This window comes from Streptomyces sp. NPDC001920 (assembly GCF_053594495.1).
Genome location: NZ_JBSFEP010000008.1, coordinates 133,865 through 191,383 on the forward strand (window position 1 = coordinate 133,865; position 57,519 = coordinate 191,383).

Annotated in this window: 48 protein-coding genes (1 of these 48 running past the window's edge); 27 read left to right on the forward strand and 21 right to left on the reverse strand. The window is 70.1% G+C overall.

The features are described 5' to 3' along the window. The first annotated feature begins 420 nt into the window (after positions 1–420). The 3 genes from ACWCPI_RS15700 to ACWCPI_RS15710 all read left to right on the forward strand — a co-directional run bounded on the left by ACWCPI_RS15700 (position 421) and on the right by ACWCPI_RS15710 (position 5,377). Positions 421–1,137, forward strand: coding sequence for a FadR/GntR family transcriptional regulator (locus tag ACWCPI_RS15700; RefSeq protein ID WP_451038634.1), 717 nt, complete (start codon positions 421–423; stop codon positions 1,135–1,137). Between the two features lie 323 nt (positions 1,138–1,460). Next, positions 1,461–3,443 carry a glycosyltransferase family 2 protein gene (locus ACWCPI_RS15705; protein WP_451038635.1) on the forward strand — a complete coding sequence of 661 codons (1,983 nt, stop codon included), beginning with the start codon at positions 1,461–1,463 and terminating at the stop codon, positions 3,441–3,443. Beyond that, positions 3,440–5,377, forward strand: coding sequence for a galactose oxidase-like domain-containing protein (locus ACWCPI_RS15710; RefSeq protein WP_451038636.1), 1,938 nt, complete (start codon positions 3,440–3,442; stop codon positions 5,375–5,377). The genes ACWCPI_RS15705 and ACWCPI_RS15710 overlap by 4 nt, the downstream gene beginning before the upstream one ends. A gap of 82 nt (positions 5,378–5,459) precedes the next feature. On the opposite strand, the gene ACWCPI_RS15715 is transcribed toward ACWCPI_RS15710, so the two are convergent. The 6 genes from ACWCPI_RS15715 to ACWCPI_RS15740 form a co-directional block, all read right to left on the reverse strand. After that, positions 5,460–6,488, reverse strand: a complete 1,029-nt coding sequence (locus ACWCPI_RS15715) for a glycoside hydrolase family 6 protein (RefSeq protein ID WP_451038637.1) — start codon at positions 6,486–6,488, stop codon at positions 5,460–5,462. 209 nt (positions 6,489–6,697) lie between these two features. Next, entirely contained in the window at positions 6,698–7,363 is a 666-nt protein-coding gene (locus tag ACWCPI_RS15720; RefSeq protein ID WP_451038638.1) for a class F sortase, read from the reverse strand. A 2-nt stretch (positions 7,364–7,365) separates the two neighbouring features. Continuing rightward, positions 7,366–7,893: a hypothetical protein gene (locus ACWCPI_RS15725; RefSeq protein ID WP_451038639.1), complete on the reverse strand. Its 528-nt coding sequence runs from the start codon at positions 7,891–7,893 to the stop codon at positions 7,366–7,368. Positions 7,894–8,040: 147 nt separating this feature from the next. After that, positions 8,041–8,820 (reverse strand): HAD-IIA family hydrolase, encoded by a 780-nt coding sequence (locus tag ACWCPI_RS15730; RefSeq protein WP_451038640.1) that lies wholly within the window; start codon positions 8,818–8,820, stop codon positions 8,041–8,043. A 146-nt stretch (positions 8,821–8,966) separates the two neighbouring features. Beyond that, positions 8,967–9,752, reverse strand: coding sequence for a hypothetical protein (locus tag ACWCPI_RS15735; RefSeq protein WP_451038641.1), 786 nt, complete (start codon positions 9,750–9,752; stop codon positions 8,967–8,969). 171 nt (positions 9,753–9,923) lie between these two features. Next, positions 9,924–11,018, reverse strand: a complete 1,095-nt coding sequence (locus tag ACWCPI_RS15740) for an ROK family transcriptional regulator (protein WP_451038788.1) — start codon at positions 11,016–11,018, stop codon at positions 9,924–9,926. A 97-nt stretch (positions 11,019–11,115) separates the two neighbouring features. Between ACWCPI_RS15740 and ACWCPI_RS15745 the strand changes: the two genes are divergently transcribed. Then, positions 11,116–12,207, forward strand: a complete 1,092-nt coding sequence (locus ACWCPI_RS15745) for a Gfo/Idh/MocA family protein (protein ID WP_451038642.1) — start codon at positions 11,116–11,118, stop codon at positions 12,205–12,207. Continuing rightward, the gene (locus tag ACWCPI_RS15750) at positions 12,204–12,731 is read left to right on the forward strand and encodes a heme-degrading domain-containing protein (protein WP_451038643.1); all 528 of its coding nucleotides are present in this window, start codon (positions 12,204–12,206) and stop codon (positions 12,729–12,731) included. The genes ACWCPI_RS15745 and ACWCPI_RS15750 overlap by 4 nt, the downstream gene beginning before the upstream one ends. A 111-nt stretch (positions 12,732–12,842) precedes the next feature. On the opposite strand, the gene ACWCPI_RS15755 is transcribed toward ACWCPI_RS15750, so the two are convergent. The 3 genes from ACWCPI_RS15755 to ACWCPI_RS15765 all read right to left on the reverse strand — a co-directional run bounded on the left by ACWCPI_RS15755 (position 12,843) and on the right by ACWCPI_RS15765 (position 14,993). Beyond that, on the reverse strand, positions 12,843–13,700 hold the full coding sequence (locus ACWCPI_RS15755) for a fumarylacetoacetate hydrolase family protein (RefSeq protein WP_451038644.1): 858 nt from the start codon (positions 13,698–13,700) through the stop codon (positions 12,843–12,845). A 130-nt stretch (positions 13,701–13,830) separates the two neighbouring features. Then, complete coding sequence (locus tag ACWCPI_RS15760; RefSeq protein ID WP_451038645.1) at positions 13,831–14,544, reverse strand: YidC/Oxa1 family membrane protein insertase; 714 nt, start codon at positions 14,542–14,544, stop codon at positions 13,831–13,833. Positions 14,545–14,681: 137 nt separating this feature from the next. Next, a complete protein-coding gene (locus tag ACWCPI_RS15765; protein WP_388800108.1) occupies positions 14,682–14,993 on the reverse strand; it encodes a DUF6412 domain-containing protein in 312 nt (103 codons plus the stop codon). Positions 14,994–15,328: 335 nt separating this feature from the next. Here ACWCPI_RS15765 and ACWCPI_RS15770 point away from each other — a divergent pair, with 335 nt between their 5' ends. The 3 genes from ACWCPI_RS15770 to ACWCPI_RS15780 all read left to right on the forward strand — a co-directional run bounded on the left by ACWCPI_RS15770 (position 15,329) and on the right by ACWCPI_RS15780 (position 18,195). Beyond that, positions 15,329–16,801, forward strand: a complete 1,473-nt coding sequence (locus ACWCPI_RS15770; protein WP_451038646.1) for a beta-1,6-galactanase — start codon at positions 15,329–15,331, stop codon at positions 16,799–16,801. A gap of 96 nt (positions 16,802–16,897) precedes the next feature. Beyond that, entirely contained in the window at positions 16,898–17,062 is a 165-nt protein-coding gene (locus ACWCPI_RS15775; RefSeq protein WP_451038647.1) for a hypothetical protein, read from the forward strand. 122 nt (positions 17,063–17,184) lie between these two features. After that, complete coding sequence (locus ACWCPI_RS15780; protein WP_451038648.1) at positions 17,185–18,195, forward strand: SEC-C domain-containing protein; 1,011 nt, start codon at positions 17,185–17,187, stop codon at positions 18,193–18,195. A gap of 52 nt (positions 18,196–18,247) precedes the next feature. On the opposite strand, the gene ACWCPI_RS15785 is transcribed toward ACWCPI_RS15780, so the two are convergent. Continuing rightward, positions 18,248–18,946, reverse strand: a complete 699-nt coding sequence (locus ACWCPI_RS15785; protein WP_451038649.1) for a hypothetical protein — start codon at positions 18,944–18,946, stop codon at positions 18,248–18,250. 339 nt (positions 18,947–19,285) lie between these two features. Here ACWCPI_RS15785 and ACWCPI_RS15790 point away from each other — a divergent pair, with 339 nt between their 5' ends. From ACWCPI_RS15790 to ACWCPI_RS15800, 3 genes are read left to right on the forward strand one after another with little or no spacing between them, the layout of a single operon-like run. Continuing rightward, entirely contained in the window at positions 19,286–19,687 is a 402-nt protein-coding gene (locus ACWCPI_RS15790) for a very short patch repair endonuclease (RefSeq protein WP_451038789.1), read from the forward strand. Then, complete coding sequence (locus ACWCPI_RS15795) at positions 19,684–20,679, forward strand: DNA cytosine methyltransferase (RefSeq protein WP_451038650.1); 996 nt, start codon at positions 19,684–19,686, stop codon at positions 20,677–20,679. Before ACWCPI_RS15790 ends, ACWCPI_RS15795 begins: the two co-directional genes overlap by 4 nt. A gap of 11 nt (positions 20,680–20,690) precedes the next feature. Further along, a complete protein-coding gene (locus ACWCPI_RS15800) occupies positions 20,691–22,040 on the forward strand; it encodes a DNA cytosine methyltransferase (protein ID WP_451038651.1) in 1,350 nt (449 codons plus the stop codon). Between the two features lie 55 nt (positions 22,041–22,095). On the opposite strand, the gene ACWCPI_RS15805 is transcribed toward ACWCPI_RS15800, so the two are convergent. From ACWCPI_RS15805 to ACWCPI_RS15815, 3 genes are read right to left on the reverse strand one after another with little or no spacing between them, the layout of a single operon-like run. Next, positions 22,096–22,974 (reverse strand): DUF6339 family protein, encoded by an 879-nt coding sequence (locus ACWCPI_RS15805; RefSeq protein WP_451038652.1) that lies wholly within the window; start codon positions 22,972–22,974, stop codon positions 22,096–22,098. Further along, the gene (locus ACWCPI_RS15810) at positions 22,971–23,966 is read right to left on the reverse strand and encodes a hypothetical protein (RefSeq protein WP_451038790.1); all 996 of its coding nucleotides are present in this window, start codon (positions 23,964–23,966) and stop codon (positions 22,971–22,973) included. The genes ACWCPI_RS15805 and ACWCPI_RS15810 overlap by 4 nt, the downstream gene beginning before the upstream one ends. A gap of 2 nt (positions 23,967–23,968) precedes the next feature. Next, entirely contained in the window at positions 23,969–26,110 is a 2,142-nt protein-coding gene (locus ACWCPI_RS15815; protein ID WP_451038653.1) for a helix-turn-helix transcriptional regulator, read from the reverse strand. 535 nt (positions 26,111–26,645) lie between these two features. Between ACWCPI_RS15815 and ACWCPI_RS15820 the strand changes: the two genes are divergently transcribed. The 8 genes from ACWCPI_RS15820 to ACWCPI_RS15855 all read left to right on the forward strand — a co-directional run bounded on the left by ACWCPI_RS15820 (position 26,646) and on the right by ACWCPI_RS15855 (position 40,766). After that, entirely contained in the window at positions 26,646–26,852 is a 207-nt protein-coding gene (locus ACWCPI_RS15820; protein WP_451038654.1) for a hypothetical protein, read from the forward strand. A gap of 201 nt (positions 26,853–27,053) precedes the next feature. Further along, positions 27,054–31,814 (forward strand): DEAD/DEAH box helicase, encoded by a 4,761-nt coding sequence (locus ACWCPI_RS15825; RefSeq protein ID WP_451038655.1) that lies wholly within the window; start codon positions 27,054–27,056, stop codon positions 31,812–31,814. Next, positions 31,811–33,712: a UvrD-helicase domain-containing protein gene (locus tag ACWCPI_RS15830; RefSeq protein ID WP_451038656.1), complete on the forward strand. Its 1,902-nt coding sequence runs from the start codon at positions 31,811–31,813 to the stop codon at positions 33,710–33,712. Before ACWCPI_RS15825 ends, ACWCPI_RS15830 begins: the two co-directional genes overlap by 4 nt. Next, complete coding sequence (locus ACWCPI_RS15835) at positions 33,709–36,966, forward strand: helicase-related protein (protein WP_451038657.1); 3,258 nt, start codon at positions 33,709–33,711, stop codon at positions 36,964–36,966. Before ACWCPI_RS15830 ends, ACWCPI_RS15835 begins: the two co-directional genes overlap by 4 nt. Then, positions 36,963–38,825 (forward strand): DrmB family protein, encoded by a 1,863-nt coding sequence (drmB, locus tag ACWCPI_RS15840; protein WP_451038658.1) that lies wholly within the window; start codon positions 36,963–36,965, stop codon positions 38,823–38,825. The genes ACWCPI_RS15835 and drmB overlap by 4 nt, the downstream gene beginning before the upstream one ends. Before the next feature lie 345 nt (positions 38,826–39,170). After that, a complete protein-coding gene (locus ACWCPI_RS15845) occupies positions 39,171–39,437 on the forward strand; it encodes a hypothetical protein (protein WP_451038659.1) in 267 nt (88 codons plus the stop codon). A 273-nt stretch (positions 39,438–39,710) separates the two neighbouring features. Further along, the gene (locus tag ACWCPI_RS15850) at positions 39,711–40,445 is read left to right on the forward strand and encodes a YqeB family protein (RefSeq protein ID WP_451038660.1); all 735 of its coding nucleotides are present in this window, start codon (positions 39,711–39,713) and stop codon (positions 40,443–40,445) included. 111 nt (positions 40,446–40,556) lie between these two features. Beyond that, on the forward strand, positions 40,557–40,766 hold the full coding sequence (locus tag ACWCPI_RS15855; RefSeq protein WP_451038661.1) for a hypothetical protein: 210 nt from the start codon (positions 40,557–40,559) through the stop codon (positions 40,764–40,766). 133 nt (positions 40,767–40,899) lie between these two features. On the opposite strand, the gene ACWCPI_RS15860 is transcribed toward ACWCPI_RS15855, so the two are convergent. The 3 genes from ACWCPI_RS15860 to ACWCPI_RS15870 all read right to left on the reverse strand — a co-directional run bounded on the left by ACWCPI_RS15860 (position 40,900) and on the right by ACWCPI_RS15870 (position 46,341). Continuing rightward, positions 40,900–42,447, reverse strand: coding sequence for a hypothetical protein (locus ACWCPI_RS15860; protein WP_451038662.1), 1,548 nt, complete (start codon positions 42,445–42,447; stop codon positions 40,900–40,902). Between the two features lie 376 nt (positions 42,448–42,823). Beyond that, entirely contained in the window at positions 42,824–43,606 is a 783-nt protein-coding gene (locus tag ACWCPI_RS15865; protein WP_451038663.1) for a PE-PPE domain-containing protein, read from the reverse strand. Positions 43,607–43,716: 110 nt separating this feature from the next. Continuing rightward, a complete protein-coding gene (locus tag ACWCPI_RS15870; RefSeq protein WP_451038664.1) occupies positions 43,717–46,341 on the reverse strand; it encodes a helix-turn-helix domain-containing protein in 2,625 nt (874 codons plus the stop codon). A gap of 202 nt (positions 46,342–46,543) precedes the next feature. On the opposite strand from ACWCPI_RS15870, the gene ACWCPI_RS15875 reads away from it, so the two are divergent. From ACWCPI_RS15875 to ACWCPI_RS15895, 5 genes are all read left to right on the forward strand, one after another. After that, positions 46,544–47,623, forward strand: a complete 1,080-nt coding sequence (locus tag ACWCPI_RS15875; protein WP_451038665.1) for a BTAD domain-containing putative transcriptional regulator — start codon at positions 46,544–46,546, stop codon at positions 47,621–47,623. After that, positions 47,620–48,657 carry a DUF6585 family protein gene (locus ACWCPI_RS15880; protein ID WP_451038666.1) on the forward strand — a complete coding sequence of 346 codons (1,038 nt, stop codon included), beginning with the start codon at positions 47,620–47,622 and terminating at the stop codon, positions 48,655–48,657. Before ACWCPI_RS15875 ends, ACWCPI_RS15880 begins: the two co-directional genes overlap by 4 nt. 265 nt (positions 48,658–48,922) lie before the next feature. Further along, on the forward strand, positions 48,923–49,150 hold the full coding sequence (locus ACWCPI_RS15885; protein ID WP_388800169.1) for a hypothetical protein: 228 nt from the start codon (positions 48,923–48,925) through the stop codon (positions 49,148–49,150). 227 nt (positions 49,151–49,377) lie between these two features. Further along, positions 49,378–50,235: an LLM class flavin-dependent oxidoreductase gene (locus ACWCPI_RS15890; protein WP_451038667.1), complete on the forward strand. Its 858-nt coding sequence runs from the start codon at positions 49,378–49,380 to the stop codon at positions 50,233–50,235. 135 nt (positions 50,236–50,370) lie between these two features. Beyond that, positions 50,371–50,880, forward strand: coding sequence for a hypothetical protein (locus tag ACWCPI_RS15895; RefSeq protein WP_451038668.1), 510 nt, complete (start codon positions 50,371–50,373; stop codon positions 50,878–50,880). 40 nt (positions 50,881–50,920) lie between these two features. On the opposite strand, the gene ACWCPI_RS15900 is transcribed toward ACWCPI_RS15895, so the two are convergent. Then, positions 50,921–51,379, reverse strand: a complete 459-nt coding sequence (locus tag ACWCPI_RS15900; RefSeq protein ID WP_451038669.1) for a DUF2267 domain-containing protein — start codon at positions 51,377–51,379, stop codon at positions 50,921–50,923. 94 nt (positions 51,380–51,473) lie between these two features. Beyond that, a complete protein-coding gene (locus tag ACWCPI_RS15905; RefSeq protein ID WP_451038670.1) occupies positions 51,474–51,896 on the reverse strand; it encodes an Hsp20/alpha crystallin family protein in 423 nt (140 codons plus the stop codon). 153 nt (positions 51,897–52,049) lie between these two features. Between ACWCPI_RS15905 and ACWCPI_RS15910 the strand changes: the two genes are divergently transcribed. Continuing rightward, positions 52,050–52,352 carry a hypothetical protein gene (locus ACWCPI_RS15910; protein WP_451038671.1) on the forward strand — a complete coding sequence of 101 codons (303 nt, stop codon included), beginning with the start codon at positions 52,050–52,052 and terminating at the stop codon, positions 52,350–52,352. After that, positions 52,306–52,614, forward strand: coding sequence for a hypothetical protein (locus ACWCPI_RS15915; protein WP_451038672.1), 309 nt, complete (start codon positions 52,306–52,308; stop codon positions 52,612–52,614). Before ACWCPI_RS15910 ends, ACWCPI_RS15915 begins: the two co-directional genes overlap by 47 nt. Positions 52,615–52,657: 43 nt before the next feature. On the opposite strand, the gene ACWCPI_RS15920 is transcribed toward ACWCPI_RS15915, so the two are convergent. Beyond that, entirely contained in the window at positions 52,658–54,214 is a 1,557-nt protein-coding gene (locus ACWCPI_RS15920; RefSeq protein WP_451038673.1) for an MFS transporter, read from the reverse strand. Positions 54,215–54,429: 215 nt separating this feature from the next. After that, positions 54,430–55,797, reverse strand: a complete 1,368-nt coding sequence (locus ACWCPI_RS15925; RefSeq protein ID WP_451038674.1) for a DUF445 domain-containing protein — start codon at positions 55,795–55,797, stop codon at positions 54,430–54,432. Between the two features lie 232 nt (positions 55,798–56,029). Between ACWCPI_RS15925 and ACWCPI_RS15930 the strand changes: the two genes are divergently transcribed. Further along, positions 56,030–57,367 carry an SGNH/GDSL hydrolase family protein gene (locus ACWCPI_RS15930; RefSeq protein WP_451038675.1) on the forward strand — a complete coding sequence of 446 codons (1,338 nt, stop codon included), beginning with the start codon at positions 56,030–56,032 and terminating at the stop codon, positions 57,365–57,367. Between the two features lie 24 nt (positions 57,368–57,391). Here ACWCPI_RS15930 and ACWCPI_RS15935 read toward each other — a convergent pair whose 3' ends face one another. Further along, positions 57,392–57,519, reverse strand: partial view of a DUF1707 SHOCT-like domain-containing protein gene (locus tag ACWCPI_RS15935; RefSeq protein ID WP_451038676.1) — the 3' portion only. The gene runs 691 nt beyond the window's last position; 128 of the gene's 819 nt are visible here — the last part of the coding sequence; its start codon lies beyond the right edge, outside the window; it ends in the stop codon at positions 57,392–57,394.

Genomic DNA, 57,519 nt, shown 5'->3' on the forward strand with positions numbered 1-57,519 from the left:
GCCCCTCGCTAGTGCGGGGGGCCTTCGCTTTTGGGCTGGCCCCCCTCGGGTCCTGCAGGGGCGGCTGGGGGTCCGGGGGTCATCCCCCGGGAAATACAGCATCAGCGGGTCCGGGGTTCGAGTCCCTGGCGGCGCACAGACAGTGAAGGCCCCTCGCTAGTGCGGGGGGCCTTCGCTTTTGGGCTGGCCCCCCTCGGGTCCTGCAGGGGCGGCTGGGGGTCCGGGGGTCATCCCCCGGGAAATGCAGCATCAGCGGGTCCGGGGTTCGAGTCCCTGGCGGCGCACGATGACGACGGCGAGTCATGATCGCGGACAACGCGACCCTGGCTCGCCTTCGTCGTTCCTGTGGCCCGGAAGGGCCTGGAAGGCCCTCGTGCAAGCGAGGGGCCCGCCGTGTGTTTGGCCGGATAGTCTCTGGCCATGGCAGCGCGTGACCTTCAGGAGCGGATCAAGAGGCTCATCATCGACCGCCGGCTGCCCTCCGGGGCCCCGCTGCCGACGGAGCCGGAGCTGATGGCGCATCTGGGTGCCAGCCGGAACTCCGTGCGCGAGGCGCTCAAGGGGCTCCAGGCGATGGGCATCGTGGAGATCCGGCACGGGTTCGGGACGTATGTCGGGTCGATGTCCCTGGCGCCGATGATCGAGGGCCTCGCCTTCCGCACGGTCGCCGGGCACCACCGGGGCGAGGACACCCTGCTCCAGCTGCTGCAGTTGCGCGAGGCGGTGGAGGCGGGGCTGGTGTCGCGGCTCGCGGGGCGTGTTCCGGAAGCGGATCTCGTTGAACTGGACGCGCTGGTCGACCGTATGGAAGAGCAGGCGGCGCGGGGCGGCGACGGGATCGCCGAGACCGACCGGGCGTTTCACGCCACCCTCTACCGGGGGCTGGACAACGCGCTGCTGGGCGAGGTCATGGAGGCGTTCTGGGACACCTTCCACCGCGTCCACACCGATCTCGGCGGCGCGCCGCAGGATCCGCTGGTCACCTGCCGGCAGCACCGGGAGATCGTGGACGCGGTGCGGTCGGGCGAGGCGCTGCGGGCGGAGGAGGCCATACGGGAGCACTTCGGCAACATCCGCGCCCGCGTGTCCCCAACGGGTACACAGCACCCCCACAGGTGCCACAATGAGCGCGTATGACCGGTAAACACCTCGTTTCGCATCTTGCGATCATGTGGCACGACGTAGAACCTGGTGATTGGTTTTTCAAGATGCTGCGCATACGCGGCAGTTGGGGGGCAAGGAGCCGGTTGCCGGTTTTCGAAGGGGAGTAGGGGCCCCGTTCATGACCGCATGCCGAGGGGGGCATGATGCAACCGGAAGGTCGCGTTTCCATGTCTAAGGAGTGGAAGATGTGGTGACTGCGGCCCACCACTGATACGCCTGTGAAGGTCGAGGGGGATCGACACAGTCGTTAAGGAACCGACAGACACGCGGGGGACCTGCGTGTGGGGGGATGACTCATGACGTCGACGCCGACGGGCGCCCGGCATAACTCCGACCCGTCTCAGACCACCCAGCTCAGGGTGCCTTCGCAGACCCGGACCGGAGCTTTTCGCCGGATAAAGAAGACGCTGCCGAAGTACGACTACGAGCACTACAGCCGGCTGGCCGGCCCCCTCACCCAGCCCGACCCGAACAAGCCGTACCGGGTCCAGTACCGCTCGCTGATCTCGCAGGAGCCGCACCGCATCAGGGTCGCGCTGATGCTCGCCGCGGCCCCCGTGCTCTCCCTGGTCCTGCTGTTCTGGCTGCTCCAGCCCGAGCACTGGACGGAGCGGGACTACCCGGCCTTCGACTGGCTGCCCGCACTCGACGTCGTGATGCTCGTCTCGATCGGTCTGATCGAGTTCTTCCGCTGCATGAACGTGGTGTCGAACGCGCACGCCACGCTGGTCGCCCGCGACCCGATCCCGGTGGTGCCGGAGACCGGCACGAGAGTGGCCTTCCTCACCTCCTTCGTGCCCGGCAAGGAGCCGCTGGAGATGGTGACGAAGACCCTGGAGGCGGCCGTCAAGCTGCGCCACCGGGGCCTCATGCACGTCTGGCTGCTCGACGAGGGCGACGACCCGGAGGTCAAGGAGGTCTGCCGGCGACTCGGTGTGCACCACTTCTCCCGCAAGGGCATAGCCAAGTGGAACCAGGCCAAGGGCCCGCACCGCGCCAAGACCAAGCACGGCAACTACAACGCCTGGCTCGACGCGCACGGCGACGACTACGACTTCTTCGCCTCCGTCGACACCGACCACGTGCCGCTGCCCAACTACCTGGAGCGGATGCTCGGCTTCTTCCGCGACCCGAACGTCGGCTTCGTCATCGGCCCGCAGGTCTACGGCAACTACGACAACTTCGTCACCAAGGCCGCCGAGTCGCAGCAGTTCCTCTTCCACGCCCTCATCCAGCGCGCCGGCAACCGCTACGGCGGGCCGATGTTCGTGGGTACGTCGAACGCCGTACGCATCAAGGCGCTCAAGCAGATCGGCGGCCTGTACGACTCGATCACCGAGGACATGGCGACCGGCTTCGAGATCCACCGCCACAAGAACCCGGCGACGGGCAAGAAGTGGCAGTCGGTCTACACGCCGGACGTGCTGGCCGTCGGTGAGGGGCCCAGCGCCTGGACGGACTTCTTCACCCAGCAGATGCGCTGGTCGCGAGGGACGTACGAGACGATCCTCAAGCAGTACTGGAAGGGCTGGTACTCGCTGCCGCCGAGCAAGCTCTTCAACTACACGATGATGATCATCTTCTACCCGATGTCCGCCCTCAACTGGATCCTGGCGGCGCTGAGCTGTGCGCTGTTCCTGGGCCTGGGCGCCTCGGGTGTGAACATCGACCCCACGATCTGGCTGATGCTCTACGGCAACGCCTCCGCGCTCCAGATCGGCCTGTACGTCTGGAACCGCCGTCACAACGTCTCGCCGCACGAGCCGGAGGGCTCCGGCGGTGTGGCCGGCATGGTGATGTCCGCGCTGTCGGCGCCGCTGTACGCGAAGGCGCTGATCGACTCCGCGCTGCGCCGCAAGAGCAAGTTCGTGGTGACCCCCAAGGGCGATTCGGCCAGCCCCGACCGGTGGTTCGGGACGTTCCGGTACCACTGGTACTTCATCGCGATCTTCGGCGCCTCGATCGTCGCCGGCTTCGTGTACGGGCACGCCCACCCCGCGATGATCATCTGGGCGACGTTCGCCATGCTGATCACCGCGACGCCGATCTTCGCCTGGCGCTACATGCTTCGCCAGGACAAGAAGCGGCCCTCCGCACCGGTGCCGGCGCAGCCCGCGCCGTACCAGCCGGAGCCGCAACCGCTGCCCGCGCAGCACGCGGGGCACGCTCCGCACGCGGCACATGCGCCGCAGCACAAACCGAGTTGGGCCGCCTCCGGCAGCGGCACCGACCAGACCATGCAAATCGCCCTTGGTGGACTTGGGGGACGTAAGGAATGAACGACCGTGCAGGCCGCCGCCGCGCCCGTCGACTTGCGATAGGTACGGCGGTGGTACTCGCGCTGGCCGGGATGAACGGGCCGTGGCTGTACCGGGTCGGTACCGAGAAGTATCACGAGTACCAGATCAACAGACCCGAGTACAAAGCCGAGAACGGCAAGTGGGAGATCGTCGATTTCCCCGAGGAGTACCGCCAGAACACCATCCACGCGGCCCTGCTGCACACCGGCAAGGTGCTGCTGATCGCGGGGTCGGGCAACAACCAGGACAACTTCGACGCGAAGAAGTACGACACGCGGATCTGGGACCCGGTCAAGGGCACGATCAAGAAGGTGCCGACCCCGAACGACCTGTTCTGCACCGGCCACACCCAGCTGGCCAACGGCAACCTGCTGATCGCGGGCGGCACGAAGCGGTACGAGAAGCTCAAGGGTGACGTCACCAAGGCCGGCGGCCTGATGATCGTCCACAACGAGAACCCGGACCAGCCGATCACGCTGCCCGCCGGCACCAAGTTCACCGGCAAGGAGAACGGGAAGACGTTCGTCTCCAAGGACCCGGTGCTGGTGCCGCGCGCGAAGAAGGTCTTCGACAAGGCGACCGGCAGGTTCCTGCGCAACGACCCGGGTCTCGGCCGGATCTACGTCGAGGCGCAGAGGAAGGGCGCCAAGTACGAGACCGGCACCCAGGACAACTACCGCATCCAGGGCCTGACCGGCGCCGACGCCCGCAACACGTACGGCATCGCACAGAAGCTCGCCCTCGACAAGAAGGACTTCCAGGGCATCCGGGACACCTACGAGTTCGACCCGGTCGCCGAGAAGTACATCAAGGTCGACCCGATGCACGAGGCCCGCTGGTACCCGACGCTCACCACCCTGAGCGACGGGAAGATCCTCAGCGTCTCCGGCCTCGACGACATCGGCCAGCTGGTGCCGGGCAAGAACGAGCTGTACGACCCGAAGACGAAGAAGTGGACGTACACGCCGAAGGTGCGGCAGTTCCCGACGTACCCCGCGCTGTTCCCGATGCAGAACGGCAAGATCTTCTACTCGGGTTCGAACGCGGGCTACGGCCCTGACGACGTGGGCCGCGACCCGGGCATCTGGGACGTGGAGACCAACAAGTTCACCAAGCTGCCCGGGCTGAGCGACGCCAAGCTGATGGAGACCTCGGGCACGGTGCTGCTGCCGCCGGCGCAGGACGAGAAGTACATGGTGATCGGCGGCGGTGGCGTCGGCGAGTCCAAGGAGTCCAGCGAGAAGACCCGGCTCATCGACCTGAAGGACGACGCTCCGAAGTTCGTGGACGGGCCGTCGCTGGAGAAGGGCACGCGCTACCCGCAGGCGTCGGTGCTGCCGGACGACAGCGTGCTGGTGTCGGGCGGCTCCGAGGACTACCGGGGCCGTGGCGACTCCAACATCCTGCAGGCGCACCTCTATCACCCGGACGGCAACACCCTCGACCGGGTCGCCGACCCGCTGGTGGGCCGCAACTACCACTCGGGGTCGATCCTGCTGCCCGACGGCCGCGTGATGTTCTTCGGCTCGGACTCGCTCTACGCCGACAAGGCCAACACCAAGCCGGGCAAGTTCGAGCAGCGGATCGAGATCTACACGCCGCCGTACCTCTACCGGGACGCGCAGCCGTCGCTCGCGGGTGGCCCGCAGACCATCAAGCGCGGTGGCACGGGCAGCTTCACCTCGCGGCACGCCTCGTCCATCGAGAACGTACGGCTGATCCGGCCGAGCGCCTCGACGCATGTCACGGACGTCGACCAGCGGTCGGTGAAGCTGGACTTCAAGAAGGCCGGCGACAAGATCACGGTGACCGTGCCGACGAACCGCAACCTGGTCCCGTCGGGCTGGTACATGCTGTTCGTGACCGACGACCAGGGCACACCGAGCAAAGCGCAGTGGGTCAGGGTCCCGTAACGGGCCCGTACGCACCTGGGGGCGCCCTCCGTGACCGGAGGGCGCCCCCAAGGCGTCCGAGGCCCGTACCCGGCCCTTCGGCCTACTTGCTGGCCTTGGCCAGGCGCAGGGCGTACGCGGCCCACCACTCGCCCGCCTTCGGGCCGCCCTTGCACTCGCCGTCCGACTCGCCCGGCCGCTTGACCCACACATAGGCGTCGACCAGCGGGTCCGCCGTCTTGGTGGTCGGCGTCTCGCCCAGCGCGCGGCCGGGCGGGTTGCACCAGCGCTCGTTCGGGTCGCCCCCGGTGTAGGGGCCGTTGCCGTTGCGGCTGGTGTCGATCACGAAGGGCTTGTCGCCCACCTTGGCGGAGAGCTCCTTGCCGTACGCGATCGAGTCCTTGGTCGTGTAGAAGTTGGAGACGTTGACCGCGAAGCCGTCGGCCTGGTCGATGCCCGCCCACTTCAGAGGCTCGAAGATCTGGTCCGGGTGGCCCCAGCCGGCGTTGCCGGCGTCCACGTAGACCTTGGTGTTCTTCAGGGACTTCAGCTTGCCGATGGCGCCCTTGAGGAGGTCGTAGCGCTCCTCGTGGAACTCGTCCGGGGTGCAGCCGTCGACCAGGTGCAGTACCGCGTCCGGCTCCAGGATCACCGTCGTGGAGCGGTCCCCGATGCCCTTGGCCACGCCGTCGATCCACTCCCGGTAGGCGTTGCCGTCGGCGGCGCCGCCCTGCGAGTACTGGCCGCAGTCGCGGTGCGGGATGTTGTAGAGGACCAGCAGGGCGGTACGGCCGGCCTTGTCGGCGGCCTCCGTGTAGCCGCGTGCCTCCTGCTCCGGGTTCTCCGGGCCGATCCACTCGCCGGTCGGCTGCTCCGCGATCTTGCGGATCTGCTCGGCGTCCTCCTTCTTGCCGGCCTTCTGGTAGGCCACCACCTGCTGGGCCGCGTTTCCGTCCGGGTTGACCCAGAACGGGTCGACGGACTTGGGCTGTTGGCCTATGCCGGCGCCGGCGCCGTCCTCCGGTTCGTCGCCGCCGTCGGACGAGCAACCCGTGACCAGCAGTGCCGCCCCCAGCACCACGGCGCACGTCCGTGTACGAGCGCCCCTCCAGGCCCCCCTCTTGTGGTACATCCAACTCCCCCCTGGTGCACTGTTCCAAGGCTCAATCCTGACATACCTGTCGTGGGGCACACGAGGTCGCCGGGCCTTGTCGGGGAGCTGTTACAGCCGCCCGGACAGCTCCGCTGACCAGGGGGGTCGTGTTCCCGCGAGGGCCGTGGGGGGAAGAGGGTGTGCGGTCAGGCACCGGTCGCCGACCGCGCGGCCGGCCCGGTGCGGCTCTACAGGCCGGTCCCGGTGAGGTACGCCGAGACGATCACGTTCGCCGTGCAGCCGCGGGGCGTGCGGTCGACGGGGCCGCCGCAGGTGATCAGGCGCAGCTCGGCCCGGCCCGACCGGTGGGCTCCGTAGGCCTGCCGGGCGTCGAAGCGGTCGTGGTCGACGACGTGCACGTCCTCCACGGTGAACTCGGCGACCGTGCCGTCGTCGCGGAGCACCCGCACCGGCGCACCCGGCTTCAGCGCGCTGAGCCGGCGGAAGACGGCGGGCCCGGTCCCGGTGTCGGCATGCCCCACCATCAGCGCGGCCCCGGCGGTCCCCGGCCGCACCCCGTCCGCGTACCACCCGACGACGCCCGGCCGGTCGAGGGGTGGCGGATGGATCGCGCCCGTCGGGTCGAGTCCCCGGGCCACCACCGGCGCCTGCACGCCGAGCCCCGGGATGTCGAGGCGCTGCGGCAGCGCGTTCTCCAACGGCCGCACCGCGGTGGGAAGCTGTACGTGCTGCGGTCGTCCGACCGCGGCGACGTCGCCCGACACCGGGGCGGAGACGTTCAACCGCACGGCGGTGACCTCCCGCCCCCACAGCCACAGCCCCAGCAGCAGCACGCCCCAGGCCGCGCCCATCAGCAGGCGTCCGCGGTGCCCGCGGTGTTCGTGGTCGGACATGGTCAGCGGGGCCGTCGGCTCCGGCGGGCGCTGCGCAGCGCCACTGCGGTTGCGGCGACGCCGGCCAGCACCAGCCCGGTCACCGTGTGCGCCGTGCCGGGGCCGGCCGCGCGGGCGTCCACGACGGCGAGGTGCGCGGCGCCGCCGCCCGCCGGGACCGGGGCCACGGGCGAGGCGGGGGCCGGCTTCGTCCCCGGCCGGGTGACGGTGAGGGCGCCCGTGCGCGAGGCGTCCCCGCAGGCGACCTTCACGTCGTACGTACCCTCCCTGAGCGTGGAGCGGATACGGCTCTCGCCGGCGAGGGCGGTGCCGTCGGTACCGGCGGTCAGACGTGCGTCGGCCACGAACGCCGGGGAGGCGGCCGTGGCCGAGTGCTGCGGGCAGCCGCTCACCAGCAGCGCGACGTCGCTGCCGGCGCGCGGGGACGACGGGCTGACCGAGACGCCCCCGTCCGTCGCATGTGCCGCCGGGCTGACGGCGACCGCCCCGAGGGCGGCGATCGCGCAGAAAGTGACGCGCAGTGATCCCATCGTGAACCTCCAGATATCCGGAGACTCCCCCGCGGACTCCGGCCCCGCATCCTCAGCGGGGCCGGAGTGCTCCGAACGGGTCGTGTCGCGGGGGTACCGGGTTTGGATCCCGTAGGGGCGCCGGATCGGTTCGGCGAGGTCCGGGCGTCAGATCCGGTCGACGAGGTCCGCGATCGAGTCCACGACCCGCGACGGCCGGTACGGGAAGTTCTCCACCTGCTCGGGCCGGGTCAGGCCGGTCAGCACCAGGAACGTCTGCATCCCAGCCTCCATGCCGGCCAGGACGTCGGTGTCCATGCGGTCGCCGATCATGGCGCTGGACTCGGAGTGGGCCCCGATGGCGTTCAGACCGGTGCGCATCATGAGCGGGTTCGGCTTGCCCGCGAAGTACGGCTGCTTGCCGGTGGCCTTGGTGATCAGCGCGGCCACCGCGCCGGTCGCCGGGAGCGGGCCCTCGGCGGAGGGGCCGGTCTCGTCGGGGTTGGTGCAGATGAAACGGGCGCCCGCGTTGATGAGCCGGACCGCCTTGGTCATGGCCTCGAAGGAGTAGGTGCGGGTCTCGCCCAGCACGACGTAGTCCGGCTCGTGGTCGGTCAGGATGTAGCCGATGTCGTGCAGCGCGGTGGTCAGGCCGGCCTCTCCTATGACGTAGGCCGAGCCGACGGGGCGCTGGTCGTCCAGGAACTTGGCGGTGGCCAGCGCCGACGTCCAGATGTTCTCGATCGGCACCTCAAGGCCCATGCGGTTCAGCCGGGCGTGCAGGTCGCGCGGGGTGTACATCGAGTTGTTGGTGAGCACGAGGAACGGCTTGCCGGACTCGCGCAGCCTCTTGATGAAGGCGTCGGCGCCGGGGATCGGAATGCCCTCGTGGATCAGCACACCGTCCATGTCGGTGAGCCATGACTCGATGGGCTTGCGGTCTGCCATGTGCGCGCTCTCCTGCCGCCGTACGTGCTGCGTGGGCCCCAGCCTAAGCACAGGCCCGATCTTCAGGGAACGGTCGGATTCCGGTGGTTTCCTTCCCTTCGTCGAAAGGCTCGGTCGAATTCGCGTCGCGGACGGGTACGGCCGGCTCAGCGGCGCCGCCGCGCCACGAGCAGCACGGCACCCGCCAGGAGGAGAGCCGTGGTGGCGGCGAACGTGGCGCCGGGCGGTGAGGTGAGGCCGGTGCGGGCGAGTTGGTCGGCGAGGGTGAGATCGTCGCGGGCCGGGTCCGGCGTCGTCGAGGGGGTGGGGCTCGCCGGGTGCGCCGAGGCGTCCTTGCCGGGGCCGGTGCTCGCGGCGGCCGATCCCGTCGGCTCGGCCTCGATGGTGAAGCGGTAGTCGTTGGACTGTCCGACCCAGTCGCCGTCGCCGTCGTGACGCTGGACGACGGCCGCGTTGGCGGTGACCTCGTTCGGTACGGCGTCGGAGGCGAGGGCGAGCCGGACCTTCACGGTGACGGTTTCGCGGGGGCCCACGGTGAAGCCGGGGAACCCGTCGAAGGCGCCGACGAGCTCGTCCTGGTCGGTGGTCTCGAAGCGGACCGGGTGGGGGCGGGAGTCGTCCCGGCTGCCGTAGAACTCCAGGCGGGGCTGGGACGGCTTGAGGACGCGTCCGGCGTCGACGAGGACGACCACGGGGTGGATGCCGGTGCAGGTCCTGCCCGTCTTGTTGGTGAGGTCGAGGTACCAGGTGCCGAATCCGCCGCCGGCCGGGTAGGAGTCGGGGCCGCCGCGCAGGCGGGTGGTGAGGGGGAAGGCCCGGCCGTCGGCGGCACAGCCGGGCAGGTCGGCCGAGGGGTGCGCGTGCGCCTGGGGCACCGCGGCGAGGAGGGCGGCTGCTGCGAGGCAGAGGGCGGCGGGTGAGTGCAGTCGCATGAACACATGACCATGCCGGGTGGGGGCGGCTTCCGGTCGGAGCCATTCCGTACGCCGGGGGAAGTCCCCTCGATCAGCGCATGCGCGGTGGGGCGTGGAGGGGCGGCGGGCACGCAAGAGCCGGGTGGCCGCGGAGAGCGGCGCACACGTGCCCGCCCCGCACCGCTCCCCTCACCCCTCCGCCCGCCCGAACAGCGGAGCCAGCAGCAGCTGGGCCGCCCCTTCGGCGACGCCGCGCTCCCCGCCGGAGGCGAGCCGTACCGGCACCGCGTCGCCGCCCGCGCGCCGGGCGCGTTCGTCGAGGACCGCGGCGACCCCGCGTACGAAGGTGCCCGGCGCGGCGGCGACCGTACGGCCGCCCAGCAGGACGAGGTCGACGTCGAGGAGCGCGACCAGGTTGCCGGCTGCGGTGCCGAGCACCCGGGCCGCCTGAGCCAGGTCGCCCCGGGCCACGGCCGCCAGGCAGAGGGCCTCGACACAGCCCCGGTTGCCGCAGCCGCAGGCCGGGCCGTCCAGCTGGACGACCTGGTGCCCGAACTCCCCGGCCCCGGTGCGGGCGCCCCGGTGCACCGCTCCCCCGATCACCAGCCCCCCGCCGAGCCCCGCCCCGAAGTGCAGGTAGGCGAAGGAGACGGCGGGCGCGGCCGCGCCGCCGACCGCGAGCCCGAGGGCGGCGGCGTTGGTGTCCTTGTCGACGACGACCGGCAGCGCCAGCCGTCGCGCGAGCACGTCCCGCAGCGGGAATCCGTTCCACTCCGGGAACCCGGTGACCCGGTGCAGGACCCCGCGCCGATGGTCGAGGGGCCCGGGCAGTGCCACCCCCACGCCGAGCACGGCACCGGGACGACCGCCCCGGGCGGCCAGCTCCTCCACCTCCCGTACGGCCCGCTCGACGACCGTCTCCGCGCCGGCCCCCAGGTCCAGCGGCGTCCTGCGCCGCGCCACCACGGCTCCCGTCAGATCGCAGAGCACGGCCGTCAGCTCGTCCCGGTCCAGATGCACCCCGACCGCGTGCCCGGCCTCCGGCACCAGCCGCAGCACCGTGCGCGGTTTGCCCCCGGTGGAGGCCCGTCGCCCCGCCTCCGCTGCGAGCCCCTCCTCCCGCAGCCGGGCGGTGATCTTGCTGACCGCCTGCGGGGTGAGACCGGTGCGCTCGGCGAGTTCCAGCCGGCTGATGCCCTCGGCGCCTGCCGTGCGGAGCAGGTCCAGCACGAGCGCGGTGTTGTGGCTGCGCAGCGCGCCGAGGTTCACACCGCCGCCCCCCATGCCGTCGGCCTCGCTCTTCGTCCTGTTCACGCCACCCTTCACGGGGCCATTCTCTCCCGCGCTTGCACTTTGGCAACAGCGTTGCGAAAGTGGTCGTATGACTGGCACTCCCGGCACGACCGCTACTCCCCTGCGCGTGGGCCTGATCGGCTACGGCCTCGCCGGCTCCGTGTTCCACGCCCCGCTGATCGCCACCACCGAGGGCCTCGCCCTGGACACGGTGGTCACGTCCAACCCAGAGCGCCAGGAGCAGGTCCGCGCCGAGCACCCGGGTGCACGCCTCGCCACCGCACCCGAGGAGCTGCTCGCCCGCGCGGACGAGCTCGACCTGGTCGTCATCGCGTCCCCCAACAAGACGCACGTCCCCCTCGCGACCGCCGCCCTCGAGGCCGGGCTCCCCGTCGTCGTCGACAAGCCCGTCGCCGGCACGGCGGCCGAGGCGCGCGAGCTGGCGGCACTGGCCGAGGAGCGCGGTCTGCTGCTGTCCGTCTTCCAGAACCGCCGCTGGGACAACGACTTCCTGACGCTGCGTCGGCTCCTGGCGGGGGGCGAGCTGGGTGACGTATGGCGCTTCGAGTCCCGCTTCGAGCGCTGGCGGCCGCAGCCCAAGGGCGGCTGGCGGGAGTCCGGTGACCCGGCAGAGATCGGAGGTCTGCTGTACGACCTCGGCAGCCATGTGGTCGACCAGGCCCTGGTCCTGTTCGGCCCGGTCACCCGGGTGTACGCCGAAGCGGTCGTCCGCCGGACCGGCGCCGAGACGGACGACGACACCTTCATCGCGCTCACGCACGCGGGCGGCGTCCGCTCCCACCTGTACGTCTCCGCGACGACCGCCCAACTCGGCCCCCGCTTCCGGGTGCTGGGCTCGAAGGCGGGCTATGTGAAGTACGGGCTGGACCCGCAGGAGGCGGCCCTGCGGGAGGGGCGGCGCCCGGACCGGGCGAGCGCCTGGGGCACCGAACCGGAGTCGATGTGGGGCCGGGTCGGCTCCGGGGAGTCCCCGCTGACGGGCGGCGGCCGCGTCGAACCCACGCTGCCCGGCGACTACCCCGCCTACTATGCGGCCGTGGCGAAGGCTCTGCTGGACGGCGGCCCCAACCCGGTGACGGCCCTGGAGGCGGCATCCGCCCTGGACGTCCTGGAGGCGGCCCGCCGTTCGGCCCGTGACGGAGTGGCGGTGGCCCTGTGACGACGAACAAGACGCACAAGACGCACAACCCGGAGATCTCCCCGAAGTTCCACCCGGAGATCACCCCGCCCCTGGCGGAGCTGGAGGCCCAGGAACGCCGTCTGGTCTTCCGCCGGTTCACCTACGACGACGCCTGGGCCCTCGGCTGCCTGCTGGTCGAGATGGCCCGTGAACGCCAGGCCCCGGTCGCCATCGACATCCACCGGGCCGGCCAGCAGCTCTTCCACGCGGCCCTGCCCGGCTCCACCCCCGACAACGACGCCTGGATCGCGCGCAAACGCCGGGTGGTGGAGCGCTACGGCGCCTCGTCCTACGTCGTCGGCGCCCGTTTCCGCGCCAAGGGCACGACCTTCGAGGACTCCTCCCGCCTCGACCCCGACACCTACGCCGCCCACGGCGGCTCGTTCCCGATCAACGTCGAGGGCGTCGGGATCGTCGGAGCGGTGACGGTGAGCGGGTTGCCGCAGCTGGCGGACCACAGGTTCGTGACGGAGGCGCTGGAGGAGTTCCTGAGCAAGCGGTAGCGGCACGGGCACGCCCTTGCCCGGCAGGGGCGCGGGGAACTGCGCGACCGGCCACGCACCGCCCGCCGCCGGCCGGCCACCCGCAGTTCCCCGGCTCTCCCGGCGGAGCCCTCAGGCGTCCTCGAACTCCTGCCGCTGCCTGCCGAGTCCCTCGATCTCCAGCTCGACGACATCCCCGGCCCGCAGGAACGGCTTCGGCTCGGGCTGGCCCAGAGCCACCCCGGCCGGGGTCCCGGTGTTGATCACGTCACCGGGGTACAGGGTCATGAACTGGCTGACGTACCGCACGACCTCCCCCACCGGGAAGATCTGCTCGGCCGTGCTGCCGTCCTGCTTCAGCTCGCCGTTGACCCACAGCCTCAGCGACAGGTTCTGCGGATCCGGCACCTCGTCCGCCGTCACGAGCCAGGGCCCGAGCGGATTGAACGTCTCGCAGTTCTTCCCCTTGTCCCAGGTCCCGCCCCGTTCGATCTGGAACTCCCGCTCGGACACGTCGTGCGCGACGGCGTACCCGGCGACATGCGCGAGCGCCTCCTCGGCCGAGTCGACGTACCGGGCCGTGCGTCCGATGACGACCGCGAGTTCGACCTCCCAGTCGGTCTTCGCCGACTTGCGGGGGATGAGCACGGTGTCGTTCGGGCCGACGACCGTGTCCGCGGCCTTGAAGAAGACCACCGGCTCGGCGGGCGGCTCGGCCCCGGTCTCGCGCGCGTGGTCGTGGTAGTTCAGCCCGATGCACACGATCTTGCCGATCCGCGCGAGCGGCGGCCCGACCCGCAGCCCGGTGGCATCCAGCACGGGCAGTTCCCCGGCGCCGGCGGCGTCACGTACCCGCCCCAGCGCCGCATCGTCGGCAAGCAGCGCTCCGTCGATGTCCGGCACGACACCGCAGAGGTCCCGCAGCACCCCTTCGGCGTCGAGCAGCGCGGGCGCCTCCGCTCCCGCCGTACCGACTCGCAGCAGCTTCATGGTCACAATCTCCCTCGATCGCGGGGCGCCCGCCGACGGGTGCAGCCATCGGAGGACTGGTTGATCCTCCAAGGTCGACGGCCACTCCGCAATACCCGGTTCACGTACTGGACCGTAGGCGGGCCGCGCCTCACCGGTAGAGGGCAGCCCGCTCCACCGCGCTCCACGTCGTGCTGGTCACCACGTACAGCGCGGCCGCCAGCGGCACCACCGCCACGGTGAAGAGGGTGAAGAAGGACATGAACGGCATGACCTTGGTCATGGCCGCCATCCCCGGCACCGCCTGACCGTCGACCACCGGCACCGCCGGGTTCGCGGCCATCATCCGCTTGGTACGGCCGTAGTTGAACGCGGCGACACAGGCGACCAGCACGAACAACCCGACGTACACGATCCCCGCTTCCCCGAACACCCCTCCCGCGTCCAGCGCATCGGCCCAGTGGTCGCCGAGCGGTGCGGCGAAGAGCTGGTGCGTGAGCAGTTCGTTGGCGCGGCCGCCGATCGTCGTGTTCGAGAACAGGTGGTAGAGCAGGAAGAACGCGGGCAGCTGGAACAGGCTGGGCAGACAGCCCGACAGCGGCGACACCTTCTCCTCGGCGTGCAGCTCCAGCACGGCCTTCTGCAGCCTCTCGGGGTTCTTCGCGTGCTTCTTGCGCAGCTCGGCGATCTTCGGCTGCAACTCGGCCCGCGCCTTCTGTCCGCGCGCCGCGGCCCGGGACAGCGGATGCACGAGCAGCCGTACGAGAGCGGTGAACAGGACGATCGCGGCGGCGGCAGCGGAGGCGCCGAACACGGGGTGGAGCAGGTCGGCCAGTCGCTGAACGAGGTCGGCGAAAACGGACATGGATGAGCCCTCCGGGGGTCTCGTCGTGCCGGGTGCAGGGGAAATGCAGGGACATGCCGGGAATCGGCATGGCGGCATGACGACCCGCGCGAGGTCACGCGTCTCGACCGGTGGTACTCGAAGGTGCGGTGCGTGCCCTACGCGGCGGTCGCCGGAAGGGCCTGCCCGGGTGCCCTGGGCCGTGGCCGGCCGGAGGCGTCGGGGTCGCGCTGCGCCAGGAAGGCCGTACGGCGGGCCCGGTCCCGGATGGCGGTGCGCACCCGGGTGGGCGCCACCGCCGGGGCGGCGCGCGAGGCGAGCAGGGAGCACACGGCGAACGCGGAACCGGCGGCGGCGGTCGCGGCGAGCGCGACGGTCGCGGAGAGGCTGCCGGTGTCGAGCAGCACGATCTGGAGGAAGAGCAGCAGCAGCGTGGCGGCGGGGCGCGCATGGGCGAGGCTACGGATCACCGGCGGCCCCTCCCCTCGTACGACTGGCGTCTCTTCGCCTCTTCGTCTCTTCGCCTCTTCGTCTCTTACGACGCTCGTTCTCACCTTGGTTATACAGGATCCGCTTCCGCCGGCCCGGCCTCGGCCTCGGCCTCAGCCGCTTGATCGTGTAGCCGTGGGCCGGTTCGATGGGTGGGCGTCCGGTCCCTCGAACACTTCCTCCAGAGGTTTGAGAAAGGGATGCCAGAACGCTCGACAACCGCGTGGGCCACACCCGATGCTTCCTGTCGGCATCAGCGGGACAGGCCACGACGCCGGTTCGACGACGACCGGCCGTTGAGCGAAGCGGAGACCTCATGATCCGACGCAGAACCCTGCTGGCGGCTACAGGCGGTGCCCTCGTCGGCAGCGCCCTGGCCACGGGCACCGCACACGCGGACGCGACGATCGCCGTCCATCCCGGCACCTCGTACGGCACCTGGGAGGGCTGGGGCACGTCCCTCGCCTGGTGGGCCAACGTCTTCGGCAACCGGAACGACTTCGCCGACCTCTTCTTCACCACCAACTCGGTCACGTACAACGGCACGACGCTGCCCGGCCTCGGCCTCGACATCGCCCGCTACAACCTCGGCGCGTGCAGCTGGAACAGCGTGGACGGCGCGTCCATGGTCGAGTCGCCGAACATCCCGGCCTTCAAGCAGATCGAGGGCTTCTGGCAGAACTGGAACAACGAGGACCCCGCCTCCTCCGCCTGGAACTGGTCCGCGGACGCGAACCAGCGGGCGATGCTGGTGAAGGCCGTCCAACGGGGCGCGACGACGGAGTTGTTCGCCAACTCCCCCATGTGGTGGATGTGCAACAACCACAACCCCTCGGGCGCGGCGGGCGGCGGCAACAACCTCCAGACGTGGAACTACCGCCAGCACGCCTCCCACCTGGCCGCGACGGCGCTGTACGCGCGCAACAACTGGGGCGTGAACTTCGCGACGGTCGACCCCTTCAACGAGCCCGCCTCGACCTGGTGGACCGCGACCGGCACCCAGGAGGGCTGCCACATGGATCCGGCGGTCCAGGCGGCCGTACTGCCCTACATGCGCAGCGAGTTGGACAAGCGGGGCCTGACCGGCATCCGTATCGCCGCCTCCGACGAGACGAACTACGACACCGCCCGCTCGACCTGGGCGGCCTTCAACTCCTCGACGAAGGCGCTGGTCAGCCAGGTCAACGTGCACGGCTACCAGGGCTCGGGCGGCCGCCGGGACCTCCTCCACACGGACGTGGTCACGACGTCCGGCAAGAAGCTGTGGAACTCGGAGACGGGCGACGGCGACGGCACCGGCCTCACCATGGCGTCCAACCTCTGCTACGACTTCCGCTGGCTGCACCCGACCGCCTGGTGCTACTGGCAGGTCATGGACCCGACGGCGGGCTGGGCGATGATCGCGTACGACCCGAACACCCTCCAGCCGACGTCGGTCCAGACCAAGTACTACGTGATGGCCCAGTTCAGCCGGCACATCCGCCGCGGGATGAGGATCCTCGACACGGGCGTGAGCCACGCGGCGGCGGCCTACGACGCGGCGGCGCGCCGCCTGGTGATCGTCGCGGTGAACACCTCGACCTCGGCCCAGACGTTCACCTTCGACCTGTCACGATTCGGCACGGTTTCCGGCGGTTCGGGCAGCGTGGTTCCCCGGTGGAACACGGTGACGACGGGCGGGGACCGGTACCGGGCGTACTCCAACACCTTCCTGAGCGGGAAGTCGGTGGCGGTGCCGTTCGCGGCGAAGTCGGTGCAGACGTTGCAGATCGACGGGGTGGTGGCCTGAGGCGCGGGAGGGAGCGCGGGACGGGCGCCGGCCCGGCCGGCTGGCACCCGCTCTCGCCAACCTCGTGCCCGCACGTACGACCACGCGGGTCCGGTGATGTTCGCGCCGGCTCTGACAGGGGTCGCGCTGCTGGCGCTGCTGCTGTCGGTGGACGTCCTCGGCCCGCGCCGCCGCGGCGAGGCCCGCCCCCGTGGATGGCTGGCCATGGCGCCGCTGGCCCTGGTGCCGTTCTTCGTCCTGCTGTGCCTGGCGAAGGCCTGAGGCCACCGGTCACCGGTCACCGGGCACCGGGCACCAGTCACCGGTCACCACCAGGCAATATCTGCCCCCTCTTCTCCCTTCTGTTCTCCGCTCCGTCATCCATGAGCAGTACGGTGTCCCCCATGCGCCCCGACACGCCTGCCGAGAACGTCGACCACACCACCGAAGCGGCACGCCTGGAGCGAACCGCCGGCCTCTACCCCGAGGACGCCGAGGCCCTGCTCCTCCAGGCCGCGGCCCACCTGGAGCTGTCCGGCGACCGCCCGGCCGCGACCGCGCTCTACGACCGCCTGCTGTCGTCGTCGACCCCTCTGGAGAACCCGCATCTGGTCCGCGCTCTGAAGGCAGCGAACCTGTGGGAATACGGCCACGAGGCGGAGGCACGGGCCATCATCGACGGCGTGCGGGCGGCGTCCCCGCGGGACCCGGCCCCGTGGGTGATCGTGGCGGAGGCGCTGGAGGCGCATGACGAGCTGGAGGCGGCGCACGAGACGTTCACTGAGGGCGCCCGCCTCCTCCTGACGGACGTCCCGGAGCCCCCGTACGCGACGCGTCCGCTGCTGTTCGGCCGCCACCGCGTGCGGCGCATGCTGGGCGTGGCCCACGACGAGTGGGACGCCTTCGCGGACACCCTGCACTCGATGCCGGTCTCCCTGGACGAACTCCACGACCCCAAGCGCGTCTGGTCACTGGGCTCGGAGAACCCGGCGGAGCTGGAGGCGGAGATCTCCCGCCTGCGAGCGGAACTCGGCGCCTACCGGGAGGCGCTGTCCCGCCCCTTCCCGGTGGCGGTCCTGCACTGGACGGCGGACGAGCTCACGGAGCTGGTCGCCGCATATCCGTCGCTGGCCGCGGAGTACCCCACGCATGCGGAGCACCTGGCGACGATAGAGGCGTCACTGCGGGAGCTGTCCTCCTCGGGCACCCCGAACCTCGGCATCGTGACGGGCACGCTCCCTTCGTACGAGGCCTTCGCGGCATCGGAGGGCGCCTCGCCTGAGGACGCGACCCTGCTGCCGCAGTACGCGACGACGCTGGCGGCGCGGGGGCGGGCTGTGGGGTGGCCGCCTCAGCGGGGGGCTGCTTGCTGGTGCGGGTCGGGGCGGGTGTACGGGGAGTGCCACGGCGGGTGAGGCGAGACCTGATGACGCCGGCCGTCCTCGTCTTCCATGAGGACGCCGGCGATCAGGCCGTGTAGACCTCCGCCAAGGGGTAGCCGCCCGCATCGAAGGTCTGCCGGCACACGGAGATCCCGAACGCGATCTCCAGACCCTTGAGGAACCGCTCCTGCCAGCCGGGGATCCAGCCGTCGTTCTCGAAGACCGGCTGCCCGTCCACGTAACGGACATCGGAGCGACAACGCGCCTCGTGCATGGCCCAGTTGAGAAAGGACATCTCCGGGGCGGCGTAGTCGAAGCAGTGCCCGCCGCGCAGTTGCGTCTCCGTGTCGAACGACCCCTGTATCTCGCCGCTCCACACCTTGCGCCCCTCTTCGAAGTAGACCATGCAGTTCATCCCCTTCGCGGCGATGCGATAGAGGAGGATGACCCGACCGGTCCCCCGCGGTAGCGCGAATCCTTCACGGAAGTGGAGCAGAAAGTCGAAGCGACCGGCGAGAAAGGACCAGTCGCCCTCCTTGCCGTACACGGTCATGTCAGGTTCGTCGGGGACTCGCGTATCAGGGTGGATCCGGTCGTAGACGGCCTTGGCCTCCGCCCCGACCGGCTCGGGCATCTCCCAGGGAACGGCCCCGAAGACCACCGCCAGATCCTGCGGCGCGACCCCTTCCGCGAACACGAGCCCTGCCTGCTCCCCCAGCACGGGGTCCCCACCGGGGCTACCCCACCGGCTGCCGAGCCACGCGATCCCATCGTTGACTGCCATGACGAGGGACCGTAACAGCGGGGGCTGACAGTGGAGTTCGACCCGAACCCTGGCGTGCTGGTTTCGTCCCGCCACACCGGCGGCTCAGTGCCGGCCGTGGGGCGATCGCCGCAGCGGAGTCGGCCGGGTGAACGTGGCCCCGAGCTCCGCCCCTCCTTGTGCGGAAGGTGGTGCCGTCGTACTCGACCTCATGATGGAATCGGTACCGCAGCCGTAGTCCGAGGGCACGATCGCTCGGGCCGGGCGGACTCGGTGGTCATCGAACAACGCGAGCCATGATCGTGAGGCACAGCCGCCTTGAGCACGATGAAGCCATCATCACCCGCCGTCTCGGCACGCATGAGCAGACAGCTCAGCAAGAACACCGCCATCGAGCTGGCGGTCAGACGGTTGCTGCACTCAGCCGGGCTGCGTTATCGCGTCGAGTACCCGGTGCCGGGCATGGCCCGGCGCCGGATCGACGTGGCCTTCACGTCGGTCAAGGTGGCCGTCCTGATCGATGGCTGCTTCTGGCACGGCTGCCCCGAGCACGCTACGCAGCCGAAGGCGAACGCAGAGTGGTGGCGCCAGAAGCTCGACCGCAACATGGCACGCGATGCGGAGACCACCGCGCACCTCACGGCCGCGGGATGGGAAGTGCTGCGGTTCTGGGAGCACGAGAGCGCGGAAGCCGTGGCGCTGCGGGTCTCTGCGACGGTTGAGCGTCGCAGGGCCGAGCTGGCGAGGGGGAGAAATCGTTGAGCGACCTGACCTTCGTCGATGTGTGCTCGGGAGCCGGTGGGCTCGCGCTGGGGCTGGAGCGGGCCGGCTTCCGTCCCAGGCTGCTGCTCGACGAGGACGACGACGCCTGCCGGACTCTGCGGGCCAATCGACCGGATTGGAACGTGCTGCACACCGACCTGTTGGACTTCGACCCTGCGGAACACCCGGGGAGCTACGACGTGGATCTCCTCGCGGCCGGTCTGCCACGTGTGAGGTCGAGCGCGACCGTCGGACGGACGAATTCGCGTGTGGAGGAGCGGTTGTTGGAGGCCGCTGTCTACCTTGTCCATGCGATCAGGCCTCGCGCAGTGCTGATCGAGAACGTTCCTGGGCTCGCCCACGCGGACGAATACCAGCAGTTCCGTGACTTCGCCCGCGCCGAGTTGGCCCATCTGGGATATGAGTTCAGCTGGTTCGTCATGAACGCCGTCGACTTCGGCGTTCCGCAGAGCCGCAAGCAGGGCGTCCTGGTAGCCGTCGAACGGCATCGGGCCCAGGCGTTCCGACCGCCGACGCCGACCGTGCAGGAGCCGACGACGGTCGGTGCCGCTCTGGGGCGGACAATGGCCGCGCGCGGCTGGCAGGGGGCTGTCCGCTGGGCCGCCCAAGCGGATCGACCGGCTCCGACGCTGGTCGGGGGATCCAAGAACCGAGGCGGCGCAGATTTGGGACCGACCGGCGCCAAGCGGACGTGGGCCACCATGGGTGTCAACGCTCACACGGTGGGCGACCAGGTGCCTGGTCCGGACTTCGTGTGGGATCCCGAACTCGGCAGGGACAACATGGTGAAGATCACGATTGAGCAGGCGGCGCTGTTGCAGGGCTTTCCCGCCTCATGGGAGATCGCCGGGCTCAAGACCGCCCGGTACCGCCAGGTCGGGCACGCGACACCGCCTCCGGTGGGAGAGGCGTTGGGGCGGGCGGTCGCCGAAGCGCTGCGCGGCGGCCCGGCAGTCTCCGCTGCCGGCTAGACTTCCGCCACATGACCAGCGCGGCGCCACATCAGTCCATCCTCGACAAACCCTTTGTCCTGGACCTCTTCGCGGGGCCCGGAGGGCTGGATGTCGCCGGACATGCGCTGGACATCCCGAGTCTCGGCATCGAGTGGGACAAGAGCGCGTGTCTGACGCGATACGCAGCCGGTCTGGACACCCTCCACGCCGATGTGAGCGCGGTGCGCAGGGATGCCTTCGAGTCGCTTCCGCCGGAGATCAACGTGCTCGCCGGTGGTCCTCCGTGCCAGACGTACTCGGTGGCTGGAAAGGGCGCGGGGCGCAAGGCCCTGGAGGAGGTCAAGCGGTACATCGAGCGACTGATGAAGGGCGACTCGGACGAGGCTGTCGACGAGGACCTGTTGACCCTGAGCGATGATCCGCGTACCGCGCTCGTCCTCGAGCCTCTCCGATACGCCATTCAAGCGACCAGGAGTCCGAACCGGGAAAAACGCCCGTACGACGTCATCGTCCTGGAACAGGTGCCTGCGGTAGAGGCGCTCTGGGACCACTACGCCAAGGTGCTGCAGGAAACCGGCCTTCCCGACGGCACGAGGTACAAGGTGGTCGTCGACGTCCTCGACACGGAGACCTACGGAGTACCGCAGACACGATCACGCGCAGTGCTGATCGCTCGCCGTGAAGGGCTCGGTGAACCCTCTCTTCCCGAGGCGACCCACCGTGCCTATGAAGCGAAGGAGTGGAATCGAAGGGCCGGACAGGTCGTGAGCCAGGTCCACCAGCCGACCCTCGACGACGAGGACACCGCGCCCGAGACCGACGAGCACCCGGAAACCGATGGCGGGCGTCTCAAGCCTTGGAAGTCGATGGGTGAGGTTCTCGCCCAACCGGTGGGCAGTCACCCTGGTCGCCGCACCCCGTTCCTGGTCCGCTCGAACTACGGCAGTTCGGGGGTCCCGGGGCGGCGTGGGGTACGGACCGACCAGCAACCCGCCGCCACCGTCACCGGTCGCATCTCCCGCTTCGTGGTCTTCGAGCACCTGAACGAGAGCGTGGTCCGCGAGGGCGCGCGATTCAGCATGAACGAGGCAGGCATGCTGCAGAGCTTCCCGCCGGACTATCCCTGGTCCGGTACGGCACAGGCCCAGCAGGTGGGCAACGCCGTGCCGCCCGTATTCGGTGCCCACCTGCTGAGCGCCGCACTCGGTCTTCCCGTGCCGGACCCGGATGTATTGAGGAAGCCGTGGCAGCCGGCCACGGAGGAGCAGCGGGCCAAGCTGCGGAGCCACGGCTGCGGAGCCGCGGACGCCTGCACCGCCAGGTGCCCGCGTCCTGCGGATCAGGCGCCGGCCCGCTCGTCCGCCGTCCCCCGCAGGTAGGCGGCGGCGCAATAGTTCGCACTTACGGCAGTGGGCCGGTGCCCGGTGCTTGGAATCAATCCGTGTTCTTCCTGCCCCTGACCGGCGCGGTCTCGAACAGTTCCGCGAAGTAGTCGGTGAGCACGGTCACGGACTCCTCCGGGACGGGGTCCTCGTCCGGCCCCTCCGGAAGCAGATGCCGTGCGACTGGTGGCGCCGTTTCCGCCTCTGCGATCCAGTGCCGCAGGGGAACGGGATCTCGCGGCTTGTCTGCTGCGAGGGCGTCGTAGGTCAGGGTCGCTCCCGCCGTATTGATCGCCACGCTGAGACCGTTGATCTCTCGACCGGTGGTGACCTGCCCGTTCTTCAGGAGGCGGACAAGTGCCTGGGCGGTAGGGCGGTGGTCGATCAGCTCCATCCGCAGAACGGTGTGGATGAGGTCCTGGTTACCACAGGCGACCTCGACGGGCTCGTAGTCCGGCCCGTTTCGGAAGAGTTCAGCGGCCCACCACAGACGGGAGAAGCACTGGCGGTCCGCCGGGCCTCGGAAACGGTCCGCGGCGACACGTCTCACCGGCCTGCTCGCCGTCGCCTCCGGCAGGTGACGCCAGACCACGTAGTCGGGAGCCACCGCCATGGCGATGTGATTCCACAGACGCTTGTCCGCCGCCTCCCGCCGCGTCATGCGCAGCGTGGCATGGAGCCGTGGTGCGAGCCACGCGTCGGCTCGGGTGCGGTCCTCGCGGAATGCGTACATGGCGTCGTCCAGCAGACTTCGGATCGGCTCGACCGACCACCTGGCGTCGTCCTCGGGAAGTGGCTCGACGACCTTGGTGAGCTCGATGCCGCCGTGCACCTGCTCGCCTTTGAGCAGTTCCTCTGTGAGGAACGGATCGACGGCCGAGGTAGTGAGAAGCGCCAAGCGTTCCGGTACGTGGTTCGGCTGGTTGATCACGACTCACTCTCTCGGTTCATCTGTTCCAGACTGCGGATGACATAGGCAAGCGCCTTTGCGGCATCGGCACGACGAGCCGCCGCGTAGTGGATGCGCGTCTGCAGCTCCACCCAGCCCGATTCGCCGGTGCGCCGACGATGGACATGTCGTAGGGCCTCCTCGACGTGAACGCCTGGAATCACGTCCGGGAGCATCTCCCGCAGCACATCGCCCTGCCAGTCGGTCGGGAAGACCGGACCGCCGTCGGGCTCCACCTCCAGGTCACCGATGGCACCGTGGAACACCGCGGTCCAGACATCGGTGGCCATCTGAGCGACCAGCAGGTCACGCACCTTGCTGTCCACCCCTGAGCCACTGCTGTCCAACAACCCGAGGGCGCCCTCGATGTCGGTGTTCACGAACACGGTGGGGACCCGGGCCGAAGTGTCCACGATCCAGGGGACGTCGGCGTAGGCATGCAGCCACGCCCTGGAGCTCTTGCTGAACGATGCCTTCTGGACGTCCAGTTGTAGTCCACGCACCGGCTCGTCCGAGACTGTGTCGATGATCCAGCTTCGGTCCGTCTCTGCGATCGACCGTCCCTGCACTCCGTCCACCGTGCCGACGGCATGCACGGCGAGGGAGGCCCGGCTCAAGTGGTTGTCACGGAGCACCTCCAGTGAACCCGACCAGTCGCGGCCGCCCTCCGCGTCCTGCATGAGGTCGGTGGAAGTACGGACATTGGTCTCGCCGTCCGTCAGCACGGCGAGTACGCGCAGATCGGACCAGGCCGCGTCCGGCGCGTTGGCCCCGGGCGGGAGTGTCGCGGAGAGGCCGATCGTGGCGCTCACCCAGTCGGGGTGGCCCGCGATACCGAGTGCCACGGCCTGCTGTTGGGTCGAGTACGCGGTGGTCTCCAACTGGTCACGGGTACCGTCGGAGAGCTTGAGGGAGACCGAGGTCACGCGGAGCGTGACCGGCCGGTTGAGCCTCTTGTACGGGTAGATCTTCACCGTCATTCCCCCTTGCCGGCACGGAGTTCGACAACGAGGCGGGTGAGCGTGGTCCTGACCGGGTGGCTGGTGACGTCGGTGGAGCCTCGGAACTTCGCTCGACGTGTGCCTGGTGTGAATCGCAGGCTGCCGTCCTGCACCTCGCAGCCATCGACGGCCACGAGTTCCGCCCAGTCCAGTTTCGGGCGGCCCCCGGAGCGCACGTCCAGTTGGGCGACCGGCACCATCGGGACGATCTCATCGCCACGCGGGATACTCACTTCCGCGGTGATCTGCCACTCTCCGCCGTCGCCGATCCTCGCTTCGAGTCCGTCCAGTACGGGAACAACCGGCCCGGAGGGCGCCTTGGCCTTGGGCCTCGTCTTCACCGTCAATGCCTTGCGCAGGGCCTCACCACCTTCTCGACCGCCACGTTTCGGGCGCGTGACGAGTTCCCTGATCGCATTGTTGACCTCGGTGGTCAGTGTGTTGATGCGTCGGTACGCGGAGGGCGACCAACGCAAAGTCAACTCCTCCGTCTGGCCCCAGCGATCGTGCTCAGGCGGCTCCGCCGCCCTCAAAAACGCCTCGGCCTCCTCCGCGAAGGGGGCCGATTCCCCGGCAGCCTCACCCACCAGGAGAACGGCTTGGAAGGGGTTGGTCCCGAGCGGCAGGTTCGGAACCCCGGCTCTCTTGACGGTCATGCGGTTGCCGCGCAGCGAGTGCACCTGGTTCTTCGGCGTGTCCTTGTCATTGTCGGCTTCCGTGACCAACAGGACCGCCTGGTGCATTCCGAGTGTCCCCCGCGCGCCTCCGGACAGCGGCAGCTTCAGCGGAACGCTTCGCGCCGCCACCTGCCCGGCCTCGGTGAGGCGATCCACGGTGGTGCCCTCGTAGTGCGCCCGCAGGGCACGTGTTCGGGAGGGCTGTTCGGCAGAGGGGTCCACCTGCTCCTCCGCCACGACCACGTCACCGTTGCGCAGGGAACGGACGGAGACCTCCAGTAGGGGAAGCCTGCTGCCACCGCCGGTCATCGCCGCCCAGAAGTCACGTCCCAGTGCCTCGACCAGACGGCGGTGCATCTTACGGATGTCGCGCGTGTCCTCGCCGCCCTCCTCGTCGACGGTGTCGTCGTCATCGGACGCCTTGTCCTCGAGGCTGGCCACGTCATGCGCGCCGACGATGAGGAAGGACGTACCGGGTTCATCGCTCTCCCGGGTCAGGTGCAGGCGCGCCACGGTCTCCTCGTCGGCCCACCACGAACGGGCGACACTTGCGCCGGGCGAGTCCGGGTCGGGGCGCCCGAACCAGGCAGGACCCGCGTACGGTTTTCCGTCCACCTCTCGCCACGGCAGTTCGAGACGGCCGATGACTCGTCGCTCGGTACGCCCCTCGTGAGGCTCGGACAGCGTGGAGTTGATGAGCACGAGGCCCAGAGCGCTGGTGGCCCACAGCGTAGCCTTGCCCAGGCCGTACGAACCGCCCGCGGCGGGACCCGACTTGAGGCTCTCCAGCTGGCGCCTCACCACAGCGGCGAACTTACCGTCCGCGTAGTCGTCACCGATGAGCCCCGAAGCGTTGTAGTCGTCGACCCGCAGCAGGACCAAGCGGCCCTTCTCGTACATGTCGCGGACTCCGGCGTCCACGACACGGCCGACCTTCTGGCTCCCGGCGGCCTCCGAGACGGCCGAGTAGTGCGGGAAGAGATCGTTCCAGAGAATCGCCTCGCGGAAGGCGTCCAAGGCCTCGCCGGTGAGCTCATGCAGGGTGTATCGGACTCGGACCGGACGGCCGTTCTCCGTCAGCCGCTCGTCGAGGCTGTTCTGACAGGTCTCTCGCGCGAGGACCTGCACATCCGCATCGAAGGCGAATGCCGCGGCATTGCCGAGGTCACGACCACCGTCGGGGTACCCGGGACGGTGATACCAGGTGACCGGCAGGCCGGCCTGGGTGTCTGTGGTGCGGGTGTGCACCGTACCGAGGTCCGTGCCCAGCGCTTTGGCGATCTCCACCATGACCGTCGGGCGGGGAGTCGACCTTCCGGTGATCCATGCGGAGACGGCGGCTCGAGTGACGTCGACCTCCTTGGCCAGTTCGGCCTGCGTCTTCCCCGCGAGCTTGAGCTGACGAGCCAACCAGGGCCCGAACTCCTCACCTGTCTCCACGTGCCACCTGCTCTTCCCCTAGAAGTCGCTTGCGACTCGCAGGCGACTGACGGGAGGTTAATTTGACACGCTGAATACTGTCAACCAAAAGTTGATCCGACTCGGACACATGAACGACTGACGCCGATGAGTCGAGATGCCCGACTTTGCGCCCATTTACGCCAATTACACAAGAGGAGCGCCCAACTCCGCAGCCATGAGAGGGAGTTGGGGTTGACGCCATCATCGGCGTTTGATTAATATGAGTATCGGCGAAAAGTCTCGCCCCGCTTGCGAACCCGATTGAAGTTCGGGAGGTCGGGCGGCAGGCCACACGTGTGTCCAAAATAGATATCGGGGGTGAAGTCCACAGGCGTAGTTCAATCTCGCACAAGCAGCTTCTCGTCATAAAACAAGGCACTGGCCACCCAAATCCGCAGCCTGCTAGGCTAATTTCAGGGAAACTTTTTACCCGAGATTTACACCCATTTTCCACGAGGGGTCAATTGTGCCTTCATGCACCCCTGTGCGATACGACGCGACAGGGGGACCTGATATGGACGAGTACTACGGCTACGACCTGGATTCTTCCCGTGGGTTGAGTGCGCTCAACTTCGACATCGCACAGAGGGCCATTGAACCCAAGGCGGCAGCGGACCTCTTGAGGGGCCACCCGTGCGAAGATGAATTCTTGGAAAGATTTCCTGAGCTGAGGGACTGCATCCAGGAACCTCCTGACGACGACACCTCCCCTTCGGCCTGACCTCCACAAGGCCGCCCGAAGAGGTCGGAGACCCTTCGGCGCACGCTCTTGACGCTTCACGAGCGGAAGCATGCAAAGGCATCGAGGCCGTACGCCTCCGGCAGCACTCGAAAGACCCATGGGCCGACTGCATGCAGTCGGCAGCCGGCCCGTCACACACACTTTCACCAGAATCTTTGACACCTCAGGAGTGCTGGACCAGTGTCGTCGTTCCCTCCAGTAATTCAGACCGTCATCGAGCAGTCTTCACGCGTCCTGCAAACGTATGCCGTGGACCCTGGTCTCGTGGCCGAACACGCTAACGGAGAGCGCCGCATCACTCAGGGCGGATATGGTGATCGACAGCTCTTCGAACTCGTCCAGAACGCGGCCGACGAAATCGCCGACGGGCCCGGCGGGAAAGTGCACGTCGTCCTCACGGGAACCCATCTGTACTGCGCGAACGAAGGAAGTCCCGTCACCCCTGAGGGCGCGGAAACCATTCTTCGGATGAGCATGTCGAAGAAGCGCGGAGGACAGATCGGAAGGTTCGGGGTCGGCGTGAAATCCGTCCTCGTCGTGACTGACACACCTGAATTCTTCAGCACCACCGGAAGTTTCGGATTCGACCGCGCCTGGTCCTACGAGCAGATCAAGTCCGTGCCGGGTGTGACGGCGCGCTACGGCTCGGAGTTCGACGCTCCCGTCCTGCGCATGGCCCGTCCGCTCGACATGCAGGTCGAACGGGCTTCTGATGGCGTCCTCGACGAGCTGCTGACCTGGGCGACCACGGTCGTTCGCCTGCCCCTGCTCCTCAAGGCCGATGATCGGCTGGGTCGGGACATGCACGGCGGTCGTGCCAAGGACCACGGCGAGCCCCGTGACGAGTTCCCGGTCGGCTTCCAGCTCTTCTCGCCGCATGTCGCGAAGGTCGTGCTGGAGGACCGCCGGCCCCGCCCTGCGGCCCGCCGCGTACTGACCGCCCGGCAGGACGGAGATCTGCACACCGTAGTCGAGGAGCGGACCGGGAAGGCCGTTGCCACCGAACGGTGGCGGGTGTTCACCACGAGCCACGAACCCGGCCCCGCGGCCCGCGCGGACGCCGGTGAGCTGCACGACCGGCTCTCGCTCGAACTCGCCTGGGGTGTACCCGCATTGGAGAAGGACGCGGAGAGCGGTCTGTACATCAGCCCGCGGTCGCGCGGTCGCGGCAAGTTCTGGTCCTTTTTCCCGACCAAATATGAGATGTCGCTGAGCGGCATCCTCAACGGGGCCTGGAAGACCAACGAGGACAGGCAGAATCTGCTCGACTCCTCGCCCTTCAACCAGGAGATGATCAGGGTGTCGGCCAAGCTGGTCGTCGGCTCCCTCCCCGCCCTCACGCCCGCCGAGGACCCGGCCGCCTACCTCCCGCTGCTGCCCGGCCGTGTGAAGGAGGCCATCAGCTGGGCCGACGAGTTCCTGACTCGGGAGATCTGGGACCGCGCCGCGGACAGTCCGTCGTTGCCCGACCAGGACGGCGTCCTGCGGGTCCCGACCGAGCTGCGGGTCCACCCTCGGCTCGACAGGGACCTGAAGAAGCTGTCCACCTGGCTCCGGATGTGGCACGAGTGCCCCGGGCGTCCCTCGAACTGGCTGCACCCGAGCGTCGAGGCGGACTCCCTGCGCTCCGGGAAGGTCGAGCACATCCTCGCCGCGGCCGGGCACGGACGGACCGACGTCCGCGAATGGCTGGAGGCCCTGGTCGAGAGCGGTACCGCCGAAGCGTCGGCCGTGGCCATCCGCATCCTCGCGGACATGATCAAGGTCCGCTCCCCTTACGCCGATGAGGCGCGCAAGGCCCGCATCGTACTGACCGAGGAGCACGGTCTCGTCGCCCCCGTACACGGCAAGGTGTTCCGCCGCGTCGATCAGGGCGGACTGCGCGAGTCCCTGGTGTACGTGGTCGACCAACTGGCCCAGGACCCGTCGCTGATGTACGCGCTCAGCGTCCTGGGCATTCGGGAGGCCGATGTCGAGGGCCGGTTCTTCAGCGTTCTCGACCAGGGCTTCGGCCACTACAGCCAGTCGGACTGGGAGCGGTTCTGGGAGTTGTTCCGCCAGGCCGGGGCCCATCGAGTGGCTCACAAAGTCCTGGAACGGGTGCCCACGCCGGGCTCGACCCTTCGCGTGCGGACTGCCGACGGCCGGTTCCGACCGATGGAGAACTGCATGCTGCCGGGTGTCGTGGTGGACGCGAAGCGCGATCCGAGCATCGCCGTCGACATGGCATTCCACTCCGACGACACTCACTTCTTCTCACAGGTCGGCCTGCGCGAGCGACCGTCCGGTGGCGTGCAGCCCATGGCGGACGAGGCCTGGTTCGAGGAATACCGCGCAGCCGTGCACGCCGCGTACCTGCGCAGCTTGGAAAGCCGCGCCCCCCGCCCGGCACTCAACCGGATGAAGGTCGAGGGCGCCGCGATCGGTGGCCCTCTCCACCTCTTCCGTGCTCTCTCCGAAGAGTCGCGCGCGGCCTTCCTGAAGGTGCTGCCCGACGACGCCGTGGTGGACAACTGGACGCTCCAGATCGGCGCGCAGACGAGCACCCGGCAGGCGGCGGCCTCGCCGATCCGGTGGATGCTGAGGAAGTACGGCACGGTCGCCACCTCGCAGGGGATCAAGCCGCTGACGGAGGCCGTCGGCCCCCAGCTCGCTGCCTACCGTGACGTCCTGCCGGTCGCCGACATCTCCCCTGAGAAGGCCCGCAAGCTTCGGCTCCCGACCACAGTCGACGAGGTTCCCGCAGACCGCTGGGACGCTCTCCTCGAAGAGGTGTCCCGTAGCGAGGACGACTCCTTCGTCGGCGCGACCTACGTGATGCTGACTCGCTTCGGTGCTGACTTCCCCGAGGACTCCCTGACCCGGTGTCGGATCGGCGACACCTGGGACACCCGCCCCGACGACGAAATCACCCTCGCCGTCAACGCCGCCGAGTACCGGGCGCTCCGTGCCGAGCACCTGCCGGCGCTGCTCGTGCCGAGCGCCGAGGACGCCGAGCTGATGGTCGAGAAGTGGGGCATGCTCCGCTACACCGATGTGATCAGCCGGGAGACCCGCGAGGTGGCCGAGGGTGATCCAGTGCCGCTCGTCGAGCTGTACCCGGCCCTCCGACAGCGCCTGAACAGCGGAAACCGCAACAGCCTGGTTCAGCGCTGCACCGAGCTGGAGGAGATCACTCGCACGCCCAATGGCACACATGCCACACCGCTCAAGGCGGTCAGTCAGAACGGCATCGTCAAGGTCCGCGTCCCGCTGGACCCCGAGCCGATGCTGATCCTGATCGACCACGAACTCGGGCTCGGGCTCGGAGCGGCCGGGTGCCGGGCCGTACTGGAACACCAGGACCGCATGGCGCGGGACAGCGAGATGAAGGCCGCGCAAAAGGCCGTACGCGACGCCGCGGACGTGGTCGCCAAGATCGAGCTGCTGATCGGGGCGGAGGCATTGCGTGCCGGGCTCCCTGAGGGATTGATGGAGGCCGAGCTGCAGGCGAACGACGGCGTGGAGCCGTCCGGACGCCGGATCGCGCAGATGGCGTTCAACGCGCACGGCGACGGGGTACTCCAGCAGCACGCCCGGGACATCCAGGCGCGCTTCCCCAACGCTCCGGTCGGCTACACGGGTTCGTCGGCCGCCATCGCCTTCGTCTCGGACCTGAAGCTGCCTGTCGCGTTCGCCGGCTCCAGGACTCCGTCCCCGCCTGCCTTCGAGACGGTCGAGGGCCCTCGGGACTTCCCGGGCCTCCACGACTACCAGGAGGATCTGGTCCGGAACATCTCCACCATGCTGGACCGGCTGGCTCCGCAGCGCGGCATGCTGTCCCTGCCCACCGGCGCCGGCAAGACCCGTGTCACCGCCGAGGCCGTGATCCGCTGGGTCAAGCGGTTCGGTGACCTCAAGGGTCCTCTGCTGTGGATCGCGCAGACCGAGGAATTGTGCGAACAGGCGGTTCAGAGCTGGAAGTTCGTCTGGAACAAGGTCGGCGCGGAGCGACCGCTCACCATCAGCCGGCTGTGGAGCACCAACGAGGTCGGAAACGTCGTCGACCACCCCCACCTGGTGGTCGCGACCGATGCCAAGCTGGAGCGGTGCCTGGCCACCGACCAGTACGCCTGGCTGCGACAGGCCGTGCTGGTGATCGTGGACGAGGCGCACACCGCCATTTCCAAGCGGTACACCGAGATCCTGGGACAGCTGGGACTCACCCAGTACGAGACCGGGCGCCATCTGCTCGGTCTGACCGCGACCCCCTTCCGCAACACCAACGAGGAGGAGACCCGCCGGCTGGTCAACCGCTTCGGCAACCGACGTCTCGACGAGGGGGTCTTCCCGTCCGGGGATCCCTACCGGGACCTGCAGGAGTGGGGGATGCTCGCTCAGGTCGAGCACCGGACCCTGAAGGGCGGCAAGATCGAGCTGACCCGGGACGAGAAGACCCATGCCGACCGCATGGCGATGCTCTCTCGCTCCGCCGAGCAGCGACTCGCCGACGACCACGAGCGAAGCCGTCGCATCGTCGACGAGGTGGCCGCTCTGCCGGAGGACTGGCCGACGCTGCTCTTCGCCACCTCCGTGGACCACGCGAAGTACTTGGCGGCCATGCTCAACGACCGCGGTATTCGCTCCGCCGCCGTCGACTCGACCACCAGCGCCCAGGACCGTCGCACCCGCATCGAGAATTTCCGAAACGGCCGCATTCGGGTGCTCACCAACTACGGTGTTCTCACCCAGGGCTTCGACGCGCCGGCCACCCGCGCCGTCGTCGTGGCCAGGCCGGTCTACAGCACGAACGTGTACCAGCAGATGATCGGTCGCGGCCTGCGCGGACCCCGGAACGGCGGCAAGGACAGCTGCCTGATCCTCAACGTGAGCGACAACATCGAGAACTTCGACACCCAGCTCGCATTCACCCAGTTCGAGCACCTCTGGAGCCGTTCGTGATCGACGCCTACCTCGACAGCCCTCCGCTCACCGAGGAGCAGCGGGCCGTGGTCGAGCAGCGCTGGGACGCCCGCGTCCTGGTGACCGCCGGCGCGGGGGCCGGTAAGACCCACACACTGGTGCGCCGGCTCGACGCGCTGTGCGGGAACGAGGACGCCGAGGAGGTGCTGGAGGCCTCCGAGATTCTGGTGCTCACCTTCTCCAGGGTGGCGGCTCGGGAGCTGGCGGAGCGAATCGCCCGGCACGGTGAGCGCGCCCGTCGGGTGCGGGCACAGACCTTCGACGCCTGGGCCCATGGGCTGCTGCGGCAGTCGTATCCGGACAAGGACTGGAGTGCGGTCTCCTTCCTGGAACGGATCGAGGCCGCTGCCGGTGCGGTCGAGATGGGGGCGCTGGAGGCCGGTGACGCCGTGCCCCCCGCGCATGTGGTCATAGACGAGGTGCAGGACCTGCTGGGCGACCGCCGAGAGCTCGTGGAGACGCTGCTCGATCGCTATCAGGAGAGCTGCGGCTTCACCGTGGTCGGTGACGCCGCACAGTCCGTCTACGGCTTCCAGATCGCTGACCTGGCCGAACGCGCCGATGAAACAGGCCGGTTCTTCGACTGGCTCCGTGCTTCCTACCCGGACGACCTCGTCGAACTCCGCCTCACCAAGAACTTCCGGGCGGTCACCCCGGAGGCCCGGATCGCACTGCCTCACGGGCCGCGCCTCCAGAACGTCTCGGATGCCGACGAGGCCGCGGCCCTCTACGAAGAGATGCGCGAGCTGCTCCTCGATCCGGCGAACGGCATGGGCTCCTTCACCGACCCGTTCGTCCTCGACGGACTGCGCGACTTCCCTGACACCTGCGCGATTCTCACCCGTGACAACCCGCAGGCCCTCCTCGTCTCGGAGCTGCTTCACGAGCACGGCGTGAACCACCGGTTGCGACGCCCCTTGGAGGACCGTCCGGTCCCGTACTGGGTGGCCGAGCTGTTGCGCCGCACGGAGTCCGCGACGCTCTCCGAAGACCGGTTCCGTTCGCTGCTGGCGGCGATACCCCTGCCGTTCGAGCCGAACCCGGACACCGTGTGGTCCGTGCTGCGTCGCGCCGCGCGAGGACCGGGGCGAGACGTCCTCGACCTGGACCGGCTGCGCCGTCTGGTTGCCGACGGCCGTTTCCCGGACGAGCTGGCCGATCCGGAGACGGCACGCATCGTGGTCTCCACGGTGCACCGGGCCAAAGGGCTGGAGTTCGACCGGGTGATCGTCCTCGCCCCGCCGACCGTCGCGGAGTTGCGGCAGCAGTTCAAGGAGGAACTGGACCTCCCGGCCGAGGCCCGCGCCCTGTATGTGGCCCTGACGCGTGCCCGTCAGGACCTGTATCACGCGGATCGACCCGATCTGCCGGTCTTCAAGCGAGCCGGTGGCAGGAAGAACGGCCGCAGGTTCCTGGGCGGCTGGAGACAGTACGACCGCTATGGGATCGTCGGCGAGTCCGGTGACGTATGCGCGGACAGCCCTCCCGGCCACGAGACCGACGCCGTGGCGACCCAGGCCTACCTTCTGGAACACGTCGCTTCCGGCCACGAGGTCGTGTTGCGCAGGCGGCACGACCTGCCGCTCGGCGAGTGGCAGAGCCCGCCGTACGCCCTCCTGCACCACGGACGGGAGATCGGTGAAGTCTCGGAGCGGTTCCGGCAGGAGCTGTTTCAGGTGCAGAAAGTGAACCGCGGGTGGGACCCCTGGTGGCCCGACGAGATCCACGGGCTTCGCGTCGACATCCTGGAGTCCGTCGCAGGCAGCACTGCCGCCGGCGCGAACGCCGGCCTCGGTGACCGAGGTGTGTGGATAGCGCCCCGCATCACCGGAATCGGAAGGTACCGACGGGCGGACGACGAGGAGCAGCGCGCATGAGCGGCACGAAGAACCGGCACGCCGAGCACTACCGGGTTCGGGACGAGGAGCTGCTGTTCGGCCTCCGCCGCGAGCTTTTCGGCCCTGCGTGGGAAGCCGCTCCCGAGGACCGACAGGAGGTCCTTGCCCAGGACGCCCCGATCGACCGCTACCTGACCGGTGTCCTCTACCCGAGGTCGGCGGACGACCAAGCCGAGCAGAGGATGCTCGAGGACGAGGCGGAGCACGAGGGTCTGGACATGACCCCGCTGCGTACACGCGACAACACGGAGGAGTCCGGGACCGCGCAGGAGGTCGGCGCCGCCGGGTCCCGCCGGCCGTCCTCCATGGGGCTCACCTTCGCGATCGACCCGGGCATAGGCGATTCCGTCGTGATCAGTGCCCGGGCCGCCGCCTACCGGCCCACGGACGCGGACGGCAACCCGGTCCCCGCGCGTCGGGCCGAGGCCCGCACCACCTCCGACCAGCAGGAGCACTGGCGTCGTGAGGAACTCACGCTGCCGGACACCACTGTGGACGTGACCACGCCCGCACCCGACCTGCGGTTCGAGTTGGCCGACGGAGTGGCGCTGCGCGTCAACGTCCGACGGCCCGACGCGCGGCTGGGCACGGTGACCGTCACGGTGACCCTGGTCAACACGCACAAGGTCGGCGAGCGGGAGCTGCAGGACGCGTTCTCCCTGTTCCAGTGCGGGCTCGTCGTCCGCGCGTCCGACGGATCCAGCGCCTTCGTCGAGCGTCCCGCCCCTGACCTCGCGCACGACCCGGACGTAGCCACCAGCCGTCTGTTGCACCGCCACGCCCCGACCTTCGCCGTCGGTCACGGCTGCGCCGCCGAGTGGGATTGGACGCCTCCGCCGATCGGTATGACGGACTCCCGACGGGCCGGTGTGTCCGAGGTGCGAAGCGCGTTCGTGCCGACCGTGGAGGTGCTGCTCACCGACTCCAACCCGGATATCGACAGCTCCGCTCTGTCCATGCTCGGTCTGGCGGAGCGCCCGGACACGGAGGTCGTCGCCGCGCTGGAAGCGCTCGCCATGGGCTACGAGCGGTGGATCGACCGCAAGCAGGCCGAGGCCGACGCCCTGATCGGCGGTGCGTACGAGAAGGCCGCCCGCGACCAGGTCGACGCCTGCCGCGAAGCGCTGGGCCGGATCCGCGAGGGAATCGCCCTCCTTCGTACCAAACCCGATCTGATGCGGGCCTTCCGATTGGCCAACCGAGCCATGGCCGACCAGCGGGCCCGCAGCGCCTGGGTGAAGAGGGGCCGCCACGGGGCTCCCGAACCGGACAAGGGCCGCTGGCGGCCGTTCCAGATCGCCTTCGTCCTGCTCTGCCTGGCCGGCATCGACGATCCCGAGCACCGCGACCGAGAGGTCTCGGACCTCCTGTGGTTCCCCACCGGCGGTGGCAAGACCGAGGCGTATCTCGGGCTGATCGCGCTCACCTCCTTCCTGCGCCGGATCCGGCTCCGTGAGGACGGCGGAGGCGTCACCGTGCTGATGCGGTACACGCTCCGCCTGCTGACGCTCCAGCAGTTCGAGCGCGCCACGATCCTGCTCTGCGCGATGGAGCAAATTCGTCTCGGCAACCTGTCGGAGCTGGGCGGCGAACCGTTCTCCCTCGGCATGTGGGTCGGTGAATCCGCCACACCCAACAAGCTGAAGGACGCGAACCAGCAACTGGCAGAACTGCACAAGGACCTCGACAAGCGCCTGGCGACCAAGAACCCGGTTCAGCTGCATGCCTGCCCCTGGTGCGGCACCCGCCTGGACGCCCGCGCGTACGAGGTCGACGAGGACGCCAAACGCATGTACGTCCGCTGCCCGGGCGCAGGCTGCGACTTCGCGAACGGTCTGCCCGTCCATCTGATCGACGAGGCGGTGTACGACGCCCGGCCGACGCTGGTCATCGCCACCGTCGACAAATTTGCGTCCATGCCGTGGCGTCCGGCCACCGCCGCCCTCTTCAACCGGGACGACCCCACCGACCGCACACCACCACCCGAGCTGATCGTCCAGGACGAGCTCCATCTCATCTCCGGTCCGTTGGGCACACTCACCGGTCTCTACGAGACCGCCGTCGACGAGCTCGCCGGTCGCCCCAAGGTGATCGCCTCGACTGCGACCATCCGGCGCGCCGCCGACCAGGGCCGCAGCCTCTTCGACCGCGAGGTCCGCCAGTTCCCGCCCGCGGGCCTGGACTCCCGGGACTCCTGGTTCGCCGTGGAGACCCCTCGCGAGGAGAAGGCGAGCCGACGTTACGTGGGCCTCTTCGCCCCGGGCACCAGCCAGTCCACGCTGCTCATCCGCACCTACGCGACTCTGCTGCATCGGGCGAAGCAGGCGAAGACCTCGGACGATGTTCGGGACGCCTACTGGAGCCTCGTCGGCTACTTCAACAGCCTCCGGCTGCTCTCCGCGGCCGAACTCCAGGTCCACGACGACGTCGTGGCGTATCTGGAACTGCTCGCCGCACGCGAGGAAACCACCGTGCGTTCCATCGCCAACTACTCGGAGCTGACCAGTCGCATCGACGCCAGCGAGATCCCGGCCCGCCTCAAGGGCATCGAGCGGGCATTGCCCGACCCGGATGTCGTGGACGTCCTCCTGGCCACCAACATGATCGCCGTCGGCGTCGACGTGGACCGGCTCGGCCTGATGGCCGTGATGGGCCAGCCCCAGACCACTGCCGAGTACATCCAGGCCACCAGCCGCGTCGGCCGCGCCCACCCAGGCCTGGTCTCCGTGATGCTCAACGCGACCCGCTCGCGCGATCGCTCCCACTACGAGAACTTCCTGCACTTCCACTCGGCGCTCTACCGCGAGGTCGAGTCGACGTCCGTCACTCCCTTCTCCGCCCGCGCCCGCGAGCGAGGACTGCACGCGGTGATCGTCGCGTTGACCCGGATCATGTTCCCGGAGGCTCGGCCCAACGAGGCCGCAGGCATGGTGGAGTCGTACGCGCACCGCATCCGCGACGAGATCAAGCCCGTCCTCCTCGACCGTGTCCGCGCTGTCACCCCCGAGGAAGCCGACGCCGTCTCCCGGGCCTTCGACGAGTTCCTCGACTGGTGGTGCGACGAAGCCGACATCCACAACGGTCTGCTCTTCGAACCGAAGAAGGGAAGGCGCATCCCCTCGCTTCTTCAGCCGTACGACGACGAGGCCGAGAACGCCGAGGCCTGGCCCACCCTGTGGAGCCTGCGCGACGTCGATGCCGAGTCCGTCCTGTTCATGGAGGCCACCCGATGACCCCGCCCCCCGCGCGCCGTCGCCGTTCGGGCGTGAACGGATCTGCGCCCGCCCACAACCTCCTGCGTCGCGGTGCGGTCCGTCGCGCCCAGGCGATCACGACGTACGGCGTAGGTTCGCTGATCGCGGTGGACCATGAGTCCTTCGTCGTCTCCGGCCTGAACAAGGCCGATGAGCACTGGAGCATGGACGAGGCGCCGCGCATCTACGAACGTCGCCTCGCTCGCATCCTGAATGTCGAGCACTTCCGGCTGCCGCCCGCGTCCGACGAGCACAGCAGGGACGGCATCCGCGTCCGCCGCTTCCCCCTCATGCATTCCTGCCCCGAGTGCAACGAGTTGCGCCGCCACCGCGAGTTCAACCCTCCACCCGGCAAGAGCATCTGCGGCACCTGCGAGGCTGATCTGGTCCCCTCCCGCTTCGTGATCGCCTGCGAGGTCGGCCACCTCGACGAGTTCCCGTACTGGCATTGGGTCCACCGCGCCGCAGGGCGCGGCACGACAACCGTCGGCCAGTGCGGCGGCACGCTCAGGCTGCGCACGTCCGGCCGTAGTTCCTCGCTGCGCTCGATCCTCGTGTCGTGCAGCTGCGGAGTGCCCGAAGTGTCGATGGAGGGTTCCTTCCGCAAGAGCGCGCTGAAGGACCTCGGTCTGCGTTGCCGAGGCACCCGACCGTGGCTCGGTACCTCCGTCCCGGCGGAGTCCTGCAGCCGCACTCCACGCACCCTCCAGCGTGGTTCCTCCGCCGTCTGGCAGCCGGTGCTGAAGTCTGCGCTGTCCATCCCGCCGTGGAGTGACGGACGGGCGGACTTGCTTGCTCCGTACTGGGATCGGCTTCGCGAACTGGACGGTCGAGCAGAGGTGGAGGATCGCCTCAAATTCGTCTTCGGTGACGACATCCCGGTGCCCATCGACGAGGTGATGGCACTCCTCGCCGCGGAACGCGAGGAGGACCCCACAGGCGACGAGGTTCGCTCTTTCGACCACCGCTACCGTGCCTTGCGCAACAAGGAGTACGAGCGCCTCCGCGCCGGCAACGACGAGCGTGAGCGCTCCCACACTGAGCAGTTCATCTGCGAGACTCCGCTCACCTCCCCAGCCGCTCTCGACGGCACCGGCGTCACAGGGCCCATGCTGGTCAAGAAGCTCCGCGAGGTCCGCGCGCTCAAGGCGTTCACCCGACTCGCCGACCCCAACTCGGCCACCGAGGCTTACGAAAGCTCGCTTTCCGAGACTCGTCTGAACTGGTTGCCCGCCATGGAGGTACGCGGCGAAGGCGTCTTCCTGCGTCTGGCGGACGATCCGCTCGCCGCTTGGGAAAAGCTCCCCGCAGTGATCGACCGCGGGGAGCGTGTCCGTAGCGCACACCAGCGTCTGATGGAGCAGTGGGCTTCGGACCCCTCCCAGGTTCAGCCCTCCCCCGCTACCCCGCGCATGGTGCTGCTGCACACCTTGGCCCATGTGCTGATCAACGAGTGGAGCCTGGACGCCGGTTATCCGGCCGCGGCTCTTCGTGAACGCCTCTACGCCGACGAGGAGATGGCTGGTCTGCTCGTCTACACCGCCACGAGCGACTCCGCGGGAAGTCTCGGCGGCCTGGTCGCTCAGGGCGAGCCCGAGAAGCTGGCGAACGCCCTTCGGGCGGCGATCCGTCGGGCCTGCTGGTGCTCCGCCGATCCCCTGTGCATCGAGACCGAAGCCTCCGGCACCGGCGGCACGAACCTGGCCGCCTGTCACGCCTGTGTGATGCTTCCGGAGACGAGCTGCGAGCACAACAACATCCTGCTCGACCGCGCATTGCTCGTCGGCACACCGGAGGACCCCGACTTGGGTTTCTTCTCGAAGGTGGTGGATGCCTGACGGACCCCGGTTCAGGGGTCACGGCAACGACAGTTCGAGGAGAGCGAGACGCGTAGGCGGTCGGGCAGCCGGCGTTCTTCGGCGACGAGAACTCCGGTGCCGTGTTTCGCACCGTCACATCACGACGGTGCGTCAGGGCACGCGCTTGGCCGTGCCATCCGTCAGGAGGCCCACCCACCCACGTCCGCGGCCCGCCCCGACCAGGTGCACCCCTCCCCAGCCGATTGGGTGTCAGTTCCCCGGATGGCGGCCTCGATGAGCGGTGGGGGAGATATCGGATTAGCCTCCGAAATGAGCGCTTAGTGGATCTTTTATCGTGCGCTCTGTCGACCCAAGGAGGAAAAAATGCGCAAGCTTCAGAAGGCCGCTGTCGCGGCCGCCATCCTCGGGAGCTTCAGCTACATAGCCACCGGCACCGCCACCGCACAGAGCGCGACCGTCGTGAAGGCCGCCGGAGGATGCAAGTCACACGACATGAACATTGACGTCTTGGGCAATGTCGGCATCCTGAACGGCCTGCTGGGCAATGCGCTCAACGGTGAGGGCAACGCGGGTGGGCAGAACACCCACCTGGGCTCCTCCTGCGAACACGGCCACCACGGCCACCACTGAGCAGCTGGAGACCCTTCACCTGGCTCACTGACATGGGGCCTCGGCGCCCGGGCATCTGCCCGGCGCCGAGGCCCTGTCTCTGTGTGCCCCACCCCGCCCGGGGCCTGGGGTCTCTGTGTGGCCCATCCCGCCCGAGGCCTGGGTGTTCGCCGGGGCGCCGGCCGGGTGGGCGACCAAAGTCGCGGTGCCGTAGACGATCGGCCGACGACCAGGGGTGCGGCCTGGCTTCAGAATGGCGCTGGCCGCGTACGGCCATGGCATCGGGATGGGGACATGAGGGATACGGGGGACGTTGTGGAGAAGGGCAGTGGGGACCTCGGTGGGCGTGCGCTCGACCGGGGTGCCACCGACGTCGCGGAGTCGGCCTGGGTGCTTGTGCTCTTCTGGGTGGGGTGCGGGGTCGTGGTCGGCTGGCTGGCGCCGCTGCTCGCGGACTGGCTGGTGACGCTGCGCTGGGCGCCGTTGAAGGGGCCGGCGGAGTTGCTGAGTTCCGTCCCCGAGCCGTGGCGGACCGTCGGGGCCGTGGGCGTGGGAGCGGTCCTGGGGCTGTTCGTCGCCTTCCTGGCCGTGCACGAGTCGTTGCGGGTCAGGCTCTCCGGCGATCGTGTCGTGCTCACCATCAGGGACGCCTCGCAGGAGTTCACCCGTGATGAGGTCGCCCTCGCGGTGCGGGACGGCAAGCAGTTCGTGCTGCTCGGTCCGGACGGGATGGAGCTCGCGCGGGAGGACTGTCATCTGCCCTGGCGGCGGCTGGCCGACGCCTTCGCCGAGCACGGGTACCGCTGGGCGGACGAGGACCCGTACCGGGAGGAGTTCCGGCGCTGGGTTCCCGGTGTTCCCGGTCTGCCCGAGGGGGCGGACGCGTTGCTGAGGGCTCGTGCGGAAGCGCGGAAGAAGGAGAGCGGTGGCGAGGACGCCCGGGAGTTGCGTGGGGAGCTGCTGAGGCTCGGCGTCGTCGTGCGGGACGAGAAGAAGCGGCAGTACTGGCGGATGCCTCGGCTTCCCTGACCGGACCGGCGTCACGACAGCAGCACGCCGACCGCTCGGTTCCCCGTACGCCGAACGCCTGACGGTTCGTGACGGCTGAGAGGATGACCCGGACCGGGAGGGATGGAGGGGATGAGTGTGATCGTGCTCGTTCTGGTCGGGGTTCTCGCGCTCGTCGTCGCGGGATGCGGCTGCGTCGTGTGGGCGTCACGCGGGGGGCCGCGGTGGGTGCGGGGTGTGGCCGCCGTGACGCTGGCCCTCGGTGAGGTGGTGGGGAGTTCCCGGCGTAAGGGGCGGGGGCTCGGCGGCGGTTCGGCGTCGAACTCCGGCTCCGATGAGTGAAGTCACTGGCCCGTGCGGGACGGGTGGGGGTGGGGGTCCCGCGGGCCGTGCCCAGGTGGTGGCTTCTGGTTCGGCTCGGGCCGCGGGACGTCCACTCGTACGGCTGGACGGGGCGTAGACGTCAACCGGTCGTCTACGTCGCCGGTGTTGTCGTCGCCGTTCCCTCACCCTTCGTCAGCAGCCACTCGCGGTGCAGGGCACCGAGCGGGATCTTCCTCTGGAAGACGGGCGTGCCGAAGATGGTGAGTTGGAGGTGCAGGGAGCCGGTCAGGTCCACGCCGCCGTACAGGGCGTAGGTGCCGGTCGCCGTGGCGGTGCCCGTCGAGGAGAACTCGGCGGAGGCGTCGGCGTGGGCACGGACGTACGGGGCCAGGTCGGCGGTGACGCCGACCGTGCCGTAGAGGCCCACGGTGGCCTCGGCGCCCAGCGCGGCCTTGACGTCGCCTGCCGCCGTGACGCGGGCCTTCAGGGGTTCGCCCTTCATGTCGGACTCGCTGACGGGGGTCCAGCCCTCGGCCCAGGAGAAGGTGCCGCCGACGCGGAAGTCGCCCTTGAGGTCCTGTTCCACGTCCACGGTGACCCGGCCGTCGGCGGTCACCTGGATGTAGCACGTCATGTCCAGGTTGACGACGACGGGGATCGGACCGACCTGGATCACCGGGTCGGCATGCAGTTTCGCGAAGGGGATGCGCAGGGGCTGCCCGCCGCTCGATGCCGCCGCCCGGCCCTTCAGGGACCACTGGGACGCCCAGTCGCCGGACAGGCCGAGGAAGGCGCCGCCGGGCGCGGCGCCCGTACCGGAGTCGCGGGAGCCGCCGGAGCCGCCGGAGCCGTCGTACGAGAAGGCCACCTCGGGGGCCAGTTGGACGAACCCCTTGACGGAGGCGGAAGCCGACGCAGCCGGGGCGCCCTCCGCTCCCTCGGCCGTGGCGATCGCCGCGCCCACGTCGATGCGGAGGCTGCCGAGCGGGAGTGCGGCGCCCTCGGGGCCGAAGCGGAGGTCGCCGGTCTTCGCCCAGGAGACCTTGACGCCCTGGAGGAGCGGGTCGACCTCGATGGCCGACGGGTCGACCGGGACGGTGCCGTCGGCCTTACGGTCGCCGAGGACGGAGTTGAGTTTCGCCGGTTCCGTCTCGACCGTCGTGGCTCCGTCCCGCGAGGTGCCCACGACCTGGGTGACCTCGGCCAGTACGCCGTCGGGGGCGCCGGGGGCCGGCGCGCTGGCGATGATGTCGCCCACGGAGACCGGGGACCGGGTGGCGGGGGAGGCGGGGGTGGCTGGGGTGGCGGGGGTGGCCGGAGGGCTCGTCGGGGAACTGGTGCCGGGAGCGGGTGAACGGGGTGTGGAACCGGCCGTCGGCTCGGTGGAAGGCTTCACCGCGGACCGGGCCTCGATCACGGCCCGTCCGCTGCTCCTGTCGTACGAGGCGACCTTGAGGGAGGACTTCCTCGCCGTGCCTGCCTCGCCCGCGTCGGCCACGGCGGTGGGGGTGGCCGTACCGGAGGGGGCGGCCACGACGGCGAGTTGCTCCTGGACCGCGGCGGCCCCGGGGCTTTCGGCCGCCGTCGTGGGCGAGGGTGCGGTGGCCCTCGGAGAGTCGGTGGAGCAGCCGGTGGTGAGCAGGGCCGCGAGGGTGATGGTCGTCAGTAAGGCGTGGCCCTTGAGCCTGGATCTGTGCACGCGTGTTCCTCGGGAGCGATGTATGGGGGTGCGCTACGGGAGGTGAACTACGGGAGGGCGTGGCTGTACGGGCGCTGTGCGCACGATGGATGCGGGTGCGCGTCCACCGGTGCGTGGCCGTGGACCCGTGGACCCGTGGACCCGTGGACGCAGGGACACACGGACGCACGGACGCACGGACGCACGGACGCACGGAGCGACAGGGCCGCAGGCGGTTACCCCCCAGTAGTCATGCATGAGCATGCCAGCACCGCCGACACAGCAGCCGCTTTCTTCCCCCCGCTGCCGCCGTGACGTGAGTCACAGCCGGCCGGGCATGGTCGAGCCCAGGCCAGACGCGGCTGACCTGGGCTGTCGTCTCATGTCCGGGCAGGCGTCAGGACTCGTACCAGAAGGTCCCGTTGAGGCCGTCCTGGGCGATGGTCCGGGTCATGATGTTGCCGTCCAGCGCGTAGCGCCGGTGCTTGTCGGTGAGGAAGAAGTCGAACGCCGCCACCGGGGCCGAGGCGTCGCACGCCAGGTCACCGCGGATGCAGAAGCGGGCGACCGGGACGCCCGGGAACTCCCTGGGGCCGGGCCCGGTGGAGGTCAGGCCCAGCGCGCCCAGGCCCTTGGGGACCCTGGCCCACATGCCGGTGTCGGGCTGCTTCGGGTCGGCGTACAGCTTGCCGTCGACCAGTTCCCGTGGGATGGCGGTGCCGCCGTTCGCGATCGTCTCCAGTACCGCGTCGGCAGCCTGGGCGCCTTGGGAGTAGCCGACGATCGTCAGGCGTGCCGTCGGGTCCTTGCGGTGGGTTTCCTCGGCGGCGGCCAGGAGATTCGTGTAGCCCTGGGCGACGCTGCTGTCGTAGCTCGGGGCCATGAGGTCCGGGACGTTCTGGCCGTTGAGCCAGGGACCGGCGCTGGCGGGGTAGCAGACGGGGACGGCCTGGGCGCCTTCCTCCAGGTGCTGGTTGGCGTAGTAGAACGTCCCGGTGCAGGTGGGGGCGGACTGGGCGCTGCCGGTGCCGCCGAGTTCGATGTAGTAGTGGTGCGGGGCGGTGTCGTCGGCCTGGGCGACCGTGGGCGCGACGGCTGCGGCGGCCGTCATCGCCGCCGTGAGAGCGACGGTTGTGGCGACTGTCCTGGCGCGGCGCAGGAGTCGGCTGCTCTTCGACATGAGTTCCCCCTTGGTCCGATGGTGTGGTTGGTGTCGGTGGCGTGGGTGGAGCCGCCGGCGGCGCGGACGAGCCGGCGCCCGCCGGCCGGCCGGCGTCACGTCATCGGACGCTAGAGAGGCGCGATGAAATCGTCGTGACGGCCGGAGCGGCGGAGCCGTCGGCTGCCGCGGCGGGCCGGCCGGCCGGAGGTACGGCCTGTCCGGTAGGCCTGGGCCAGGTGGTGTTGCAGGCGGGCGTGGCGGAACTGGTAGACCGCACCGGCCTGGCGCAGCACCCCGCGCTGGTAGGCGTCCTCCAGGAACGTGAGCAGCGCCCACGGCAGGCGGCCCGTCAACGGCAGCCAGATCCGGGAGAGGACGAGCCACTGCCCCCAGGCCGTCAGGGTGAGCACGTGGCCGAGGGCGGCACCGAGGCCGCTGATGACGCCGAGCAGGAGACTGGCCTCGGAGGGCCAGGCGAGGGGGCCCAAGGGGCCCTGCAGGAAGTCGACGGCCGCTCTGCTGCCGAACCCGACGACCGCCCCGAAGGTGGGTGCCCAGACGAGGAGTTGGGTGGTCACGGTGCGGCGGTTCGTGTGCAGCAGGCCGCGGGGGTTGACGGCGGAGTCCAGGTCGAGCGGGGTTTCGAGGAGGCCGAGGAGGCAGAAGGTGAGGCCGGTGCCGACGCCGAAGACCAGGCCGTAGACGAGCCCGTCGACGAACCCGACGTGCAGCACCGCCGAGAGTTCGGGCGTCAGGGCGTACGACTTCACCACGCCGAGGACGAATCCGTACCCGAAGCCGAAGACCGCACCGCCCAGCGTCCCGATCACCAGTCGGGGGCCGGCCGTCCACGCGGTGCTCCTCGGCCTGCCGCGGATCTGCAGACGTACGACGGACGGCATGACGCGCTTGCCCTTGACCGTGTACGTCAGCCAGTGCAGGAGCCCGAACATGAGGCCGGCGAGGAGCCCGACGGCGGTCGCGTCCACGAGGGGGCCGATGAGGGTGCCGTGGAAGGCGACGCTGACGACGGCGTCGATGAGGCCGATGGCCAGTCCGGTCACCAGCGCGGTGACGAGGCCGCGGGTGGAGCGGCGCAGTCCGTCGCCGAGCCGCCACCACGCGAGGTCGGGGGTCTGCAGCCGGGTCAGGTGGTGGGCGAGGTAGCCGAGCCAGTGCCGGGCGCGGTCGGGGCCCGGTTCGAAGCCGGGGTGGGCACGGCCGGACGAGGCGCGGTGCAGCCTGGGTCGGTAGACGGTCGGGATGAAGTTGTCCAGGAGGTGGTCCTCCAGCTCCTCCGGGCCGGCGAAGCGTGCGGTGTCGAGGAGTGCGGCCGGGTCGTGATCGGGGGTGTCGCTGTAGATGGTGCGGGCGAGCGCGACCATCAGCGGGGTCGACAGGACCGTGGAGAGCGGGGACGCGGGGTGGTCCTGCGGCTGGTTGCCGAGTTCGGTCAGGACGGGCGTCCAGGCGTTCGTGCCGGGGTCCGACCTGTCCGTCTTGCGGGTGGTGCGCGGCAGGTAGGCGTCGAGGTCGTCGAGGGTGAGGTCGGTGAGTTCGAGCGCGGCGGCGGCGGTCAGGACGTCGGTCTCGGCGACCGCGGCGGCGTACTCGGCGGGACGGCTGGTGAGCACGAGCGGGAGGGTGGTGGCGTTGAGGGCCTCCAGCGCGGGGCGGCGCAGGCCGTCGGCCATCTCGTCGAAGCCGTCCAGGACGGGCAGGACACGGCCGGACTCGACGAGCGCGGAGGCGAGGCTCTCACCGCCGGGTCCCCGTGCGGCGTAACCGGGGTGATCGCGTGTCAGCTGGGCCGTCAGCCAGTCGCGCAGGGTGAGCGTGGTGGGATTCCAGGCACCGATGCTGAAGATCACCGGGACGGGTTCCTCGGAGGTGCGGGTCCTCAGGTGGTCGAGGACGAAGCGCAGGGCCAGGATCGTCTTCCCGGAGCCGGATCTGCCGAGGACGACCAGGCGTCCGGACGGGATGCGCCGGTAGGTGTCGGCGATCTCGTCCAGCATGCCGTCGAGGTCGAGGGGGTCGGCCGTGGCCTTCGCGGGGAGGCGGAGGATGTTGGCCCAGTGGTCGGTGAGCGACTCGGGGGCCGTTCGCCAGCGGACCGGCAGGGGGAAGGGGTCCTGGACCTGGCGTTGTTCCTCCTCTCGCTGCCAGCGGGCGGCCACCAGCTTCGCGAGTTGCTCGGCGGGGGTGACTGCGGGAGGGACGGTGGGAGTGACAGTGGGGGCGCCGGCGGGGGTGACAGTGGGGGCGCCGGCGGGGGTGACGGTGGGGATGACTGCCGTGGGGGCCGTCTCGGGGTCTGTGGGCGGCTTGGCGGGGTCGGCGGGCGTCGTCCCGGGGCCTGTGGCCACCCTCGCGGAATCGCCGGGCACCGCCCCGGGGCCCGTAGCCACCCCCGCGGAATCGCCGGGCACCGCCCCAAGACGCGTATCCACCGTCGTCTGATCGGTCGAGGCTCCGCCCTCGACTTCGTCCCATGGGCCGCCTTGGTTGCTCTGGCCGCTCCCCACCTCCCCAGGGACCGCCGCCCTCAGCAACTCCTCGCGTTCCTCCGGCCGTAGCGGCAGTGCCCTGGCCAGTTCCTGCACCGTGGTCATGCGTGGGTTGGTGCGCTTGCCGCTCTCCAGGCGGCGGATGGTGCGCTCGCTCACCCCCGAACGCTCCGCCAGCTCGTCCTGGGTCAACCCCGCCCGAGCCCGCAGCCGCCGCAGCACCTCACCGAACTCACCGGCCACAAGTCACGGCCTTTCCCCCTGAGTTATGGACTTTTCGCAGGTGAGGGACTCTAGCGCGGTCACCGGCCATATATGGCCGCCTCAATGTCCTGTGCACGTTTCCTCCACCGGGGCCACCTTCGATGGCATCGACGGGATCGACCGGAGCGAGTGCGTCGGCGGAAGCGAGCGCACCGACCGGTCCGGAGCACGGGGAGCCGCCATGCCGACGACGACCGCACGCCAGCCGCGCCCGAGCGTCACGGTCCTCACCGCCCAGGAGCGCGAGGTCCTCTACGCGCTCGGGTGCGGTCTGGAGGACACCGAGATCGCCGAAGCGCTCGCGCTGCCGGAGCATGTGGTGACGCAGCGACTGCACCGCGTCCTGGGGAAGTTGGCGCTGCCCGACCGGGCCGCCGCCATCGTGCACGCCTTCGACTGCGGTCTGGTCGTGCCGGGGCAGGGGCCGCGCAGACGTACGGCCGTGTCGGCGGCCTCCCCTCGCCGCGTCGGCTCCACGCCCGAGGCCGGACTGCGCGTCTGCCTGCTCGGCCCGTTGCGGGCGTGGCTGTCCGGGCGGCCCGTGGACACCGGCCCCCTCCGGCAGCAGGCCGTGCTGGCGGCGCTGGCGCTGAGTCCGCAGCGGTCGGTCAGCCGGCAGGAACTGCTGGACGGCGTCTGGGGGATGGAGTCGCCCGGCGCGAACGTCGTACCGGTCTATGTGTACCGGCTGCGCAAGGGCCTGCGGCTCGGAGCGTGCCCGGACTCGGTGATCCGGCGGGACCGGTACGGCTACCGGCTGGTGCCCGGCGTGGTCGAGGTGGACGTGACGTGCCTGGAGGAACTCGTCGGCGCCGCCGGAGTCGCCGAGCGGGCCGGTGACCTGGCCGAGGCGGTACGGCTGTGCACCCGGGCGCTGGAGTTGTTCCGCGGGGAGCCGCTGGCAGGGCTGCCCGGACCACTGGCCGAGCTGGAGCGGCTGCGGCTCGTCGAGCGCGGGGTCGCCCTGGCACAGCGGAAGGCGGAGTGGCAGTTGAGGCTCGGCCGGGTCGCCGAGGCGGTCTCCGACCTGTCCGCGCTGGCCCTGCGACAGCCGCTGAACGAGCCGGTCGCCGCGCTGCTGATGAGCGCGCTGCACCGCGCCGGCCGGCGGGCCGAGGCGCTGGCCGTCTTCGATCGCACCGCCGGCCGACTCGCCGACGACCTGGGCGTGGCCCCGGGTGAGCTGCTGCGCCGGGCACGGTGGTCGGTCCTGGGTGAGGACGGTACGGCCACCGGTCGCGGGCGGGCGGGTGCGGCGTGAACGGTGACGGAGAACCGGGCCGTGCCGGTGACCATGCCTCCGATCGTGTCGGCGACCGGACCGACGACCGCACTGACGGCCGGGCCCACGACCGGACCGACGACCGCCCTGACGGCCGGGCCCACGACCGGACCGACGACCGCCCTGACAATCGGACCGACAACGGGACCGACGACCGGACCGACGACCGCGCCGACCAGTTGCTGCTGGCCAGGGTCTCCGAGGCCGCGGGCCGGGCGGGGCTGGGCAGACGACGCGGGACCTATCGGGGGCCGTTCGCCGCACCCCGGGGCCTGTGGGCCGCCGTCGCGGACATACGGCGACGGCTGGGGCAAGGAGGCAGGGCAGAGACGAGTATGACGGGGGCCCGGACCGGTCCGGCGGGCACCCGGACCGGTCCGACGGCAGCCCTGCTGGGCCTCACCAGAGCACTGTCGAGCCCCGCCAGGGCACTGTCGAGCCTGGCCAGTGGACAACTGGGCCCCGCCGGAGCACGGTTCAGCCCGACCGGAGCGCGGCTCGGCCCGACCAGGCCACGCCTGGACCTGTACGAGCACGGGCTGACGATCGCCGTGGACGGGCGGATCCATGTCGTCCGCTACGCCACCACGGAGATACGCCGACGCCGAACGCTGTCCCGGCAGGGCATCACCCGCGCCCAGGTGGTCATCGGCGTCGACGGTGAGCCGGTCGTGCTGCGCCCTGGCGATTTCGAGCACCCGAAGGTGTGGTGCGCCGAGATCAGCCGGGCCGTCACCGACGCCCGGGTACCGGTCGCCCTGGCCGCGCTGGCGCGGGGGGCGCGGCTCACCTTCGGTCCCGTGTGGATCACTCGGGACGAGGTCGGATCCCGGGGCACGTCGCTGGGCTGGGCGCAGATCGAGCGGATCGAGGTCCTCGACGGTTCCGTCGCCGTCCGTGCCGCCGGGCGGTGGCAGGTGTGGCGGGGCGTCGCGTCCGGGATCCCGAACCTCTGTGTCTTCCGTGCGCTCGTCGAGCAGCTGACCGCTGTCGGCCAGGGGGACGACGACTGACGTACTGCCCCCGTTTCACAGCGATTTCACCGGCCGCCCTCAGCCTCCGAGCGGACGACTCAGCCTCCGACCACACGCCCCAGCCTTCGACCACGCCCCCGACTTCCGACCGCACGCCCCAGCCTTCGACCACACGCCCCCGGCTTCCGACCGGACGCCCCCGGCTTCCGACCGGACGCCCCAGCCTCCGACCACACGCCCCCGGCTTCCGACCGGACGCGAACGGCGACCACGGACAACTCACCGAGCACAGAAGGAGAACGGCATGGCAGACAGCTACCGCTACCGGTGCGGCGAGTGCGGGCACCGCACCGCCTGGGGAAGCGAATCCCAGGGCGAGCAGGCGATGGAGACCCATTACGCCCGGCGTCATCCGCGGGTCGCCCCTGGCGGAGTGGTCGAGTTCCGCAAGGGGTCCTCCGGCGGTGGCGCCGGGTGCCTGATCGCCCTGGGGATCGTGGTGTTGCTCCTGATCATCGCCTCCCGGCGCTGACGCGCATCCCTGACCGGTGGCCTCCGCCGCCGAGGCGGGGGGCTGCTCGGCCGGACGAATTCGTTTGTCCCCCGCGGTCGACTCGCCCTACAGTGAGCCGACTTCGAAGAGACGTTCCCCCGGAAACACGCCGCAGAACGGGAGCGTCCCACCTCGCCGACAGGCTCGCCGAGGTGCAGGAGGGGCGGCAGCTGTCCTTGTCGACCCCTCATGTCGGAGGCTCCTCCATGAACGTCGTTACACAGGTGGGCATCGGCCTGCCCATCGGCGACCCCACCACCCTGCTCACCTGGGCCCGGCGCGCCGACGCCGGTCCCTTCAGCTCAGTCGGTCTGCTCGACCGGCTCGTCTACGACAACCCCGAGCCCCTGGTCGCCCTGGCGGTCCTCGCGGGCGCCACCACCCGCGTCCGCGTCCAGACCGAGGTGCTGCTGGCCCCGCTGCGGGACACCGCCCTGCTGGCCAAGCAGGCCGCCACCCTGGACCGGATGACCGGCGGCCGCCTCGTCCTGGGCGTCGGCATCGGCGGCCGGGAGGACGACCACCGGGCCACGGGCACCGACCTGCGCACGCGGGGCCGGCGCCTGGACGAGCAGATGGCGGCGCTGTGCCGTCTGTGGTGGGGCGATCCGTACGGCGACGGCGTCGGCCCGATCGGTCCGGCGCCCGCCCGGCCGGGTGGCCCCCAGGTGCTGTTCGGGGGTTTCAAGCCCGTCGCGCTCGAACGTGTCGCCCGCTTCGGTGACGGCTTCCTCGCGGCGGCGCCGCCCTCCTGGGCGGGTGGGCTGTTCGACACCGTCCGCGGCTTCTGGAAGGAGTACGGCCGCGAGGGCGAGCCCCGACTGGTGGCCCAGGTGAACGTCGCGCTCGGACCGCGGGACGTGCTCGACGACGCCCGCACCCGGATGCACGACTACTACGCCTTCACCGGCATGGCCGACCGCATGGTCGCCGGACTGCTCACCACCCCCGCGGAGATCCGTGCCGCGCTCACCGCCTACGCCGATCTGGGCGCCGACGAGGTGATGCTCTACTGCTACGGCCTCGACCCGGACCAGGTGGACCGCCTGGCCGACGTGCTCTGAGGCCGGGTGACTGCACCTCCTGTGACACCGCTGTTGCCGGAAGCGTGGGCTCCGCCACAGCCGGGCGGGCCGGGGCCTGTTGGACTCGGCCTGCCCGTCCGTGCCGCCGCGCCACCGTGCCGCCCTGGAGGCCACGTGTTCCTGCTGCTCCTGTTGTTCGTCCTGGTCCTGGTGATCGTCGCGGTCGGTCTCTGCGGTTACGGCGTCGGGGCACTGTCCGACCCGCGCGTACGGCAGGCGGGCGCCTCCGGCGTGCTCCGCGGACTCGCGGCCCTGGCAGGCTCCGGCGCGTGCGCCCTGTACGCCTGGGGGTTGCTCGGCGTCACCGGCGCCGTCATGACGGCGGAGGACGGCGGCACGGACTCGTCCCCCGCCCGGTCCTGCCGGACCCAGGGGTGGCTGGAGCGGCAGCAGCGGGGCATCGAGATCGTCGACCACAGGGTCTCGTACGTCCCGCTCGGCTTCGTGTGCGAGACCAGCGACGGCGGCGGTTACGACACCGGTGACGTGCCCGGGTACGTCAACCCGGGTGTGCTGGGCCTCGCGCTCGCCGGAGCGGGGTGCGCGGTCGGCGCGGGGTACGTGTCGGAACTGCGGGCACGGGCGGAGATACGGAAGGGGCAGGCGCGGCGGGGCGGTTCCTGACCGGCGCGGGCGTCGGCCGACAGGGCCTCCCCGCCCGCGGTCAGCGCGCCCGCGCCGGCTCAGCTCGGCCGAAGAACGAGGCGTATCCCGGCGGGAGTTCCCGCAGGACGCGGTCCGACAGGTCCTCCCCGACGAGGTTCGTCAGGACGCCGAGGACCGAGCCGGCGTCCCAGCGGGCGGTGTGGGGCGTGGCGCCCTCCGAGTGGGCGGCGATCGAGTCGACGAACTCCGCCGCGGTGACGGGACGGGTGGCCGGGATCTGAGAGGCGATCACTCTGGCCGCCTCCTCCGGCAGGGCGCCGGCCAGTTCGACGCGTTCCTCGCCGATCACAAGGGCGCCGAGCGCCGACAGGACGGTGCGGGTGACGCGCTCGGCCTGCTCCGTGGTCGGGTACCGCCCTGACCGCCGTACGTCCTCGATCAGCCGGGACCATCGGGGCCGGGGCGCGGAACGGGCGTGCGCCTGGCTCGTCGTGGCCGGCACCGTCGTCGTGGTCATCGTGCGGGGTCCTCCTCGGGTTGCGCTCAGGGACGTGCGGCGTCCCGCAGGCCGGGCAGCCGCCTGCGGGACGCTCGTCGTGCGGTGGAACGGGTCAGGCACCGGCGAGTTGCTTGCGGTCACGGCCTCCCGTGATCTGGATGCGGCGCGGCTTGGCCTTCTCGGCCACCGGGATGCGCAGGGTCAGCACGCCGGCGTCGTACGAGGCGTCGATCCGGTCCGCGTCGAGCGTGTCGCCGAGGAACAGCTGCCGGGTGAAGGAACCCGTGGGGCGCTCGGCCACCACCAGCTCCGCGCCTTCGGGAGCGGGGGTGCGGCGCTCGGCGCGCACGTTCAGGACGTTGCGTTCGACGTCGAGTTCGATCGTCTCGGGGTCGATGCCGGGCAGGTCGAAGTGGACGATGAAGTCGTCCCCGGCGCGGTAGGCGTCCATCGGCATGGCTGCCGGACGGGGTGCGCCGAAGACCTGCTGCGCGAGTCGGTCGAACTCGCGGAAGGGGTCGGTGCGCATGAGCATCACAGGTCACTCCTTTCCTGAGCCTCTGTCTTGCGATGCCCTCGACGCCTTCTTATATAGCTCGGAGCCGAAAACTTGACAACCCCAGGCTCAACTTCGAGGGAAAGCGCAGCGTGAGCGGTAGCCTCGTACCCCGAACTCCAGGAGGAAGTCATGGCGAAGGTCCCCAGCGCGGCGGTCGCCGCGGCCGGACTCGTGGGCGGGTACGGCGTGGCCCGCTGGACCAGGAAGCGGCAGCTCGGCGGCGCCGTACTGGCCGTCGCGGGGGCCGCGGCCGCCCAGCAGTGGCGGCAGCAGGCGGGCGGGCGGGCCGCCGGCGCGCTGACCGCCGCCTACGTCGCCGCCTTCGCCGGCTCGCATCCGCTGGCCAAGAAGGTGGGCGCCTGGCCGGCCGTGTTCGGCGTCGCCGGTGCCGTCGCCCTGGCGTCCTGGGCGGTGGCGGACCGACGCGGCTGACGACGGGCCGGGCCGGTTCCAGGAGCTGCCGACCCGCGTCTTCGCGCCGCTCAGCGAAGACTTCCTGGCCGACAGCGGTGGCTACGACCAACTGGGCTTCGGCACGCCGCCGTTGTCCACGTCCGCCTCCGCCTCCGGTGACCTCGCCGCGACCGGCTCCGACGACATCGTCGGCCGGACCGCCACCACCGGCATCACCGCCCTCGCCGGAGGGTTGCTCCTGCTGCGTCGCCGGGACCGGGCACGGCGGGCGTCCGAGTAAGCCACTCCCGCCCGCTCCCGCCCGCTCCGGCTCGCTCCAGCCTCTACGCCCCCGTGGCTCCGGCCGCCCCCGTAGCCCCGGTGGTGCCGGTGGTCCCGGTGGCGCCTCCGGCGGCCCCCGCCGTCCGGGTCCCCGCGTGAGCCGGCCTCGCGACCGCCGTGAGCGGGCGGGCGATGTCCTCCAGCGACCGGCGTTCCGCACGGACCGCGAGGAAGGCCGCCACCAGGCCCGCGAGGCACATCAGGGTCGCGCCGATCTGGAACGCGAGGACCGTGTCGCCGACCTTGCCGCTCTCGGTGAGGTCGGCGAAGAGCAGCGGCCCGCTGATGCCGCCGGCGGCGGTGCCGAGGGCGTAGAAGAAGGCGATGGACATCGCGCGGGTCTCCATCGGGAAGACCTCGGACACCGTGAGGTAGGCGCTGGACGCACCGGCCGAGGCGAAGAACAGCACCGCGCACCAGCAGGCCGTCATGGTGGCCGCGCTCAGCGCACCCCGGTCGAAAAGCCAGGCCGTGCCGAACAGCAGCAGGCCGGAGAGCAGGTACGTCGAGGAGATCATCACCCGGCGCCCGACCGTGTCGAAGAGCTTGCCGAGCAGCAGCGGGCCCAGGAAGTTGCCGACCGCGATGACGGCGAAGTAGTACCCGGTGTTGCCGCTGGGCACGTCGAAGAACTGGGTCAGGATCGCGCCGAAGCCGAAGGTGATGGCGTTGTAGAGGAACGCCTGGCCGATGAAGAGGGCGAAGCCGAGGGTGGCCCGCTTGCGGTACTCGGCGAAGACGGTGCGGCCGATCTCCAGGAACGTCACACTGCGGCGCTGGTGGATGGTGATCTCACCCTCGGGGCGCGGCAGCGGTTCACCCCGCTCGGCCTCCACCCGTTCCTCGATGGCGGACACGATCCGTTCCGCCTCGTCGTCGCGTCCATGGATCAGCAGCCAGCGCGGGCTCTCCGGGACGTGCCGCCGCACCACGAGGATGACCAGGGCGAGGACGGCGCCTAGCGCGAACGTCAGCCGCCAGCCGACGTCGGCGGGCAGGATCGCCGTGTCCAGCGCGACGATCGACAGCAGCGCGCCGCCGACCGCTCCCAGCCAGAAGCTGCCGTTGATCATCAGGTCGACGCGGCCGCGGTACTGCGCGGGGATCAGCTCGTCGATCGCGGAGTTGATCGCCGCGTACTCGCCACCGATACCGAACCCGGTCAGGAACCGGAACAGGAAGAACCACCAGGTGTCGAAGGAGACGGCGGTCAGGGCGGTCGCTCCCAGGTAGACCGCCAACGTGATCATGAAGAGCTTCTTACGGCCCCATCTGTCGGTCAGCCGGCCCCAGAACAGGGCGCCGATGCAGGCGCCGGCCACATACAGCGCGGCGGCCAGACCGGTGACCTGCCCCGACGTGATCGGCAGGCCGCTGCCGGGTTCGGAGAGCCGCGGGGCGATGTTGCCGACGACCGTGACCTCCAGGCCGTCGAGGATCCACACGGTGCCGAGACCGATCACGATCGTCCAGTGCCAGCGCGACCACGGGAGGCGGTCCAGCCGGGCGGGGATGTCGGTGGTCAGGGTGCGGCCGGTCTCGGCCTGCGCGGTGGTCATGGGCCCCCTCCTCGGTGAGCGGAAACCCGGTTCGGGTGCCCGGAGTGGGCGGTGCTATCCCTCGGCTCCCCGCCCCGGCCCACGCGCCCCGGCCACGCCGCGCCGCACGCACCACGCCCCCGGCCCCAACGCCGCGGGCCCCGCGCCACGTACGACGCGCCCCCTCCGCGCCCCCGGCTCCACACCGAACGACGCGCCCCTCCCCGCCCCCCGCTCTACGCCCCCAACGCCCGCGACACCGTGTAGATCAGCAGTCCGGCCAGCGAACCGACCACCGTGCCGTTGATCCGGATGAACTGCAGGTCGCGCCCGATGTGCGCCTCGATCTTCTTCGTCGTGTGCTCGGCGTCCCAGCTCGCCACGGTGTCGGTGATCAGGGAGGTGATCTCCGCGCGGTAGGTCGTCACGACGTGCACCGCCGCGTCCTCGACCCAGCGGTCCACCTTGTTCTGCATCGAGGGCTCCGCGGCCATGCGGGCACCCAGGGAGAGCAGCGAGGCCCGCACGCGCAGGCGCAGTTCGCTGCGCTCGTCCTCGGCGGCCGACACGATCATGGCGCGCACGGCGGTCCAGGCGGAGGCGATCAGGTCCTGGACCTCGCCGCGGGCCAGCACCTCGCCCTTCCAGCGCTCCACGCGCGCGCGGGTGTCCGTGTCGGACTGCAGGTCGGAGGCGAAGTCGATGAGGAACCGGTCGAGAGCACCGCGCGCCGGGTGGGAGGGCATGTCGCGCATCTCGGCGCAGAAGCGCAGCAGTTCCTTGTAGACCCGCTCGCCGACCTTCTTGTCGACGAACTTCGGCGTCCAGCCGGGGGCGCCGCCCTGCACGGCGTCCATCACGTCGTCGCCGTGCAGCACCAGCCAGTCGTGCGCCCGCGTCACGATCAGGTCGACGGCCCGTTTGTGGGCGCCGTCGGCGACGACGCCCTCCAGCATCTTGCCGACGCCGGGCGCGATCTCGCGGGCGTCGGCGCGACGGGTGATCGCCTCGCCGACCACCGCCTGGACGTCGGAGTCACGCAGGACCCGCAGGGCACCCCGCAGCGCCGTCGCCAACTCGGCCGTCACGCGGTCCGCGTGCTCCGGGTCCGCCAGCCAGGCGCCGAGCCGGCTGCCGATGCCGACGGCGCGCAGCCGCTGGCGTACGACGTCCTCGGAGAGGAAGTTCTCCCCGACGAACTCGCCCAGGGAGACGCCCAACTGGTCCTTCTTGTTGGGGATGATCGCGGTGTGCGGGATGGGAATGCCCAGCGGGTGGCGGAACAGGGCCGTGACCGCGAACCAGTCCGCCAGCGCGCCCACCATGCCGGCTTCGGCGGCCGCGGCGACATAGCCGGCCCAGGCGCCGGCGCCCGCGTTCGACGCCCACTTGGCGAGGACGTAGACCAGCGCAACGAACAGCAGCATGCCGGTCGCGGTGATCTTCATCCGGCGTACCCCGCGCTGCTTCTCCTCGTCGGCCGCGGTGAACGTCGTCATCGCACGTACGGCCGAGGCGGGGACGCGCCGGTTACCGGCGGCGTCGGCCCGGGCATGCTGCTCTACACCACGCGTTCCCGTTTCATCCGGATTCGTACGTTCCATCCGCTCCACCCGTCCAGTGATCCCCCGCACACATTGTCCCTTCCTGACCTACTCCCGGAACGAATCAAGAGTTCCCGGCGTCTGTTCGGTGGGGGGAGGTCGATGGCGAACTCCGGATGAAGTCCGGCGGCCCAATGGGGGGTCCGTGCAACTCCCCTCCGCCTTATGACGCATCATGAGGTGATCACATCGGAGCCTCGGGCTCCCATCCTCCCGAGGAGACACGCACCGCATGACCAAGCGTCACGGTTATGCCCTGCTTTCCGCGATCATCGCCCTGATCGTCGCGGTTTCGGCCGCCATCTATGTCGGAGTCGCCTCCGACGACGGCAGCACCACAGGCAAGAGCACCACCACCAAGGAGGGCGGCCCGCGCAACCGCGCCGCCCCCGCGTCCACCGGCATCTGGGTCGGCGCCTGGTCCGCCTCCCCGGTCGGCGCGGAGCCCGGCACCGAGGTCGAGGGCCTGGCCGGCCGCTCGGTGCGCAACGTCGTGCACACCAGCGTCGGCGGTACGAGTGTCCGGATCACCCTGTCCAATCTGTACGGCCAGTCGGCGCTGACGATCACCCACGCGACGATCGCCGTCGCCGCCGGACCGGGTACCGCGGCAGCCGTCGCCGACACCATGCGCAGGCTCACCTTCGCCGGCAACACCACGGTCGTCGTCCCGCCCGGGCAGCAGGTGCTCAGCGACGCCGTGCGCCTGGCGGTCCCCGCCGACGCCGACGTGCTGGTCACCACCTACTCCCCCACCCCGTCCGGCCCGGTGACCTACCACCCGCACGCGCGCCAGACCAGCTACGTCGCCGAAGGCGACCTCGCCGAGGACGCGACCGGCGTGGCGTACACCGAGCAGGTCGGCGCCTGGCGGTACCTGACCGCGCTGGACGTCATCAGCAACGAGTCCGACGGCACCGTCGTGGTCTTCGGCGACTCGCTGACCGACGGCATCACGTCCACCCCGAACGCCAACCGCCGCTGGACGGACGTCCTCTCGCGCCGGCTGCGCGCGGCCGTCGCGGCCGGTCAGGACGTGCCGCGCTACAGCGTGGTCAACCAGGGCATCAGCGGCAACCAGATCCTCGCCAGCGGCTCCGGCCGCCCCGCGAACAACGAGGCCGGCCTCGGCCGCTTCCACCGCGACGTCCTCTCCCGTACGAACGTCAAGGTCGTCGTCATCGACCTGGGCGTCAACGACATCCTGCGCAACCCGAACCTCGCCGACCCCAACCGCGTCCTCGACGGCCTGCGCACCCTGGTCCGCCAGGCCCACGCCCGCGGCATCAAGGTCATAGGCGCGACCCTGATGCCCTTCCAGGGCCACCGCGGCTACACCGACGCCCGCGAGATCGTGCGCCAGCAGATCAACGCCGAGATCCGCGCCGGCCGGGTCTTCGACGCGGTCGTCGACTTCGACGCGGCGGTCCGCGACCCGTACAACCCGCGCAGGTTCCGCCCCGACTACGACTCGGGCGACCACCTCCACCCGAGCGACAAGGGCTACGAGCGCATGGCCCAGACCTTCGAGCTGGGCGACCTGAAGGGCGCGGCCCCGGCGGAGCTGTGACGCACCCGGAGCGGGACGGGCGGCTCAGTCCTCGTCCCGCTCCCGCCGCCGCCCTCGCATCTCCCCCATCCGGTCGTGGTGCCCCTCGGCCATTCGGCGGTGCTCCTCGACCATGCGGAGGTGCGCCTCGTGGACGTCGTCCCGGATCGTCT

Bases quoted from the DNA above. Each gene is read 5' to 3' on its own strand.
- ACWCPI_RS15700 (WP_451038634.1), top strand. From the start codon at position 421: ATGGCAGCGCGTGACCTTCAGGAGCGGATCAAGAGGCTCATCATCGAC.
- ACWCPI_RS15705 (WP_451038635.1), top strand. From the start codon at position 1,461: ATGACGTCGACGCCGACGGGCGCCCGGCATAACTCCGACCCGTCTCAG.
- ACWCPI_RS15710 (WP_451038636.1), top strand. From the start codon at position 3,440: ATGAACGACCGTGCAGGCCGCCGCCGCGCCCGTCGACTTGCGATAGGT.
- ACWCPI_RS15715 (WP_451038637.1), bottom strand. From the start codon at position 6,488: ATGTACCACAAGAGGGGGGCCTGGAGGGGCGCTCGTACACGGACGTGC.
- ACWCPI_RS15720 (WP_451038638.1), bottom strand. From the start codon at position 7,363: ATGTCCGACCACGAACACCGCGGGCACCGCGGACGCCTGCTGATGGGC.
- ACWCPI_RS15725 (WP_451038639.1), bottom strand. From the start codon at position 7,893: ATGGGATCACTGCGCGTCACTTTCTGCGCGATCGCCGCCCTCGGGGCG.
- ACWCPI_RS15730 (WP_451038640.1), bottom strand. From the start codon at position 8,820: ATGGCAGACCGCAAGCCCATCGAGTCATGGCTCACCGACATGGACGGT.
- ACWCPI_RS15735 (WP_451038641.1), bottom strand. From the start codon at position 9,752: ATGCGACTGCACTCACCCGCCGCCCTCTGCCTCGCAGCAGCCGCCCTC.
- ACWCPI_RS15740 (WP_451038788.1), bottom strand. From the start codon at position 11,018: ATGGGGGGCGGCGGTGTGAACCTCGGCGCGCTGCGCAGCCACAACACC.
- ACWCPI_RS15745 (WP_451038642.1), top strand. From the start codon at position 11,116: ATGACTGGCACTCCCGGCACGACCGCTACTCCCCTGCGCGTGGGCCTG.
- ACWCPI_RS15755 (WP_451038644.1), bottom strand. From the start codon at position 13,700: ATGAAGCTGCTGCGAGTCGGTACGGCGGGAGCGGAGGCGCCCGCGCTG.
- ACWCPI_RS15760 (WP_451038645.1), bottom strand. From the start codon at position 14,544: ATGTCCGTTTTCGCCGACCTCGTTCAGCGACTGGCCGACCTGCTCCAC.
- ACWCPI_RS15770 (WP_451038646.1), top strand. From the start codon at position 15,329: ATGATCCGACGCAGAACCCTGCTGGCGGCTACAGGCGGTGCCCTCGTC.
- ACWCPI_RS15775 (WP_451038647.1), top strand. From the start codon at position 16,898: ATGTTCGCGCCGGCTCTGACAGGGGTCGCGCTGCTGGCGCTGCTGCTG.
- ACWCPI_RS15780 (WP_451038648.1), top strand. From the start codon at position 17,185: ATGCGCCCCGACACGCCTGCCGAGAACGTCGACCACACCACCGAAGCG.
- ACWCPI_RS15785 (WP_451038649.1), bottom strand. From the start codon at position 18,946: ATGGCAGTCAACGATGGGATCGCGTGGCTCGGCAGCCGGTGGGGTAGC.
- ACWCPI_RS15790 (WP_451038789.1), top strand. From the start codon at position 19,286: ATGAGCAGACAGCTCAGCAAGAACACCGCCATCGAGCTGGCGGTCAGA.
- ACWCPI_RS15800 (WP_451038651.1), top strand. From the start codon at position 20,691: ATGACCAGCGCGGCGCCACATCAGTCCATCCTCGACAAACCCTTTGTC.
- ACWCPI_RS15820 (WP_451038654.1), top strand. From the start codon at position 26,646: ATGGACGAGTACTACGGCTACGACCTGGATTCTTCCCGTGGGTTGAGT.
- ACWCPI_RS15835 (WP_451038657.1), top strand. From the start codon at position 33,709: ATGAGCGGCACGAAGAACCGGCACGCCGAGCACTACCGGGTTCGGGAC.
- drmB (WP_451038658.1), top strand. From the start codon at position 36,963: ATGACCCCGCCCCCCGCGCGCCGTCGCCGTTCGGGCGTGAACGGATCT.
- ACWCPI_RS15845 (WP_451038659.1), top strand. From the start codon at position 39,171: ATGCGCAAGCTTCAGAAGGCCGCTGTCGCGGCCGCCATCCTCGGGAGC.
- ACWCPI_RS15850 (WP_451038660.1), top strand. From the start codon at position 39,711: ATGAGGGATACGGGGGACGTTGTGGAGAAGGGCAGTGGGGACCTCGGT.
- ACWCPI_RS15855 (WP_451038661.1), top strand. From the start codon at position 40,557: ATGAGTGTGATCGTGCTCGTTCTGGTCGGGGTTCTCGCGCTCGTCGTC.
- ACWCPI_RS15865 (WP_451038663.1), bottom strand. From the start codon at position 43,606: ATGTCGAAGAGCAGCCGACTCCTGCGCCGCGCCAGGACAGTCGCCACA.
- ACWCPI_RS15875 (WP_451038665.1), top strand. From the start codon at position 46,544: ATGCCGACGACGACCGCACGCCAGCCGCGCCCGAGCGTCACGGTCCTC.
- ACWCPI_RS15885 (WP_388800169.1), top strand. From the start codon at position 48,923: ATGGCAGACAGCTACCGCTACCGGTGCGGCGAGTGCGGGCACCGCACC.
- ACWCPI_RS15890 (WP_451038667.1), top strand. From the start codon at position 49,378: ATGAACGTCGTTACACAGGTGGGCATCGGCCTGCCCATCGGCGACCCC.
- ACWCPI_RS15900 (WP_451038669.1), bottom strand. From the start codon at position 51,379: ATGACCACGACGACGGTGCCGGCCACGACGAGCCAGGCGCACGCCCGT.
- ACWCPI_RS15905 (WP_451038670.1), bottom strand. From the start codon at position 51,896: ATGCTCATGCGCACCGACCCCTTCCGCGAGTTCGACCGACTCGCGCAG.
- ACWCPI_RS15910 (WP_451038671.1), top strand. From the start codon at position 52,050: ATGGCGAAGGTCCCCAGCGCGGCGGTCGCCGCGGCCGGACTCGTGGGC.
- ACWCPI_RS15920 (WP_451038673.1), bottom strand. From the start codon at position 54,214: ATGACCACCGCGCAGGCCGAGACCGGCCGCACCCTGACCACCGACATC.
- ACWCPI_RS15925 (WP_451038674.1), bottom strand. From the start codon at position 55,797: ATGGAACGTACGAATCCGGATGAAACGGGAACGCGTGGTGTAGAGCAG.
- ACWCPI_RS15930 (WP_451038675.1), top strand. From the start codon at position 56,030: ATGACCAAGCGTCACGGTTATGCCCTGCTTTCCGCGATCATCGCCCTG.